Source organism: Enterobacter sp. UPMP2061 (assembly GCF_053709615.1).
Genome location: NZ_JBSKJP010000004.1, coordinates 229,885 through 287,555, shown reverse-complemented (window position 1 = coordinate 287,555; position 57,671 = coordinate 229,885). Strand labels below are relative to the sequence as shown.

The window sequence follows — 57,671 nt, the reverse complement described above, 5'->3', positions numbered from 1 at the left end:
TGCCCTGGCACGTTTTTTTCAGACTGCGGATAGCCTCCCTGACCTGCCTGTACTCAGGACAGTTATAATTCAGGGTGCCGTTTGCCAGCCCCGCTCGTTTTTCCACAGCATACTGGCTGATACGCTCCCCTGATAACATCAGTTCCCTCAGGGCCTGCTCTGCTCTTGCCTGTGTTTTTTTAACCCCCGACTGTTCGTTCGTCATGCTCTATTCATCCTTTTCAAAAAAGCGGACAGCATCTGCATAAAAATCTCTCTCAAGCATCAGAAAATCCCTGTCAGCCTGAGGAGCATTATTTCGCACGGCAATCTCCAGAAGGTTGTCATAATGAGCCATCCTGCGTTTCCACACGGGAACAGAATCAGCTCCGGCCAGCATGTTCTCACATCCCGGATTGCAGGACGCTGACTGAACAACCGCCTTAAACTCGCAGTCATGGCCATTCATGCAATAAAAACCGTTTCCAAGAGATACCAGTTTTTGCCCGCCTCGTTTAGCCATGCTCATCGCTTTTTTCAGTGTAGGAAACGTCATCTGATGTAAGTGCCCACCTCTCTGGGACATCAGTAACTTCCCGCCTTCGCCATAAAGCAGGCCTTCATGCTGATAAGAAACAGCCCTGGAAGCTGAGAGTTCGGTATCAACCCTTTCAATCTCGGCAGCGAATGCCTGAGGGATCGCCCGGCTAAAATGCGAAGCGTTGAGTGCACCGGACATATACCACTCCGTCATGCCTCTGATTAAGTGCTTAAACTGCCGGATAAGATCATTAGTAGAAATCAGATCAAGACGCCTGAGGTGTACAGCAAGTGAACGGCGAAACTGATGGGTTCGCAATGGCCAGAAAGCCCCCTCCCGAATCTCCATCGCAACGCGTTCATCATCACGTATGTTTGGATTTAAAAGCCTGAACTCATCAATATGGTCACGTCGGATGAACAGATGGTGTCTTTTCACAAATTTCTTTGCCCACTCAGTCTGGCGCTGCGTCCCCATAAAAGAGAGTTTTTGCTCCGAGAACCACGACCTGATATTTAAAGACAATGGAACATTGTCCAGCGTCTTCCCGTCCAGGCCTGTCATGATTTGATTAATTCTGCGTAAATGCTGAAAAGGCTTTTCCACATAGCGACAAACAACCCAGTCTTCGTGACTTCCACCTTCCGGGGCGAACTTATGCAACACCGAACGAAGTCCCAGGATATCACCATCATAAATCAGTGAACCGTGCATCACGCCAAGCACTTCGCTGTGTCTCATCCCCGACATGGCCTGTATCACATTCATGACTTTTAACGTCAGCTCAAAATGCCAGGTGTTCAGCTTTATGTGATCAACGCCAATAAAATCAGATCTCCAGCGCTTATTTTTATGTACCGAGAACCAGCCCTGCATCCCGGGGCCAAGTGTCGCGAAAAGCGCCCGAATTTCCCCGGCAACAATATTGTAGTAATACGCGGCCCGGTAATCCGGTATGCTTTTTGCTGTCCCTCTTTTACGGGCTTCCAGCATCGACGTATAGTAAGGCGAATCATAAAAACCGTTTATGATAGCGCACAGCCGGGAAAACCCGTCAAAATCGAAATCACTGATTTCAGCATCCAGTTCAGTAATCAGCCCTTCCCAGACAGACATCATAAGACTGAAAGGCATACAATATGTCTGGTTTGAATCATCCACACTGTTGTAACTGTCGAAGCTAATATCAGGAAAGTAACCGTATTTTCGAAGACGGGTATGACCTGTCAGCGAGATATCCGCCAGGTCCATAAAGTAATTACGTAATGTTCTTTCAGAACGCTTCCTGCCGTGCTCATCCTCCTCCTTCATCTTTACAATGAAAGCATTCCGGACAAGCGGAAAACGAAGCTGAAACAGACTGCGATACCCCATAGACTCAATAATACGGGCTCCCGCCACAATGTTTGCACATTTCCGGATCAGTGACTGCGTCTTCGCGGTCCTGCCGACAATCCAGAGCAGGCTGGCTGAGATGATTTTGGCTTCAAGACGCAGTTCAGGATCCCGTATGCCTGAAAAATTAACGGTTCTTAACGTTTCACCAATATGGGTTCTGACATAGCGATTGGTCCAGACATCATCCCTGAAATAAATATTCAGCGTCTCCTCATTGATAAAACGCATATCATGTTCATCTGAGCTGGCGATAACCAGGCAGTTATTCAGACGTTCAAAGCTTTTGTTTTCTAGTGCCTCACAGATGATATCCTCAGTCGGAAACTCATCCCCTGAACGAAGCGGCGTTCCGGCAGGAAACTCCGCCATTCGACTACGGCTTACCTCTTTTTTCTTCAAATCTGCCATACCGGAGCCACACCTTCTCGCTGAAGTTTAACGCGCGCTTTTTTCAGGGTCGCCTCATCTACCAGCCCAAGCCGTAAATCAATCTTCAGGAGTAACGTTTCATAACGCTCCACAGCATTGACCGAACCGATGTACAACGGTTTTCCATACTCGATAGCATGCCTGAATGACAGCAGGAGCCATACAGACTCCAGCGTTTCCACAACGCAACTTTTTGAACATTCGACACAATGAGAAAAATCCGCACAAGCCTTTGGTGTCCGGCCAAATCGTTTTTGCTTTTTTATAAAGCGCAATTCAATATCTGTAGGCGGCTCCTGCGATCGACATCCCAGGCCATTCAATAAAAGATCCACACCCTCATCGCTTCCACGCAGATCGATCCCCAGCTCATCAGCAACTTTTACCCGCTCGGATAACGCACGTGTCGCAATCCCCTGATTCATAAGCGTATCAAGTGCAGCACTGAAGTTTTCCTTCGCCCCCTGTGGGTTACCTGCAGCATAATTCCGCCTGTAAGTGCCCCAGTTATGCTGTGCTTTTTCCGCCGTAATCAGACCATTCTTTAATGTTCTGTCCGTATACTGCTCAGACGTTTTGCGCAAGCCAGAAACGGTAATTGATGGAAGCGAGGGATTAAGCTGCCGCATCGTGGCCCACGCCCCCTCAGAGTTAGAAAATTTAGTCAGATGACTGGGATTAAGAGAATAAAGCTTACGGAATTTCACCTGCGGCTCACTCAGAAACAGCGCCTGTACCGGAGGGAAGTTATCTGCGGAAACCAGATAGTTAACGATGTCGTCCCTGAGCCTGATAAAAGACAGAAACCAGTAATAGCCCGCACGTTTGGTCACATACTCCGATTTACCTATCGTCAGACGTATATACTTATTCGCTCTCCCCTTATAAACATAATCAGTGCTGATACCCTTTTCATCCAGATGTATATCATCCCGCGTCAGACCCAGAACCTGAGAGGTGTTTCCCCATGTGTGGTAACAGAACAGAAAAAAAGAAGTAAGAAAGTAATTTTCCAGAACGTCCCTGATGATGATCTCTGCCCTGCTGACCCCGTTCTCTCCCGGATACCGGAAATACGCTTCATAAACAGGTGCCAGCAAAGACGGTGAGAAATGCCGCACCCCTTTTTCCGATTTAGCGATATGCTCCCGGATACATCCCGCAAGGAACTCATTCATGGATGACAACTGCCTCAGGATCTCGGAAAGTTCATTCCTGGTATAGCTATCCCTTCCCTGCTGCTGATACGTTCCTTTCGGTAAGAATTCATATTCATACCGCCTCTGAATCTGCCCGCCCGTAAGCAAAAACCGGTTGACCACGGACAAGTAGTGTCTTGCCATCCTGACTGAAATTTTTCGCCGACGAATATCGTTCATGAGATGTTTAATATACATTTCAACGCCTTCAGCCGTGCCATAGTCATACTGATTGACTGACTGCCATATAAAAAACATATTGAGATAACGGAAAATGGTTAACCTTCCGGCGGGACGGTAAGACAGAAGAAATCGTTTCAGAGAGGCAATAAAATCGCGTTTTTCAGGGCGGGCAAGATGCGAATGTTCACTAAACCATCCGGGGAGCAACACATAATCTGAAAAATGAGCCTGAAGATAAACGTCAAGTAAATAATATCGGTTCAGATCCCGCTGAGTGATGTGTCCGCTGACCGTCTCCCATGACAGCACATTTTCGGCCATCCACGTTATCTGCGTTTCACTCCGGCTCATATATGGCTCCATCGCGACCTGCAGCACCGTCAATCAATGCGTCCATGACCCCGGCGACTGCATCAGAAATCTGGTTTTGCTGAAGAAAGACGATGTATTTCATCGTCGTATTTTCGCTTTTATGGCCCATCCAGTATTTTACTGTACCCAGCGCATTTGCGGCCTGATCGGGATAGCAACTCAGTGCCGAGCGTAAAAAATGGGTCGCAAACGTTGCCCGCAAATCATGGGGTTTATGTCTGAACACATTTCCCGGAGCAGACCGGGCCAGGCGATGGCGAAAACTGTACCAGCGGGAGTAAAAGGCTTTTTCAGACATCCGTTTCCCGTTTGCCATTAAAAATAAAGGCTCGTGCCGCCCTTCCCCACCCTGTCGTGCACGCCATTTTTGGATCTTCTTTTCATACTCCTCATCCGCCAGATAATCCAGAACCTGCTCGTACAATCGTCTGGTGATGAAGAGTTCTCGCGTCATCCCAAACTTCGTATGAACTCCGCATCTCGGACCAATATGAAGCCCCCTGATGGTCAACTCAGATACAGGGACACTGGCAAGGTACTCTTCAGTAAAGAGTGACGACGGCAGGGTCAGCATTTCATCCAGCCGTAGCCCACAATTTTTCATCAGCACAATCATTAAACTGAACAACCCGGACTCAGATTTCAGTGCCTCATCCAGGATATGAACCTCTGCATCATTCAGTGGGTTGATTGTCCTTTTTGTTGTGCTGGTTATCCTGATGGCAAGATCCGAACTTATCACCTTGCGTCGCCCGTCAACGACTTTTTCGACCAACGTAAAAAATGAGCTGGCAGCCAGCTCACCACACTTGCCCAGAAATACGTAAAACCGTCGGATAACGCTGATGTACACCGCCGCGGTGGATGAGGCGATGCGCCCCTGCCTTACGGCCCCCAGAAGATACTCCCTGAAGCCATATGTAGGGCTTTGGTATTTCAACGTTCCCGGGGTGAAAGGGTCAAGTCCGTTATCCTCCAGCCACCTTATCCAGCGTAAAAATGCCCGGGCTAAAGGCTTTAAATCCCTGGCCTGCAGGATAGCTTTATCCATAAGATAAAAGTGTACATATCGGCTCAGTTTTCGATTCTGGATGCCGCTAATATAAGGTATTTCAGCATACAGAAATCCGGGTTCAAATTTCAGTTTCGGCTCTGTTGCATCCAGTTTGCTGACACGCCCATAACGCGCATGAATGTTAGTGATTATCCTCACAGTCTGTCGCCCTGAAACGCCACCTCATGCCTACACTATAAATCCGGAAGAAGAAAAAACAAACAACCAGGTTGCCGGGAGTGAATATGCAAATCAGGAGGAAAGTAAAAGATGTAACGACACCATCACGATGCAATACATTGACCTCAACACGTTACCCGGACCATACGTGATAAACATCACAAATCCTTTGAGTGAAGAACTTAAGATGTGATTTTCATTTCCCGGCACAAACCGTGCCCTTAAAAAACAGGCAACGGATACATCTTAATGCCAGAAGTAAACCTTAATTGATTGAATACAGCCTGAGTCCATTGCAAAAATAACACACAGGGTAAATTCGCATATACAGAACCCAACGAAAAGCAAAAGAAACCTGTAACACATTTCGTTTACCTGTCACTTTCAATTGTAAAAGCCAGCAGAAAAAGCGCATATAACTATATTTATCCCTGCGGGGACTTTTGTTTGTGCTATATATTTTTTACAGAGAACCGCAACGCGTCCAAACACAAGAATATATTTACCTCTGGAAAATGGTCTGACTCCCTTTCACGTGGTTGTAGTGACCTGTTCTGTGATTCATGTAATGTCTTTTCTGGATGAGGAAAATATGTCATCACTGATATTTTATACAGACGAAGCACAAGCACTGATTGTAACAGATACCCTTGCCGTCACCGATAATGGGGAGCCGTTATCTTTTGTTTCCAAAGCAGGTTACATCCCCCAGCTAAGAACCATCATAGCAGGAACGGGGGCAGGTGGATTTTCTAACACCTGGTTGCTTGAAGCATCAACCAGAATGGTCGTATCAGGTATACAAAATCTCAATTATCATACATCGGCCTGTCTAAGGAGGCTGTGGAAACAATACAAGCATGACCATGCAATTCCCTCTTCTTCAACGGTGACAACCAGTGTTTATCAGTTCGCAATTTGCGAGGAAACAGGAAATATCGTTTCGTTCGCCTATCGCTCAGTCCATGATTTCGAATCAGAGCAATTACAATACGGAACAGGAGTAAAACCTGAGTGCCAAATCTTGGATGGGGATTTGTTGCAGACAATTCCTGTAATGATGAATGAACAAAGGGCTATACAGGCGACATACCCACACCCGGAACGGATCCATATTGGCGGTGAGATGATTGCGCATTATCTGACATCATCTATGTATCAATGCTTTAAGATTGGGGAATTTGAGGATTTCAGAACTCAGGGAGAGTATATATTGAGCAGGATTTAGGCAAAACGCGGTTCAGATAAAGTGCTTTTAACAGGCTTGCTGAACATTAAAAGGATATCTCTCAATTACGATGAATAGCTTGAATTCTAAAAATAGAAAAGTAGAGTTTAACTCTAAATACATAAAAACAAGAGTAAATGAGCACCCGCCGAAGCAGCCGCGCATGATGTTGATTGAGAAACGGATCATCTCGTACGCCGGAATACGGCTGTTGCCATATGACGGATGCGGCACACGCTTGTACGGCAGAGCAAAGACGCTGTCCATCTCTTCGGTAGAGAGCGGGATCGCCGGTGGGTTAACCCAGATATAGCGCTCGCCGTGCTTTTGCATCAGAGCGCGCGCGCAGCCGGGGTTGGTTTCATGGTGTAAGATGCGCGATGCGTGGGCGTAGAGTACTTTATCGCTTTTTACTTTTTCGTAAGACGGCAGCAGCACATAGGTTTTTTCCCACGGCTTCGGACGCGGCGGCTGCACCACCACGGCCTTTGCTTCCGCTTTCTTCGGCTCAACCGGTTTGTTATCCGCGCACGGCAGATCGTCACCGTACGGATGTGGGATAGGGTCGATTTTGCCCGGCATATCGATAATGCGGGAATCCACCCCGCTCCAGCCCGGCAGCGCCTCTTTCACCATGATCGCGGTGTTGCGCACGTCGCGGATCTCGCTGACCGGTTCACCCTGCGCCAGGCGATGCGCCACCTCCACCAGCGGACGCTCGCCGTTGCCGAAGATCAGCATGTCGGCTTTCGAATCCACCAGCACCGAACGGCGCACGGTATCAGACCAGTAGTCGTAGTGTGCGGTGCGGCGCAGGCTCGCCTCGATGCCGCCCAGGATCACCGGCACGTCTTTCCATGCTTCTTTGCATCGCTGGGTGTAGACGAGGGTCGCGCGATCGGGACGTTTACCCGCCACGTTGTCAGCCGTGTAAGCGTCGTCATGGCGCAGCTTACGGTCGGCGGTATAGCGGTTGATCATCGAGTCCATGTTGCCCGCGGTCACGCCGAAGAACAGGTTAGGCTTGCCCAGACGCATAAAGTCGTCTTTGCTGTTCCAGTCAGGCTGGGAGATGATCCCCACGCGGAAGCCCTGGGCTTCAAGCATACGGCCACAGATCGCCATGCCAAAGCTCGGGTGATCGACATACGCATCGCCCGTCACCAGAATGATATCGCAGCTGTCCCAGCCCAGTTGATCCATCTCTTCCCGGGACATCGGCAGGAACGGCGCCGGTCCAAAGCAGGCTGCCCAGTACTGGGGCCAGGAGAAGAGGTCGCGATCCGGCTGGATCAGGGAAATAGCGCTCATAATGCTTCCGAAGAAAAAATAGACAAAAGGAGCGGGATTATACGCTGGTTTACCGGGGGAAATGAAGGGGTATTGTGCGGGCTGTTGCCCTCACCCCAACCCTCTCCCACAGGGAGAGGGAGAAAGCTTTTTATGGTGCCGGATTCACCAGCATCTGCCCTACCGATCCCCTGTCCATCATCTCCAGCGTCTGGCTGTGGAACAGGAACGGGAAGTGCGGCCAGGAAGGCTGGCCGTAGTAGACGAGCAGTTCGACCTGGCCATCCACCCAGACGGTATCTTTCCAGCCCCTGTCTTCCGGGAACGGCATCGCCCCGTTGACGTTGCGGATCAGGAATGACACCCCTTCAATATGGAACGACTGCGGCATCTCCGAGCGGACGGTCCAGCGCTCCCATGTTCCCTGTTGGGCGGTGATATCAATGCGGTTTACGTCCCACAGCGAACCGTTGATGCCCGGATCGTCGCCAAGGCTGATATCGCGACTGCGTACTGCCGGGCCGGTCACAATCTCCTGCGGCAGCAGGCGCATCGGCAGGCTGTCGGTCACCAGCGGCAACAGGCCGGTCGGGCGCAGCGTCAGCACCAGCGTGGAGACCAGCACGCTCGACGGTTCAAAGAAGCCGCGAATACGGTCAACAATGCTTGCCGCTTCGCCGCAGGTCACGGACACTTCATCCCCGTTGGTCATATCCACGAGGATCTCACGACGTTCGCCCGGTGCGAGCGCCAGCTGTTTTACCGACACCGGCGCAGGTAATAACCCCTGATCGCCTGAAATCACGTGCAGCGCGCGGCCGTCGCTCATCTGCAACTGGTAGCGGCGCGAGTTAGAGGCATTCAGCAGACGCAGGCGCACCCAGCCACGAGACACTTCGACATACGGGCTTTGCGCGCCGTTAACCAGCAGCGTATCGCCCACAAAACCACCGCTGCCCGGCTCGCTGTACTCCGGGGTACCAAAGTTATCCAGCCGCTTGTCCTGAATAATGATCGGGAAATCATCGACGCCGTAGTGATTCGGGATCGGCAGCGTTTTGCTGACCTCATCTTCAATCAGCCACATTCCGGCCAGGCCGTTGTAGACCTGCTGGGCGGTGCGGTTCGGGGTATTGGCGTGATACCACAATGTCGCCGCGCTCTGACGAATCGGGAGGACGGGCGCCCAGTCGGCATTCGGCGACATCATGCGTGCCGCGCCGCCAATCAGCGGCCCCGGAACCTGCAAACCACTGACGGTCATCGCGACATTTTCCGTCGTACGGTTACTGTAGATGAGCTTAACGTCATCGCCATTCCACACGCGAATGGTCGGCCCGAGGTAGCGTCCGTTAATGCCCCATACCTGCGCGCGCGTTCCCTGGGTAAAGGACCAGTGGCTACGCTGAAGCGTGAGGAATAGCGGCTGCCCGCGACGGGATTCAATCAACGGCGGAATAGGCAGCGGCTGTTGCTGCCCGGCGGCGCTGGCTGTCCGCGGCATCGCACCCGCACAAAGGGCGATACCCGAAGCCTGAATAAACTGACGCCGACTGAGTGACATATAAGCTCCATCTGAAACGACTAACAACGCGGGAATTCGTTTTCCCTTACACGACACCGGGTCAAATCTTACCGGCGGCTTCTCGCTCTGCAACTTCTTTATCGAGCTGCGCAATATGCTGAGCCATCAGCTCGCGGCAGTGCGTGGCCAGCTCGCGCACCTGGTCTTTACCGTATTTTGAGGTATCTACCGGCGGCAGCATTTCGACAATGACCAGTCCGTTATTCAGACGGTTAAGATTAATCTTATTCGATGTATTGGAAACACACACGGGAATAATTGGAACGCCTGCCGCAATTGCAGCATGAAACGCGCCGGTCTTAAACGGCAGCAGGCCGCGACCACGGCTGCGCGTCCCTTCCGGGAACATCCAGATGGAAATCCGGCGCTTTTTAAACTGATCCACCACTTCCGCAATGGTGCCATGCGCTTTGGCGCGGTTGTTACGGTCAATCAGTAAGTTACCGGTGAGCCAGTACAGCTGACCGAAAAACGGGATCCACAGCAGGCTTTTTTTACCCACGGTTACGGTCGGCGGAAGAACAATATTTGAGGCCGTCACCATATCGTAGTTGTTCTGATGGTTAGCGATATAGATGGCGTTACCGAAATTCTCCGCCCCTTCAGGCAGACGCTTTTCAACCTTCAGGCCAAACAGCGGCGCAAGACGACCAAACATGTGGCCAAACGTCGCGACATGCTTTGGGTTACGCGGGCTGAACAGGCAATAAATCGATCCGAAAATACAGACCAGAATGCAATAAATAACGGTAAGAATGAGACGAACAATGTATAGCATAGCGACCTCTGAAGCCCTGACAGCTGACAATTATACTTCACCTGTGGCCAGGTAAGGACTTTATTACGAGCGCGTATTGTTAATCGCAACGCACGAATTAACAACGTTTTTACGGGAAATTTTATGGTAATTCCCCCTCCGGAAAGAGGGGGGATGAAACAGGTTACTCTTCGCTGTCGTCCGCTTTGCTGCGCGCCGGCGAGTCGATCTCCACGCGGTCGATTCGCTGGAGGCCGCGCATCAGTGAGCCGCGACGTCCACGCTCACCCACCACCTTCTGCAACTCTTCCGGACGCAGTTTGATTTTACGCTTGCCGACATGAATGGTCAGCGTGCTCTGCGGCGGCAGCAGGAAGAGATGCGCGAGGCCATCGACGCCTTTTGCCGCTTCCGCTGACGGGATACTGATGATCTTGTTGCCCTTCCCTTTCGACAGCTCCGGCAGATCGCTGACCGGGAACATCAGCATGCGTCCGGCAGCGGTGATCGCCAGCAGCATGTCGCTTTCGTTCTCGATGATCAGCGGCGGCATGACGTGTGCGTTATCCGGCAGGCTAATCAGCGCCTTACCAGCACGGTTACGCGACACCAGATCGTTGAAGGTACAGATAAAGCCGTAGCCCGCATCAGACGCCATCAGCAGTTTTTGATCGTCGGCCTCCATCAGCATATGGTCCACCGTGGCGCCCGGCGGCAGCGTCAGCTTGCCAGTTAGCGGTTCGCCCTGGCCGCGCGCAGACGGCAGCGTGATCGGGTCGATGGCGTAGCTGCGGCCCGTGGAGTCGATGAACGCCACCGGCTGGTTACTCTTGCCCTTCACCGCCGCCTTGAAGCTGTCACCGGATTTGTAGCTCAGACCCGGCGCGTCGATATCGTGGCCTTTGGCGCTACGCACCCAGCCACTCTGGGAAAGCACAATGGTCACCGGCTCGGACGGCAGCATGTCGTGCTCGTTCATCGCCTTCGCCTCTTCGCGCTCATGCAGCGGAGAACGACGGTCGTCGCCAAAGGCGTCGGCATCGGCCTGCAACTCTTTCTTCAGCAGGGTGTTCATCTTGCGCTCGGATGCCAGAATCGCCTGAAGCTGATCGCGCTCTTTTTCCAGCTCGTTCTGCTCGCCGCGGATCTTCATCTCTTCCAGTCTGGCGAGATGGCGCAATTTCAGTTCGAGGATCGCTTCGGCCTGGGTTTCGCTGATGCCAAAGCGCGACATCAGGGCAGGCTTAGGTTCGTCCTCGGTACGAATGATCTCGATCACTTCGTCAATGTTGAGGAACGCCACCAGCAAACCTTCGAGGATATGCAGGCGCTTAAGCACTTTTTCCAGACGATGGTTCAGACGACGGCGCACCGTATCGCGGCGGAAGGCCAGCCATTCGGTGAGGATCTCCAGCAGGTTTTTCACCGCCGGACGACCGTCCAGACCAATCATGTTCAGGTTGATGCGGTAGCTTTTTTCCAGATCGGTAGTGGCGAACAGGTGGTTCATCACCTGCTCCATGTCCACGCGGTTAGAGCGCGGCACGATCACCAGACGGGTCGGGTTTTCGTGGTCCGATTCGTCGCGCAGGTCGTCCACCATCGGCAGCTTTTTATTGCGCATCTGGGAGGCGATCTGCTCCAGCACCTTCGCACCGGACACCTGGTGCGGCAGCGCGGTGATCACCACAGCCCCGTCTTCTTTGGTCCACACCGCGCGCATGCGCACGGAGCCGCGACCGTTCTGGTAGATTTTGCGGATTTCCGCGCGCGAGGTGATGATCTCGGCTTCGGTCGGGTAGTCCGGCCCCTGCACAATATCCAGCAGATCGTCCAGCGAGGTTTTCGGCTGCTCAATCAGGGTGATGGCGGCTTTTGCCACTTCACGCAGGTTGTGCGGCGGAATGTCCGTCGCCATGCCCACGGCGATACCGGTCGTGCCGTTCAGCAGGATGTTCGGCAGACGCGCAGGCAGCATCTTCGGCTCCTGCATCGTACCGTCGAAGTTTGGCACCCAGTCGACCGTCCCCTGCCCCAGCTCGCCCAACAGCACTTCGGCATATTTAGACAGGCGGGATTCGGTATAACGCATTGCCGCGAAGGATTTCGGATCGTCCGGCGCCCCCCAGTTCCCCTGGCCATCCACCAGCGGATAGCGATAAGAGAACGGCTGGGCCATCAGCACCATCGCTTCATAGCAGGCGCTGTCGCCGTGCGGATGGTATTTACCCAGCACGTCGCCGACGGTACGGGCGGATTTCTTAAACTTGGCGGTAGCATTCAGTCCCAGTTCGGACATCGCATAGACGATGCGGCGCTGAACGGGCTTCAGGCCATCCCCGATAAACGGCAACGCCCTGTCCATGATGACGTACATGGAGTAGTTCAGGTAGGCGTTTTCCGTGAATTCATGTAGCGCGAGGCGCTCTGCCATATCGCTCATTACGTGTGATTCCTCAACTCAGAAACCGATGGGTTTCAGGCAATATTGCCGCAGATACTACCTCATCTGGCGAGTTGAGTCACAAAGAAAAAGGGCCGCATAAGCGGCCCTTTCCGGGTTATTTGTTCAGCTTGATAACCTGCTTCACGTCGATTTCAAACTCGTTCCAGTCTTTATCGATTTTACCCTGGAGTTCGACTTTATCCTGGGGCGTCACCGTCACGCCGTTCCAGCGCTTGTGGTCGATCTCCACCACCACCGTGCCGCTCTCATCGCGGAAGGTGTAACGGTCATCGGACAGGCGCTCGGTAATGTTCCCGCGCAGCTTCACCCAGGCATCGTCCTTCAGGTCTTTCACTTTAGCCGCGGTGGTGAGGTTGGCGTTGTTATCGACAAAGCCACCCTGCTGGGTTTGCGTCTGGTTCTGTGTCGCAGATGGGCCAGAGAAGCCACCCTGTGCAGCAAAGACAGGGGCCGTGGTCATCATCATGATGGCAGCAATTGCAGCGAATTTTTTCATCTTTATCTCTCCCTTTAATGTCGTTTCACAATCCATTAAACAGGGTAAACCTTAACAACTTCTTAAGGGGAAAATTTATTTATTTTTACTGTACAGCAGGCGCTTGCAGAAGGTTTACTGACGGCATCAAGGAGGAAATATGCGCATTTTACTGGTAGAAGACGACAGGCTCATCGGCGACGGCATCAAAGCGGGCTTAAGCAAAATGGGCTTTAACGTGGACTGGTTTACCGACGGTAAAACCGGGCAGTCGGCCCTGTACACCGCGCCGTATGATGCCGTGGTGCTGGACCTGACGCTGCCAGAAATCGACGGGCTTGAGATCCTGCGCGCCTGGCGCGAAAGCGGTAAGAGCGAACCGGTGCTGATCCTGACCGCGCGGGATGCGCTGAATCAGCGCGTCGAAGGGTTACGCCTGGGGGCGGATGATTACCTGTGTAAGCCGTTCGCGCTGATTGAAGTGGCGGCCCGCCTTGAAGCGCTGATGCGCCGCAGCCACGGTCAGGCGCGCAGCGAGCTGCGTCACGGCAAGGTCACGCTCGATCCGGCAAGCCTTGTCGCCACACTGGAGGGCGAAACGCTGGTGCTCAAACCCAAAGAGTTCGCCCTGCTGGAGCTGCTGATGCGCAACGCGGGCCGCGTGCTGCCGCGCAAGACCATCGAGGAGAAACTCTACAACTGGGATGATGACGTCTCCAGCAACGCCGTCGAAGTCCACGTTCATCATTTACGCCGCAAGCTCGGCAGCGAATTTATCCGCACCGTGCACGGCATCGGTTATACCCTGGGTGACGCATGAAACTGACCCAACGCCTGAGCCTGAAACTGCGCCTGACGCTCCTCTTTTTGCTGCTGTCCCTGGCGGCCTGGTTTGCCGCAAGCGTGGTGGCCTGGCACCAGACGACCGACAAGCTCGATAAGCTGTTCGATACCCAGCAGATGCTGTTTGCCAAACGGCTGCTGACGATGGACGTGGACGAACTCCGCGCCCCGGAACGCATGCGCGAGGTACCGAAAAAAGCCAAACACGGCCATCTGGACGACGATGCGCTGGCCTTCGCAATCTTCAACGCCGACGGTAGCATGGTGCTTAACGACGGCGAAAACGGGCGCGACATACCTTACCTCTACCGCCGGGACGGGTTTGATGACGGTCGGTTGCAGGATGACAACGACGAATGGCGTTTCCTGTGGCTGACTTCTCCGGACGGGAAATACCGCGTGGTGGTTGGCCAGGAGTGGGAGTACCGACAGGATATGGCGCTGGACGTGGTCAGCTCGCAGCTGACGCCGTGGCTGGTGGCGCTGCCCGTCATGCTTTTGTTGCTGATTGTTCTGCTGAGCCGGGAACTGAAACCGCTGAAAAATCTGGCGCGGACCCTGCGCTCGCGCTCGCCGGATGCGACCGATACGCTACCCACCCACGGCGTGCCGACGGAGGTTCGCCCGCTGCTTGATGCGCTTAACCATCTTTTCGCCCGTACGCAGGAGATGATGGCCCGCGAGCGCCGCTTCACCTCGGATGCCGCCCATGAGTTGCGCAGTCCGCTGGCCGCGCTGAAGGTGCAAACCGACGTGGCGCAGCTTTCCTTTGACGATCCCGGGGCGCAGTCTAAAGCGCTGGGGCAGCTGCATGCGGGTATCGACCGCGCCTCCCGGCTGGTGGACCAGCTTCTCACCCTGTCGCGCCTGGATTCACTGGATAATCTTGATGACGTCGAACCCGTGATGATGGCCGATTTGCTGCAATCCGCGGTGCTGGATATCTGGCATCCGGCGCAGCAGGCGGGCATTGATATTCGGCTCAACGTCAACGCGCCCGAGGTGATACGTCACGGACAGCCGCTATTGCTTAGTCTTCTGGCGCGTAACCTGCTGGACAACGCCGTTCGTTACAGCCCGCGCGGCAGCGTGGTGGACGTGACGCTGAATACCCAAAGTTTTACCGTGCGCGACAACGGCCCGGGCATTTCAACCGATGCGCTGGCGCGTCTCGGCGAGCGCTTTTATCGTCCACCGGGCCAGGACGCCACCGGCAGCGGTCTGGGGTTGTCTATCGTCAAGCGTATCGCGGCGTTACATGGGATGCGCGTCTCGCTGGGCAATGCGCCGGAAGGGGGCTTTGAGGTGACCGTCAGCTGGTAGCCATTATTGCGCTCAGCGCAAAAGACTTTGCACATTTTGCTTATTTTTCCGCTCCGTCCTCGCGCGTAGAATACCCGGCATACTCTCAGCATCGAGGACAAATAATGAGCAATATTCTGATTATCAACGGCGCGAAAGAATTTGCGCACTCTAAAGGCCAACTGAATGACACCCTGACCGAGGTCGCGGATGGTTTCCTGCGCGACGCCGGACATGATGTTAAGGTCGTGCGCGCGGACAGCGATTACGACGTGAAGGCCGAAGTGCAGAACTTCCTGTGGGCCGACGTGGTTATCTGGCAGATGCCGGGCTGGTGGATGGGCGCACCGTGGACCGTGAAAAAATACATGGACGATGTGTTTACCGAAGGTCATGGTTCGCTGTATGCCAGCGACGGCCGCACCCGCTCAGACGCGTCTAAAAAATACGGTTCCGGCGGCCTGATTCAGGGCAAGAAATACATGCTCTCCCTGACATGGAATGCCCCGCTAGAAGCGTTCACTGAGCAAGATCAGTTCTTCGAAGGCGTGGGCGTAGACGGCGCGTATCTGCCGTTCCACAAGGCGAATCAGTTCCTGGGAATGGAGCCGCTGCCGACCTTTATCGTCAACGACGTGATTAAAATGCCGGACGTCCCGCGCTATATCGCAGAATATCGCAAGCATCTCGCGGAAATTTTTGCTTAACTGGTAGCCTGGAATTAGAAGGAGTTAATTATGCTTACCGTTATTGCTGAAATCCGTACGCGTCCTGGCCAACATCACCGCCAGGCGGTACTGGATGAGTTCGCGAAGATCATCCCGACCGTACTGAAAGAAGAAGGCTGCCACGGCTACGCGCCGATGGTGGACGCCGCCACCAGCGCAAGCTTTCAGGCGACCGCACCAGACTCAATCATCATGGTTGAGCAGTGGGAAACCGTCGCGCACCTTGAAGCGCATTTGCAGACCGCGCATATGAAAGCGTGGAGCGACGCGGTGAAAGGGGACGTTCTGGAAACCCACATCCGTATTCTGGAGCAAGGGGTTTAATTTCTGTGAAATTTGCCGGGTGGCACTGCGTTTACCCGGCCTACAAAACCTGACTCGTAGGCCCGGTAAGCGCTAGCGCCACCGGGCTTTTTGTATCATCTTAATACTCAACTGCTATGCTTATTCTGACTTCATTGTTAACAGGAGGATGGAATGGGACTTTTTAACTTCGTAAAAGAAGCAGGCGAAAAGCTGTGGGATAACCTGACCGATCATAAAGGTCAGAGCGACAAAATCACCGAGCACCTCAAGAAACTCAACATTCCCGGTTCCGATAAGGTTCAGGTTAACGTCACTGACGGCAAGGCCAGCGTGACGGGCGACGGGCTGACGCAGGAGCAGAAAGAAAAAATCCAGGTCGCCGTCGGCAACATTGCGGGCGTCAGCGAAGTGGAAAACAATATCACCGCCACGGATGCCAAAGATGAAGCCACCTACTATACGGTGAAATCCGGCGATACCCTGAGCGCAATCTCTAAAACCGTGTACGGCGATGCCAACCAGTACAATAAGATTTTTGAGGCTAACCGCCCAATGCTCTCCAGCCCGGATAAGATCTATCCCGGTCAGACGCTGCGTATTCCGAAAGCGTGATCGATAAGTCGGGGGTTACCCCCCGACTGTTTTTACCAGTACAGTTTCCAGCTCTGCGTAAAACGCACCAGTGCCTCAACGTAGAAGTAATCGCCCCAGCTCGCGCACTCATCCACGCCTTTATTGCTCGCCAGGTGATACACCGAGTGCTTAAGCAGCCCGTTGCCCTTCTCTTCTTTGCCCATCAGATAGTGCTTTGTCAGCGAGGACATAATCCCTTTCGCCCATTCGAGGTAACGTTCGCGATCCGGATCTGTGACCGGCAGATGTTTCACCAGCTCCAGCAGTCCACACACCGCAATTGCCGCCGAGGAAGAATCACGCAGTGCGTCGGTGCCCACCAGCGCCAGATCCCAGTGGCAGACGTAGTCTTCCGGCAGGCGATTGAGGAAGTAGTTCGCCAGCCGTTTTGACAGGGCGATCATCGTTTCGTCGCCGGTATAGATATAGCTCAGCAGGAAACCGTAAATGCCCCAAGCCTGCCCGCGCGACCAGCAGGAGTCGTCGGCGTAGCCCTGCTGGGTGTTGCCGTAGCGCGGTGCGCCGGTTGCCACATCCATATAGTAGGTGTGGAAGGTGGAGGCATCGTCACGAATGAGGTACGTCGCGGCCTGCATGACGTGCGCTTTTGCAGCGTCGGCAAAGCGCGGATCGCCCGTCTGCTCCGTTGCCCAGTAGAGCAGCGGCAGGTTCATGTTGCAGTCGATGATCATCCGCCCGGCCTGCTCCGGATCGGAGAGATCGCCCCACGCCTGGATGATTTTCGCCTTCTCGTGGAAACGTTCCAGCAGGGCTTCCGCCGCCAGCAGCGAGAAGCCGCGCGCCTCACGATTTCCGGTCAGCCGCCACGCGGCTACGCAGGAGAGCGTGTAGAGGAAGCCTAAATCGTGGGTGTTGGTGTCGTTGCGCCCGGCGATGCGCAGGCCAAACGAGCGCACGTGTTTTTCGGCCATCGCACGGAATTTTTCCTCGCCGCTCATCTCCCACGCCAGCCACAGCTGCCCGGTCCAGAAGCTGGTGGTCCACTCCACGTTGTCAGTCAGCGGGTAAAAACCGTTCTGACAGGTTTCCGCCGGGAATTTGTCGCCGAACTCCGTTAAATGACGGCTAATCAGGTCGAGAACGTGGCTGCGCGCCGAATTCAGTTCATCGCTGAATGCGCGGGAGTCAACGGGCGCAGCGATAACAGGCAGACGTTCTTCTTTGATACGACTTAACATATTTCGGTTCCTTCTTTGACGGCGTAATTTATCGTGTTGGCGTTTCTGCTACGTTCAGCGCACGAGCCCCGCGCCATTTGCTCTGACAGGCGGATAACGTAAAAGCAGAAATAAGGGTAAAGGTCAGCGCCGTTGCGCCCATGATGATATAGGTGTGCTCAAAGCCAATACGGTCATACATATAGCCGGCAGGGGAAGAGACCACCACGTTGCCAACGTAGAGCATCGCCTGATAGCCGAGTAAATACATGGTGGCATTGACACGCTTGTCGAAATGCTCGGCGATATATTTAAATACCGACACAAGCAGGAGACAAATTTCCAGACCGTACAGCGGCTTAAGTACTGAAATTAACAGGTGTGAATCACACATGCCGGAAATAATCAGACGCGCCCCAACCACCAGCCCGACAATTAACAGCCCGCGTTTGGCGCCAATAAAGTTCACAAACAACGGGACCACCATATACATGACAAATTCCATGCCCGACTGTACGGTCCCGAGATAGCCGAATACGGCGTTGCCCTCATGAATATCATCGAAGAAGGTGACGAAATAGCGCGAGAATTGCTGTTCGGCGATAAACATCATCCACGCCACGCCCGCCACGTACAGGCAGAAGGCCCAGAATTTACGGTTACGCAGCAGGGCGTAAACGTCGGACGGGGCAATTTTCTCTTTCGTCAGCACCTCGCCTGCGTGAGCGGAGTTAGTGTTCACTTTCAGGCTCAGCAGGACAATCAGCATCACCACCGACGCCACGCTGCCGAGAATAAAGTTATACGCCGGTGAGAGGTTGAACAGCAGGCCGGAGAAAGATGACGCCACCGCCCAGCCGAGCGATCCCCACATACGGATCTGCCCGAACTCCATGCCATTCAAACGGCTAAAGCGGTCGGAATAGGATTCACACGCCGCCACGCCCGCGTACCAGGCAAAGCTTAAATAGAGCGCGCCGATAATAATCCCCAGCAGGGTATTAGACATTAACAGCGGCTGGTAAACATAAATAAAGAATGGCGCCATCAGGGCCGACATGATCACCACAAAATAGAGCAGATATTTGCTCATGCCGATCTTATCGAGAATATAGCCGTAGATCGGCTTGAGAATAACGGAGAATATCCCGTTCACCGCAAAGACGGTTCCAATCACCGATCCGCTCAGGTTGGCTTTCTGACCGAGCCAGATTGCCAGCAGACCAATACTGGCAGACCAGGTAAAGAAATAGAGAAAGATAAAGCTGCTGATTTTGTAATATTCAGTTCTGTTGGTTGTCGATGTGCTTTTCATATCATCCTCGCCGGGGTGTAGGGCCAGATTTTTATAATGTGAACGACAGCTTACGTTCGCTTCCGGGTTCGCTAATCACGACCTGGTTATGGGTTATATTCAGCTGCGGCGTCGCCGCAGCGGGCTGTTTTCCGCCAGCCAGAACGGCGCAACAGAGCCAGCTTTCCCCTTGCGGGAGGTCAGCTTTTAACAGCGGAATGGAGGCACACTCCGCAAACATAATGCTGCTGTTCGGCGGCGTGACGATGCTGTCTGGCTGGCGATGAATGATCGGCGAAAGATCGACAATGACGCTGCTGCCGTTTTCAGCCAACAGATAACAACCGCGTTCGCGCACCTGGTGGGCGGTTTTCATCACCGCAAAGCCGCCCTCGACGGTTTGCAGAGTGCGCGCGCTGTTGATACGGTGCAGGCGCAGGTGCCACTCCCCGAACGGGATCTGCCAGGTCGCAATCTGCACGTCGCGCCACGGCGACCAGCGCGAGAAAATGTAATTTTCATCCACCCGAACCTCTTCGCACTCGCGACGACCGCGGAAATAGTCATCTCCGTCCGCCAGCAGCAGCATGGAATCGCAGGCGGCATGCTTCAGGCCAAAACGCCCGCGCTCAAGGGTGAATCCGAAGCGGCTGGAGTAGGCAAATTTGGTGTATTTCGCTTCGGTGTTGACGTAGTTGTTCAGCTCCAGCTGACCGGCGGTGAGCATGACGACGTGCTGCGAATCTTTCGAATGCATCAGGATCTGCTGCGCATGCGGAATCACATGTTTTCCAGCAAGCGCGGGCAGCGGTTGTTCTTCCGCCTGCCAGAACGGGTGTGCTTCCGGCAGCGCCAGGATCAGATAGGTTTTCAGCGCCCAGTACGGTGAACCGGGGGAGTTGTAATCCTCGCACATCGCCAGGTTCGGATACGCAAAGCCGAGGGTGAGAATACCGTCGCGATCGACAATCGACTGCTGCTGCCACCAGCGCAGATGCCGCAGCACAATGCCCTTCACGATGCCCGGGGTGAAGACGTCCAGTTGAGAAAAGGCCACCGCGCTCCAGAAGGCAACCATGGCAAAGCGGTAGGTCAGGCTGCGGCCAAACGGCACCGAGGCGCCATCGGCGGCGGACCAGTAGATAAAGTCTTCCGCGAACAGACGCGAGCGCTCGCGCAGCACCTTCGCCCTCGCCTCGTCGTCACTCAGCGTGGCGTAAATCAGGCCGTAGAAATGGAAAGCCATGGAGATGTAGTAATCTTTCGGGCGGCCGGGACCGTCGGAATACCAGCCGTCGCCGAGGTAGTAGGCGTCCATCAGCGCAAAGCGGTGGTCAATGGCGGCCCGATCGTACGGCAGGCCGGCGCGCTTAAAGCCGAGCTGGACCATAATGGCAAAATAGTTCCAGTTGCTGTCCGGCATCTGCGCGTCGGTGATTTGGTTGAGCCACGCGTGCAGGTTCATCACCTCGCGCCCGGTAAAGTGCGCGGTGAGTTTATCCCCCAGCAGAGCGAGCCCCAGACCGTAGGCCGCCATCTCCACCAGACGCTGATCGTACGGGCCGGTTTCACCCCAGTAGCCGCTGCTTTGCGGGTCGGTACCAAGCTTAATGGCAGTAAGGTACTTCTCGCTGAACGGCGTGCTTTCGCCGGACGCCATCAGCGGAAACAGACCCCAGAGCGCGCGAGAAAGTCCCTCCATCTGCGCAATATCCGCTGTGTAATGGGCGCAGGTGTCGCCCAGCGGGAATCGTGAAAGGTTCGCCGGAAATTGCGTGTCCAGCGCCTGTAAAAGTGCATACAACGACGCCACTACCTCCTGGCGTGAAGACAACGGATTTGATTTTTCTTTGTTTGCCGCCCACATCGGTTCGCCCTCGTAATCAACTGCGGCAAAGCATAGTGAATCCGCAAGGGGCAGAAATGTTAGCCATGTCACAGGCATGAACGATGAATAAACCTCCAGTTGAGAAAATTTAAAAAGGTGGTTTATAAAGACGATCAGACGGGAAAAAGTTGAGTTTTATTGCACTATGCGCGACACGCCGACATCCGACCTTCTGGAACTGATCGCCCTGAACGATACCGTGGCCTCGTTCAGCCGCCTGTTTGCCAATACGGTGCGCTACCATCACTGGCATCAGTGTCTGGAGATCCTCTATGTGGAAGAGGGCTTTGGCGTGGCGATTGTCGATAATCGTCACTACACCATGCGCCCCGGACGACTGTTTTTCTTCCCGCCTTTTACGCTGCATAAGGTCATGGTGGACGAACAGGCGGAGGCAATTTACCGCCGCACCATTATTCATCTCGACCAGCACGCGGTGCTGAAGATCCTGCGGGATTTTCCCCAGACCCGGCAGCGCCTGGAGCGGCTGTCACGCCGTGGCGGCGAAGCGTGGGTCGCCGATTTAGCCCACTGTCACCACCATATCGACCATCTCTTTAGCTGCTATAAACCGCCGATGAACGGCGAGAGCATCGCCAGCCTGCTGATCGGCCTGTTCGCGATGCTGCCCGACGATCGCGACGGCGAACCGGGCAACAGCCAGGGGATCGCCAGCCAGGTCATGTTCTGGCTCGACGAGCATTATCAGGAGAAATTTCGTCTGGATGCGCTGGCCGCAGAGCTGGGTAAATCGCGCAGTTACGTATCGCGAAAATTCCATGCGGAAACGGGCGAAAAAATTCACGACTACCTGAACACGCTAAGGTTGCGTAAGGCGTGCGAGTGTTTACTCCACACGGATTCGAGCGTGCGAGACATTGCCGCACAGGCGGGATTTTCCGACGTGACGTGGTTTATCAGCGCGTTTAAAAAGGGGATTGGCGAGACGCCGTTGCAGTACAGGAAGAACCATCGTGCGGTTTGACGCCCTCACCCCAGCCCTCTCCCACGGGGAGAGGGGGAAGATCAACCGCTCTTTTTCCCCGGCTTTAATCCGCGATGTAACTCGTTGATGCGCTTCATCGACTTGATGGTGCGCTGCGGCTCGGTGGAGGCGACGGACAGAATAATCATCTCCAGGCACAGCAGCACCGTGCCGTGCAGCGGGATTTTGCCCTTCTCGCCGCCGCGCGGGACGTGGATCACTACGCTTGCCTCTTTGCTAAAGCGCGAGTCCGTGGCGTTGGTCAGCAAAATGGTGGGAATACCCAGGCGCTTCGCTTCGCGCAGCGTGGTCTGCCCCTCCCGGTGCGCGGATTTTTGCGCCATCATTACCAGCACGTCACCGCGCTGTAGGGCAATCAGCTGTTCGGCGAGGCCAATACCGGTGCGGTTGAGCGGGATCGCAGGCAGGCCTATACGGCTAAACAGTCGCGAGGTGTACTCGGCCAGAATGCCGGATGCGCCAATGCCAAAAATAGCGACCTGTCTCGCCTGCGCCAGCAGCGACACGGCCTGCGCCATCGCGTAGCGGTTGCCCGGTTCGGACAACACCGCGCAGGTGTGCTGATGGCCTTCCAGCACAAAATCGATGCTCGCGTCGACGTCGCTGGTAAGCGTGTTTACCGTGGTGGACATCTTCTCGCTGGAGGTGACCACCGGGCCAAACCACTGCTCCAGGGTCTGCTTGAGATCCCGCAGCCCGCCAAACCCAAGCGCCTGAATGGCACGCACCACGGTGGCGTCCGAGGTGTGTAGCACAGCGGCAATCTCCATTGCCGTCTGCTCCATAACCGCTTCACGATTTTCATTGATATAGCTCGCCACCTGCAGCAGACGCGGCGTCAGCTGGTGCGCCCGCGAGCGGAGGCGGTCGCCGTAGACATCAATTTTTCGGATCATCGTGCGGCCTCCGGCAGCGGACGGCCCGCTATCTGCGACTGCACCTGCGCGGCCATCAGCCCCAGCGAGGCAAATGAATTTGAGATCGCTTCCTCGCGGGAGATGAGCACGTAATGCCCGGTTCGGCAGGCGTTGAGAAACTGACACCAGCCCGGCATCACCGCATCCATCGCCGCCAGCTCGTCCTGCGGTTTTCCGCCAGTGTCCCCGCGCCAGGTGGCAAAGACAAAATCAGCATCCAGCTCCGGCAGGCGCTCGGCGCTGACGTCGATGCGCCCGCCCTCCGGGATGCTCTCAATCAGCGGCGGGAACCTGAACCCTGCGTCGCGCAGCACGCGCCCAAGCGAGTGGTAGCTGTGCATGGCGTTGATTTTGCCCTGATTGGCCTGAATCACCGAGACGGTCAGTTTGCTCGTATCGATGGTCGCCTTTAGCGCCTCGATCTGCTCCTGATAGCGACGCTCCAGAATCTTCAGCCGCGCCTCTGTCCCGGTAAGCTGCGCCAGCTTGCGGTAGATCTCCGGCGCACCGCCGTCGAGGTGATCGATACTCACCGTCGGGGCAATTTTTTCCAGCTGTTCGACCGGCGTGTTGCGGGTCGGCTCGGTGATGATAAGATCCGGCTTCGCCGCGGCGATGGCTTCAATATCGATATCCGCGGTGCCGATGAATGTGATGTCGGAATTATCAAAATCGATGCCCGTCAGCATACCGCTGGAACGCAGAAAATGGCTGCCGTCCGGTCGGGTGCGGCCATGGCTGGCAACCGGCGGTACGCCAAGCTCGATCAGCGGAATGGTGATATCCAGGTCGTGCAGGGACACAATCCGCTTCGGGTTAACCGGCACCACCACGTTGCGGTTCAGGTCGTCAGTAAACGTCTGCGTTGGCTCTGCGGCTCCTACAGCAAAACCCACCAGCACCAGCATTGCAAAAAATACGCGCATTTTTATCCCCTAAAATCGATCCCGACGCTGCCAGAGCAGCAGCAGGAAAAACGGTCCGCCAATCAGTGAAATGACAATTCCCGCCGGCAGCTGCAACGGGAGAAATGCCAGCCGCCCGACGTTATCCGCCAGCAGCACCAGCAGCGCGCCCAGTACGGCACTTCCCGTCAGCAGTGCCGTTTGCCCTCCGCGCAGCAGCAGGCGCGCCATGTGCGGGGCAATCAGCCCGACAAAGCCGATACTCCCCACGCAGGAGACGCAGGCCGCGGTGAGCACCACGGGGGCAAACACGCGCAGCAGAGCGAGGCGTGAAGTCCGCACGCCCAGCCCCGTCGCAGTGTGGTTGCCGAGCAAGGCTACGTCTGCGGCGCGTGCGGTAAAGAGCAGCAGCGCAAACGCCGGCACTGTCCAGGCAGCAGCGATGCTGACCAGCGTCCAGCTTGCCGTATGCAGGCTCCCCGCCAGCCACAGCATCGCCGTCTGGACGTCGCGCACGTCGGCGGTCGTCATAAAGACCCCCATCGCGGCGGCAAACGCCCATGACACGCCGATGCCGATCAGGATGAATCGCGGGCGCGAGATATCACGCGCCAGCGCCACTACCAGCAGCGCGGTCAGCAGCCCACCGGCCATGCCGATAAGTGGACGCCAGTACGGCCCCAATCCCGGAAACTGAAAAATCAGCAGCAGCACCGCCGCGCTACAGCCCTCTTTCACGCCGATAAGACCGGGGTCAGCAAGGCCGTTGCGGGTAATGGACTGCATGGCCGCCCCCGCCATGCCGAGCATCGCGCCGCACAGCACGGCCATCAGCAGGCGCGGCAGGCGGATATCCATCACAATGTAATGCGCATCCGCCGTCAGACGTTCAGGATAAAACAGCGCACGTCCGATGGCGGAAGCAGGAATGGGCAGCGAACCGTGCGTCAGGCCAAAACTTAGCAGCAGGAGAGCGGCAAGTGATAATACGGCCAGATACAGCAGCGCCCTCGGGCGAACCAGCGCCGAGAAGGAGAAAAATCGTACTGCCCTCAATCCAGCCCGGTTCATTTGAACATCCTTGACGCCATAAGGATAAAGACCGGCGCGCCGACCAGCGCAGTCATCACGCCGGTTGCCAGCTCATACGGCGTAAACAGCGTACGGGCGGCGATATCCGCCATCAGCAGAACCAGCGCCCCGCAGAGGGCTGAAAGCGGCACCATCACGCGCAGGTCCACCGATACCAGACGGCGAATCAGCTGCGGCACCACGAGTCCGATAAACCCGATCGGTCCGGCAACTGAAACCGCCGCGCCGCACAGCAGGGCGATGGCCAGCAGCGCGAGCAGGCGCGTTTTCAGCAGCGACACGCCAAGCCCCTGCGCCATTCTCTCGCCCAGCGCCAGCATGTTCAGCGACGGCGACAGCCAGAGCGCCAGCGCAAAACCCACGGCAGCGGCCCCCGCGGCGCTAGCGATCGTCTCGCCGATGACTCCCGCCACATCCCCCGCAAGCCAGGTCCGCATGGCCAGCAGCGTCTGTTCATCCAGAATCAACACCGTGGCGGTTATCGATGAGGCAAATGCCGACATTGCCACGCCGCACAGCGTGACCTTCATCGGCGTGAGACCGGTACGCCCGGATGAGGAGAACGTTAGCACCAGCAAAAAGAGCGCGGCGGCGCCAGCTGCGGCTATCAGAGGGCGGCCAAACGGCAGCGACAGCCCGAGGGCACTCGTCAGCACCACCGCCAGCGCCGCCCCTGCATTCAGCCCCAGGATATGCGGCTCGCCGAGCGGATTGCGGATCACTGATTGCAGCAGCACGCCCGCGACGCCGAGCGCCGCGCCCGCCACCAGGGCGGCGCATAGCCGCATCAAGCGCAGCCTGACGATCACGCTATGCTCAAAATTGCGCGGGTCGAAGTGGAAAAATGCGTCTACTACCGTCCGGGGGGCGATAACGCGCGCCCCGATGCTCAGGTGCGCAATCGCGCCTGCCAGAAGCAGCAGCGTAAAGAGAATAAAGGCCACAGATGTGCGCATCATGGTTTGTCGTCAGCCTGACGGAACGGCATAAAGAACGGCTTGCCGGTCAGCGGGTTAACCGACATATGCACGTCGACGTCAAACACCGCTTTGATTAGCTCCGGCGTGCAGGCGTCGCCCTCATGCAGTACCCCCTCGACCTTTCCCTGACGTAAAAAGACCAGCGAATCACCGTAATTCACGGCGAAGTTGAGATCGTGCAGAACCACCACCACGGTGCGCCCGTGCCGGCGCGTCAGCGTGTGCAGTAGTTCGAGGATCTCCACCTGGTAGCGAAGATCGAGGTACGTCGTGGGTTCATCCAGCAGGATATAGGGCGTTTGCTGCGCCAGCACCATAGCGATCCAGCAGCGCTGGCGCTGGCCGCCGGACAGGCTTTCAACCAGATGATGGGCAAACTCTGCCGTTCCGGTCAGGCGTAACGCCTCTTCCACGGCCCGCTCGTCTTCCTCGCTCCACTGGCGCATCACGTTCTGCCAGGGGAAACGTCCGCGCGAGACCAGCTCAAATACGGTTAACCCTTCTGGAAGCAGCGGAGACTGCGGCAGGATCCCGAGCTGGCGGGCGACCGCTTTGGTTGGCTGCGAGTGGATGGCTTTGCCGTCCAGCACCGCGCTGCCGCCGAGCGGCTGAAGCAGCCGTGCGAGGGTACTTAACAGCGTCGATTTTCCGCAGCCGTTTGCGCCCACCAGAACAGTCATTTTCTGCTGGGGGATCGCAAGGGAGATATCATCAACGATGATTTTTTTCTGGTAACCCGCGGAGAGGTTCTCAAGAACCAGTCCCGGCTTTTTGATGTAGTGAGCCACGTGAACGCCAACGTAAGAAAAAAAACCAACAAATAAAAATAAAACTCATTCTCTTTTGTGAGTTTGCCGCCGCTCCATGTAGTAGTCAAGCGAAGATATACCCTGTAAATCCCAGGGATAATTGAGCGTCACCGCACAAATTAAAATTCATTTTTATTAATTATTTTCAATAGCTTAAGGAAGAAAGCGAAGCGTGTTAGCCAGAGAGAAACCTCTGTAGCGAAATTTTTATTTATTCCATTTACTACTACATGCCCTCATGCTTGAATGATTCTCAATTACAAGTCCGATGCCGTAGAGGCTAACGGACAGAGCGTAAGGGCAATGACTCACACATTCTTCCGCGAGCATTTCATCGCAGGATATTTTGGGAAAACAGATGTAATGGCTAAGTTCACACCTTCATTCGCCGGGGTAAAAGGGCGCGCGCTCTTTTCACTCCTGTTCATGGCGCCTCTGGTGCACGCAGCAGCAAAAGACGGTGAGACGCTTACCGTCACTGCCGATCCTTACGCTTCCACCGACGCCACCAGCGGCTATCAGCCCCTGAACACCTCCACCGCCACGCTGACCAACATGCCGATGCTGGACATCCCGCAGGTGGTCAATACCGTCAGCGATAAAGTGCTGGAAGACCAAAACGCGACCACGCTAGACGAGGCGCTGTATAACGTCAGCAACGTGGTGCAGACCAACACCCTGGGCGGCACGCAGGATGCCTTCGTGCGCCGTGGCTTCGGCGCAAACCGCGATGGCTCGATCATGACCAACGGCCTGCGCACCGTGCTGCCGCGCAGCTTCAATGCCGCAACCGAGCGCGTGGAGGTGCTAAAAGGCCCGGCCTCGACCCTTTACGGTATTCTCGACCCCGGCGGCCTGATTAACGTGGTGACCAAACGCCCGGAGAAAACCTTCGGCGGCTCGATTTCTGCCACATCAACCAGCTTTGGCGGCGGTAGCGGACAGTTTGACGTCACCGGTCCAATTGAAGGTACGCGTCTGGCCTATCGCCTGACGGGGGAGTATCAGGACGAGGATTACTGGCGTAATTTCGGCACCGAACGCAGCACCTTTATCGCCCCGTCTTTGACCTGGTTCGGCGATGATGCCACCGTGACCGTGCTCTATTCGCATCGCGACTATAAAACGCCGTTCGATCGCGGAACGATCTTCGATCTCAACACCAAAAAGGCCGTCGACGTCGATCGCAAAACCCGCTTTGATGAGCCATTTAACGTGACCGACGGTCAGTCCGACCTCGCTCAGCTTAACGCGGAGTATCGGCTCAACAGCCAGTGGACCGCGAAGTTCGACTACAGCTACAGCCAGGATAAGTACAGCGATAACCAGGCTCGCGTGATGGCCTACGATTCAAAAACCGGCAACCTGACCCGCCGCGTGGATGCGACCCAGGGTTCGACCCAGCGTATGCACACAACGCGGGCAGATTTGCAGGGGAACGTGGACATCGCGGGCTTTTACAATGAGATCCTGACCGGCGTGTCGTATGAGAATTACGATCTGCTGCGCACGGACATGATCCGTTGTAAGAACGTTAAGGATTTCAATATTTACAACCCGAGCTACGGCAGCCTCGGCAAGTGCACCACCGTCTCGGCAGCCGACAGCGATCAAACCATCAAGCAGGAGAGCTACTCCGCCTACGCGCAGGACGCGCTGTACCTGGCCGATAAATGGATCGCCGTTGCCGGACTGCGCTACCAGTATTACACCCAGTACGCGGGCAAAGGCCGTCCGTTTAACGTCAACACCGACAGCCGCGACGACCAGTGGACGCCGAAGCTGGGCCTGGTATACAAGCTCACGCCGGCAGTCTCCCTGTTTGCCAACTATTCCCAGACGTTTATGCCGCAGTCGTCCATTGCGAGCTACATCGGCGACCTGCCGCCGGAAACGTCGAACGCGTATGAAATAGGCGCTAAGTTCGACCTGTTCGACGGCATTACCGCCAACATCGCGCTGTTTGATATCCACAAGCGCAACGTGCTGTACACCGAGAACGTCGGTGATGAAACCGTCGCCAAAACCGCGGGCCGCGTGCGCTCGCAGGGTGTCGAAGTGGATCTCGCCGGATCGCTGACCGAGAACACCAACATTATCGCCAGCTACGGCTATACCGATGCGAAGGTGCTGGAAGACCCGGACTACGCGGGCAAACCGCTGCCGAACGTACCGCGCCATACCGGCTCCCTGTTCCTGACGTACGATATTCACAATGCGTTTGCCGGGAATACGCTGACAATTGGCGGCGGCGGGCACGGCGTAAGCCGTCGTTCAGCGACTAACGGTGCGGATTATTATCTGCCGGGCTATTTCGTGGCGGATGCATTTGCGGCGTACAAAATGAAGCTGCAATATCCGGTGACGCTACAGGTGAACGTGAAGAATCTGTTCGATAAGACCTACTACACGTCGTCGATTGCGACCAACAACCTGGGCAACCAGATTGGCGACCCGCGTGAAGTGCAGTTTACGGTGAAGATGGAGTTTTGACGTAAAAAAGCCCGGTGGCGCTAACGCTTACCGGGCCTACGATCCTAACCCCCACCCTGTGGGAGAGGGTTAGGGTGAGGGGACATCAGGCCTCAATATCCGCCATATCGCCTTTCTCCTGGAGCCAGTTACGTCGGTCTTCAGAACGTTTCTTGGCCAGCAGCATATCCATCACGGCGTTGGTTTGTTGTTCGTCTTCATCGCTGATGGTCAGCTGCACCAGACGGCGGGTGTTCGGATCCAGCGTGGTTTCACGCAGCTGCATCGGGTTCATCTCGCCCAGCCCTTTAAAGCGCTGAACGTTCGGTTTGCCCTTCTTGCGTTTGAGCTGCTCCAGCACGCCCGCTTTCTCTTCTTCCGTCAGCGCATAGTAGACTTCTTTGCCAAGGTCGATACGGTACAGCGGCGGCAGCGCCACGTGGACGTGACCGTTTTTCACCAGCGTGCGGAAGTGCTTCACGAACAGCGCACAGAGCAGCGTGGCGATGTGCAGACCATCGGAGTCCGCATCCGCGAGGATACAGATCTTGCCGTAGCGCAGCTGGCTCAGATCGTCGCTGTCCGGATCGATGCCGATCGCCACGGAGATGTCGTGTACTTCCTGCGAGGCCAGCACTTCATCAGACGAGACCTCCCAGGTGTTGAGGATCTTACCCTTGAGCGGCATGATCGCCTGATATTCACGATCGCGCGCCTGCTTGGCCGATCCGCCTGCCGAGTCCCCTTCCACCAGGAACAGCTCGGTGCGGTTGAGATCCTGGGCGGTACAGTCCGCCAGCTTGCCCGGCAGCGCGGGGCCACTGGTCAGCTTTTTACGCACCACTTTCTTCGCCGCGCGCAGGCGACGCTGGGCGCTGGAGATGGCCATTTCAGCCAGCATTTCTGCGGCCTGAACGTTCTGGTTCAGCCACAGGGTAAACGCATCTTTCACCACGCCGGAGACGAACGCCGCACACTGGCGTGACGACAGGCGCTCTTTAGTCTGACCGGCAAACTGCGGATCCTGCATCTTCACGGAGAGCACGTAGGCGCAGCGGTCCCAGATATCTTCTGCGGAAAGCTTCACGCCGCGCGGCAGAATGTTGCGGTATTCGCAGAACTCGCGCATCGCATCCAGCAGCCCCTGACGCAGGCCGTTGACGTGCGTCCCGCCGAGCAGCGTTGGGATCAGGTTGACGTAGCTTTCCGTCAGCAGCTCACCGCCTTCCGGCAGCCACAGCAGCGCCCAGTCCACCGCTTCGGTGTCACCTTCGAAATTCCCGACGAACGGTTTTTCCGGCAGGGTCGGCAGGCCGTTAACCGCTTCGCACAGGTAGTCGTTCAGACCCTTTTCGTAGCGCCAGCTCTGTTCGGTGTTGTTTACGTGATCTTTAAAGGTGATTTCCACGCCCGGGCACAGCACCGCTTTGGCTTTCAGCAGGTGCGTCAGGCGAGAAACGGAAAAGCGTGGGCTGTCGAAGAAGCTTTCGTCAGGCCAGAAATGGACGCTGGTGCCGGTGTTGCGTTTACCGCACGTCCCGACGACCTGCAAATCCTGCACTTTTTCGCCGTTTTCAAACGCGATGTTATACACCTGGCCATCGCGACGAACGTTCACTTCCACGCGCTTTGACAGGGCGTTAACCACGGAGATCCCCACGCCGTGCAAGCCGCCTGAGAACTGGTAATTTTTGTTGGAGAACTTACCGCCCGCGTGCAGACGACAGAGGATCAGCTCAACGGCGGGAACACCCTCTTCCGGGTGGATATCTACCGGCATGCCGCGGCCGTCGTCGATAACTTCCAGCGACTGATCGGCGTGCAGGATAACGTCCACGCGTCTGGCATGGCCTGCCAGCGCTTCGTCCACACTGTTATCAATTACTTCCTGGCCCAGGTGGTTTGGGCGCGTCGTATCGGTGTACATCCCCGGGCGGCGGCGAACCGGCTCAAGCCCGGTGAGTACCTCAATGGCATCAGCGTTATAGGTTTGCGTCATGATTTAAGCTAGCAATTCGCATTGATTGTCAGTGGCTGTGCAGTCCAAGAAAATCGACAATCTGGGTGAAATGATCTTCAAAGCCCGTGAAAGCATGGTTACCGCCCTCTTCTACAGTCTGGCGGCAGGATGCGTAATACGCCACTGCCTGGCGGTAATCCAGCACTTCATCTCCCGTCTGTTGCAGCAGCCAGATAAGATCGGGCGCTTCAAGCGGGTCGACCTGCATAACTTTGAGATCGTAAATATGGCGTGACTCTAGCACATATTGTTGGCCGGTGTAGGGGTTCTCGTTTTCGCCAAGAAAGTCCCTTAACAGCTCAAATGGCCGGACCGCCGGGTTGACGACGACAGCGGGTAACATAAAGCACTGCGACAGCCAGGTGGCGTAGTAGCCGCCGAGCGACGACCCGACAACGCCAAACGATTCGCCGCCGTGTTCAAGCACGATCGATTCCAGCATCTCTGCCGCATCCGCCGGATAAGGGGGCAACTGCGGAATAATCATCTCCACGTGGGGATGATTCGCGCTCAGCCACTGGCGAAGCTGCGTCGCTTTCGCCGATCGTGGTGAGCTGTTAAACCCATGCAGATAGAGAAGCGTCGACATCAATAGCCTTCCGAAGCGGTATCCGGGCGGAATTGAGCCCCGGTCAGACGGCAAACTTCGGTGGTCAGCGAGCCATCGGCATGCAGCTCCAGCCAGCGCCAGCCCGGTGCGATGGTATCCAGCGTAAAGTTGGCGCAGTGCGGCTTAAACTGCACGCAGGTAGAGGGCGTCGCGAGCAGGCGGCGACCATTCCAGTCGAGATCCTGTTCCTGGTGAATGTGCCCGCACAGCAAATTTTTCACGCGCGGAAATTTCGCCAGTACGCCGTCCAGCGCCGCAGAGTTGCGTAAGCTGTGCTGATCGAGCCAGCTACAGCCCGCCGGCAGCGGGTGATGATGCAGCAACAGCAGCGTATTGCGATTCGGTTCGGCGGCCAGTTTTGTCTCCAGCCAGTCAAGCTGATAGTCGCTCAACTCACCGTGGGGAACGCCAAACACCTGACTGTCGAGGAGCAGAATTTGCCACTGGTCCCCCGCAAAGACACATTTTGCCGGTGAAATCCCCGCATCCTGAAGCGAACTGTACATAGCGGGTTGAAAATCGTGATTGCCCGGTAGCCAGACGCAAGGCACGCTAAAGCTCGCAATCCCTTCAGCAAAATGCTGATAGGCTGCGGAGGATTGATCCTGCGCCAGATCGCCCGTCGCGACGATCAGATCGCATGGCCGCTTTTCAGCATGGATCGCGTCAAGAACCGCCTGATAACTCTCCCAGGTGTTCACGCCCAGAAGCGTCTCATGCTTTTCGGCAAAAAGGTGGGTGTCGGTGATTTGTAATATCCTGACTGGCGCCCCACCAGCAACAGTCAGGTTCAACAGGCTTTCCAAATGGTGTCCTTAGGTAGGTTTATGACGCTAACAAACCGGAATCGCCATTGCTCCATGTGCTAAACAATATCTTAGCCAGTCGGCTAAAAACTGGTTAATTTGATGCTTTTCGTCGCGTTGATGCAACTTTTTATTCGGGTAATCATACCGCGCTTTAAAGCGAAAGATCTGCTGGCTTGAACACACTTCAGCGACCATCGCGTCATGATAAAGACGTACCGTCATCGACGGCAGGCTCCAGTAGCTGATGCTCGGCGCCGTTTGCTCAATCTCCACCAGCGTAGTGTAGCGCGTTGATTCTGTTATCGTTAACCGATACTGCGCGTTGCTCACCTGATAGCTCACCGTTTCGCCGGGCGCGTCGTTTCGCGGCAGCAGGCGGCGCAGCTGGGCGAAATTGGTTTCGCACAGGCGCATCATTTCTGGGAAGTCAGGTGTATAACGCTTCATTTTTTCCACTCGTATCGTAATGTCTGATAATGCAGCTGTAGCCATTGCAGGGCGATGACAGACGCTGCGTTGTCGATTTTCCCCTCTTCTACCCACTGGTAAGCCTGCTCCCGACTCACCACATGAACCCGAATATCTTCGTTTTCATCTGCCAGACCGTGGATCCCTTCCGCTGTCTTGGCGTCCACTTCGCCCACCATAATAGATGAACGTTCCGTTGTCCCACCCGGGCTTGCCAGGTAGCTCAACACCGGTTTCGTCCGGCCGATCGCCAGGCCCGCCTCTTCCAGCGCCTCACGGCGAGCGACGTCTTCGACCGACTCACCTTCTTCGATCATCCCGGCCACCATCTCCAGCAACCACGGCGTATCGCTGGTATCATAAGCCGCAATACGCACCTGTTCGACCAGCACCACTTCATCACGCACTGGGTCATAGGGTAGCAACACAGCCGCATGCCCGCGCTCAAAAATTTCGCGTTTGATTTCACCGCTCATCTCACCGTTAAACAGACGATGCCTGAAACGGTAAAGTTCCATTGAAAAAAAACCGCTATAAAGCGTTTCTCGTGCAATAATTTCTACATCGTTTTTGGCGAAGGTGACAGGCACGTTTTCTGGTTTTTGCATCGGTCGAGTCCTGGTAGCAATGGTGATGAAATTGTGAATTTCAAGGCTGTTTGGCTGCCGTTTGTATGGCTATATGGTAGATTGGAGCAAATTACCGCCAGATGGCACGTTACGCCAACCTTTTGGTGTGGATGATTCTGTTAGAATCGGCAATTATTTTTAATTAGATCAGCGCTAATACTGCTTCACAACAAGGAATGCAAATGAAGAAATTGCTCCCCATCCTTATCGGCCTGAGCCTGACGGGCTTCAGTGCAATGAGCCAGGCAGAAAACCTGTTACAGGTCTACCAGCAGGCACGTCTGGGCAACCCTGATTTACGTAAATCAGCGGCCGATCGTGATGCTGCGTTTGAAAAGATTAACGAAGCACGTAGTCCACTGCTGCCGCAGTTAGGCTTAGGTGCAGATTATACCTACACTAACGGTTTTCGCGATAACAATGGCATCGATTCGAATGCCACCAGCGCCTCTTTACAGCTTACACAAACCCTGTTCGACATGTCCAAATGGCGTGAACTGAGCTTGCAGGAAAAGAGCGCCGGCATTCAGGATGTCACCTATCAAACCGATCAGCAGACGCTGATCCTGAATACCGCGACCGCCTATTTCCAGGTTCTGAGCGCGATTGACGCCCTCTCCTACACCGAAGCGCAGAAACAGGCGGTTTACCGTCAGTTAGATCAAACCACCCAGCGTTTTAACGTGGGCCTGGTCGCCATTACTGACGTGCAGAACGCCCGTTCACAGTACGATACCGTACTGGCTAACGAAGTGACCGCACGTAACAACCTCGACAACGCCCTGGAAGCACTGCGTCAGGTCACCGGTAACTACTATCCTGAGCTGGCCTCTCTGAACGTGGACAGTTTCAAAACGGACAAACCGCAGGCGGTTAACGCCCTGCTGAAAGAAGCGGAAAACCGCAACCTGACCTTGTTGCAGGCACGCCTGAGCCAGGATCTGGCGCGCGAACAGATCCGTCTTGCACAGGATGGTCACCTGCCAACTCTGAGCCTGAGCGCCTCTACCGGCGTATCGGACACCAGCTACAGCGGGTCTAAAACGACCTCTCAGGCCTATGACGACAGCAACGTTGGCCAGAACAAAGTGGGTCTCAGCTTCTCTCTGCCGCTGTACCAGGGCGGGATGGTTAACTCTCAGGTGAAACAGGCGCAGTACAACTTTGTGGGCGCCAGCGAGCAGCTGGAAAGCGCACACCGCAACGTGGTGCAGACCGTGCGTTCTTCCTACAACAACGTAAATGCCTCTATCAGCAGCATCAACGCCTATAAACAGGCCGTCGTCTCTGCCCAGAGCTCACTGGATGCGAACGAAGCGGGTTACTCCGTAGGTACGCGTACCATCGTGGACGTGTTAGACGCAACGACCACGCTGTATAACGCGAAACAGCAGCTCTCCAGCGCACGTTATCAGTATCTGATTAACCAGCTGAACATCAAGCAGGCGCTGGGTACGCTGAACGAGCAGGATCTGCAAATGCTGAACAGCACGCTAGGCAAACCGGTCCCTACGTCGCCTGACAGCGTCGCGCCGGAAAATCCACAGCAGGATGCCGCCGTTGATAATTTCACCCCTAACAGCAGCGCCCCGCTTGCGCAGCCAGCGGCAGCGCGTAGCACCGCACCTGCCAGCAGCGGTACGAATCCGTTCCGTCATTAAGCCTTGCCCGATGGCGCTGAGCTTATCGGGCCTACTTAACCGTAGGCCGGGTAAGCACAGCGCCACCCGGCGCAAAATCACACCTGAACGTAAGCCAACGTAAAGATCCCCCGCATTTCGCCCCTCTTCGCTTCATTTTCAACCACTCATCCTCTATCCTGAGCGTTATTACCACTGGGTCCTGGAAGACAAATATGAAACGGACAAAAACGATGAATCACGCGTCGTTCCGCAAAAGCTGGAACGCACGCCACCTGACACCTGTCGCGCTGGCGGTCACCGCCGTCTTTATGCTGGCAGGCTGTGAGCAAAACGACGAAACGGTTTCGCTGTATCAAAACGCCGACGACTGCGCGAGCGCAACCGGTAAAGCCGCTGAGTGTACGACGGCCTATAACAACGCCCTCAAAGAAGCGGAACGTACCGCGCCGAAATATGCCTCTCGCGAAGACTGTGTAGCCGAATTCGGTGAAGGCCAGTGCCAGCAGGCACCTGCTCAGGCGGGTATGGCACCGGAAAACCAGGCGCAGGCACAGTCCAGCGGCAGCTTCTGGATGCCGCTGATGGCGGGTTATATGATGGGCCGTTTGATGAGCGGCGGTGCGGGCTACCAGCAGCAGCCGCTGTTTAGCTCCAAAAACCCGAACAGCCCGGCCTACGGTAAATACACCGATGCCACCGGCAAGGGTTACGGTGCTGCAACGCCAGGCCGTACGATGACCGTACCGAAAACCGCAATGGCGCCGAAACCAGCCACCACCAGCACCATTACCCGTGGCGGCTTTGGTGAGTCTGTTGCCAAACAAACCACCATGCAGCGTAGTGCGAACGGCTCCTCAACCCGCTCAATGGGCGGCTGATCATGGAACGAGTCAGTATTGTTGAGCGCCCGGACTGGCGCGAAAAAGCCACCGAATACGGTTTCAACTTTCACACCATGTACGGCGAGCCGTACTGGTGTGAAGATGCTTACTATAAGCTCACGCTCGCTCAGGTCGAAAAGCTTGAAGAGGTAACCGCAGAGCTGCACCAGATGTGCCTGAAGGTAGTAGAAAAAGTCATCGACAGCGATGAGCTGATGACCAAATTCCGCATTCCGAAGCACACCTGGAGTTTTGTTCGTCAGTCCTGGAAAACGAACCAGCCTTCGCTCTACTCTCGCCTCGATCTGGCATGGGATGGCGTGGGTGAACCGAAGCTTTTAGAAAACAACGCGGATACACCAACCTCTCTGTACGAAGCCGCGTTCTTCCAGTGGATCTGGCTGGAAGATCAGGCAAATGCCGGAAACTTGCCCGAAGGCAGCGACCAGTTCAACAGCCTTCAGGAAAAGTTGATTGAGCGTTTCGTCGAACTGCGTGAACAGCACGGTTTCAACCTGTTGCACCTCGCCTGCTGCCGCGATACCGAAGAAGATCGCGGTACGGTTCAGTATTTGCAGGACTGCGCAGCCGAAGCGGAAGTGGCGACGGAATTCCTCTATATCGAAGATATCGGTTTAGGTGAAAAAGGTCAGTTTACGGACATGCAGGATCAGGTCATCAGCAACCTGTTCAAGCTCTATCCGTGGGAATACATGCTGCGGGAAATGTTCTCTACCAAACTGGAAGACGCCGGCGTGCGCTGGCTGGAACCGGCCTGGAAGAGCATTATCTCCAATAAAGCCCTGCTGCCGATGCTGTGGGAGATGTTCCCGAATCATCCGAACCTGCTGCCTGCTTACTTTGCTGAAGATGATTTCCCACCGATGGAGAAATACGTCGTTAAGCCAATCTTCTCCCGAGAAGGGGCAAACGTCTCGATTATCGAAAACGGTAAAACGCTGGAAGCGGTTGAAGGGCCGTACGGTGAAGAAGGGATGATCGTCCAGGCGTTTTATCAACTGCCGAAGTTTGGCGACAGCTATACGTTGATCGGCAGCTGGCTTATTAACGATCAGCCTGCTGGGATTGGCATTCGCGAAGATCGCGCGCTGATTACGCAGGATCTGTCGCGTTTCTATCCGCATATTTTCGTCGAGTAAGACTTGCCCGGTGGCGCTACGCTTACCGGGCCTACGCTCAATATGTAGGTCGGGTAAGGCGAAGCCGCCACCCGACATGTTTTTACCCCACCTGCACCGACAGCATACTCAAGCTCCCCATCTCAATACCGTCGACCGGGATTGTAATAACCTCCTGACCATCCCACGCGCCTAGTACATACAGCAATGGCAAGAAGTGTTCCGGCGTCGGGTTAGAGAGCGAACCGCCGTCGTGATCCAGATAGTTCACCAAAGGGTGTCGTTCGGCCGGCCCTTGCCAGGTCAGGTTGTCTTTTACATAGTCATTAAAGGCTGTTGCCCAGGGGTACGGCGTATTTTCACCGTGCCAGCGTACCGTACGCAGATTGTGTACCACGTTGCCACTGGCAATCAGCATGATGCCCTCATCACGAAGCGAAGCCAGCTTACGCCCCATCTCCATGTGCCAGGCAGCCGGTTTGGTGCTGTCGATACTCAGTTGCACCATCGGGATATCGGCATCCGGATACATTTTGATCAACACCCCCCATGAGCCGTGGTCAAAGCCCCAGGCTTCTTTGTCCAGCGCAACCGGAACAGGGGCGAGCAGATCAACGAGCCGCTGCGCCAGCTCGGGGGAGCCCGGAGCAGGATAATGCGTGTCATACAGCGCCTGCGGAAAGCCGCCAAAATCATGAATCGTTTTTGGCGCTTCCATGGCCGTCACACCGGTACCCCGGGTAAACCAGTGCGCAGAGACCACCACAATTGCCTTCGGACGCGGTAACGTCTCACCCAGTTGACGCCAGGCGCGGGTATAGACGTTATCTTCCAGGACGTTCATTGGGCTGCCATGGCCTAAAAACAGTGCTGGCATACGAGAAGAAGACATGGTGATATCCTTAGAGGAGGTGGCAATGTGATGGGCCTACATTACGCGCATTCAGGTGAAGATGAACGCAGATAACCGTGAAGATCATCATCAGGAAATTTGAATGTCAGATATCGCTTAAGGAGAATGCATGTCAGTACCGTTGATTTTGACCTTACTCGCGGGCGCCGCAACCTTTATCGGTGCGTTCCTCGGGGTACTCGGGCAAAAACCCTCTAATCGCCTTCTGGCCTTCTCGCTGGGTTTCGCCGCCGGGATCATGCTGCTTATCTCGCTGATGGAGATGCTGCCCGCCGCGCTTCACACCGAAGGTATGTCGCCTGTTCTGGGCTATGGCATGTTTATCATTGGACTGCTGGGTTATTTTGCGCTTGACCGTATTCTTCCTCACGCGCACCCGCAGGATTTAATGCAAAAAAGCGTTACCCCCATCCCGGGCAATATCAAACGCACGGCCATTCTGCTGACGCTGGGTATCAGCCTGCATAACTTTCCGGAAGGTATCGCCACCTATGTCACGGCCAGCAGCAACCTGGAAATGGGTTTTGGTGTGGCGCTGGCCGTGGCTTTGCACAATATTCCTGAAGGACTTGCCGTTGCCGGGCCCGTTTATGCCGCCACGGGTTCAAAACGTACGGCTGTCTTTTGGGCGGGTATCTCCGGGATGGCTGAAATTCTCGGCGGCGTGCTGGCGTGGCTGATCCTCGGTAGCCTCGTCTCCCCGATTGTGATGGCTGCGATTATGGCTGCCGTGGCCGGGATTATGGTCGCGCTCTCTGTCGATGAGCTGATGCCGCTGGCGAAAGAGATCGATCCCAACAATAACCCCAGCTACGGCGTACTGTGTGGAATGTCAGTGATGGGGATGAGTCTGGTACTGCTGCAAACGGCCGGTATTGGCTAAGAATTTATGCCTCCGTTTTATACGGAGGCTATATATTATTCAAAAAAACAATCCTATATATTTCACCTATAATAACCTGAAAAATATAGTCCTGTTAAAATCCCGAAAAACCACGCCTCTTAAGATAGCCTGCAAATATTAATTAAAACCATCTAAAAATATATTTAAGTCATGTTAATCGCGTCTCCCCACCCCAATTCGTATACTTCGCGAGTATTCTGAAATTAATATTCACATTATGAATCACTCTGAAAAAGGATATTTTCATGTATATGGGTAAAAAACTACTGTTAGCGACGGCTATGGCAGTCATTGTATCGGGTGCTGCTTTTGCAGATGATCAAGGCTCAGGAAAAATCACATTCAAAGGTATTGTTATTGACGCACCGTGCAGTATCGCACCAGACAGCGTTGATAAAGAAGTCGATCTGGGTGAAGTGACCACGGCTGTTATCAACGCCAACAAAAAATCTACCCCGGTACCGGTCGATATCAATCTGGAAAACTGCCAGCTTGACGATCCGGCAGACGAGACCGACACGCCAATTACCAAAGTGGATGTGACCTTTACCAGCGCAGCGACAGACGCGGCGGATACCAGCCTGATGAGCAACACCTATGCAAGCGGTGCGCAGAACGTGGGGGTGCGTCTGCTGGATAACGCGGAGTCTGCTATCACGCTGGGAGAGGCCAACGAGGTTGAGTTGCTGGCGGGTTCAACCACCCAGACGCTGCATTTCAAAGCGGTTATGGAAGTCCCTACAGGTAAAACTGCGACGGCAGGCCAGGTTGAAGCCACGGCTAACTACGTCCTGATGTACAAATAATTCTGTTACGTCACGGCACCAGCCGACTGGTAATTCATACCGGTCGGCACTCTCTATTTACTCGAGTAACAGGATGATGACATACAAATTACAATGGATAATCATCATTGCGTCCCTGTTAATGACGAAAGTTGCCTCTGCCACCGAGTTTAATATAAACGCCATCGATAAAGATCAGCGCGGCAGCGTCGATTTATCACTGTTTAAAGATCAAATATCGGTTACGCCGGGAAGCTATTTCGTTACGGTTGCCGTCAATGATATTCCGCTGGCAAATGGCTGGCAGCTTCGCTGGCGAGAAATAAATAACGCCGTTCAGGTCTGTATTCCCCCCGAGCTGGTCGATACCTTTGCGTTGCAGGATGACGTTCGCCACGCTTTGCCTGAGAAAGAGGGATGCGTTGATTTCTCCGCCAGACCCGACATCCGATTTACTTTTGAGCAAGGCAGCCAGACCCTGAAAGTGACCATCCCCCAGGCGTGGCTGCAATACCGTGCGGTTGACTGGATGCCGCCATCCACCTGGGACATCGGCGTGCCGGGCGTACTGCTGGATTACAATCTTTTTGCCAGCCATTATCAGCCCAATAGCGGCAGCAACAATGACAACGCCAATACCTATGGCACCGCCGGCGCGAACATGGGCGCGTGGCGGCTACGCAGCGATTACCAGTACACGCAAAGCCATACTGACGCAGGCTCGGAGCATAATGGACGTTTTTCACGCGTGTATATGTTCCGCCCTCTGCCCTCGATCGGTGCGAAACTGACGTTGGGTGAAACGGATTTCCAGTCCGCAATTTTTGACGCCTTTACCTACACCGGCGCATCGCTAATCAGCGATGAACGTATGCTGCCATGGTCGCTGCGCGGCTATGCCCCGCAGATTACCGGGATAGCGCAAACCAACGCCACGGTAACCGTAAGCCTTGCCAATCGCGTGATTTACCAGAGTAAAGTGCCGCCAGGTCCTTTTGTTATTCAGGATCTTAACCAGTCGGTTCAGGGCACGCTGGACGTCAAAGTCACGGAAGAGGATGGACGCGTCAGCACCTTCCAGGTCTCGGCCGAATCCGTACCATTTTTAACGCGCAAGGGTCAGGTGCGCTACAAGCTCGCGGCGGGTAAAGCGCGCCAGGGCGCCTCCCATGACGTTGAAGATAACGCCTTCATGAGCGGCGAATTTTCCTGGGGCATGCTGTCGCACACCTCCCTGTATGGCGGTACGCTGGCCGATGGCGACCGCTATCGTTCCGTCGCTGCCGGAATCGGCCAGAATATGGCCTGGCTGGGGGCGCTCTCTTTTGACGTCACGCAGGCCACCAGCCAGCTGCCACACCAGCGCAGCCAGACGGGTTACAGCTATCGCATTAACTACAGCAAGCGTTTCGATACCACCGGCAGTCAGCTTACGCTCGCCAGCTACCGCTACTCAGATCCACAGTTTTTGAGCTACGCCCGCTACCTTGATTATGACGACGGTGACCGCCAGTCGGAAAAACAAACCCTGAGCGTGACGGCAAGCCAGTACATTTCGGCGTTATCCCTGAACCTGTACGTCAATATGCTGCGTCAGACATGGTGGAATGATTCACCCTCCACGACCGGCAGTATCACGGCGGGCTACAACTTTGATATGGGCCGCTGGAAGAACCTTGGCGTAACCCTGTCCTGGAGTAAAACGCATTACGATGAGAAAGACGAAAGTGACGATACTCAGTTCTATCTCTCGCTCAGCGTACCGCTCGATCCCGATCATCGACTTAACTATGACCTGCGTAACCGCGACACGCTGAGCCATAACGTGTCGTGGTACGACACGTCGGATCGCAATAACACCTGGGGCGTTTCCGCGGGCGCGGAGAGCGGGAAGCCAGACTCCGGGGCGCAGTTCAGCGGGAATTATCAGCATTATTCTGCGTACGGCGATCTTAATCTCTCCGGCAGCTATAAAGCTGACGAATATAACTCCCTCAGCGCAAGCTGGAGCGGTTCCTTCACCTCAACGGTGAAAGGCGCCGCGCTGCACCGGCGCAGCTACGGTAATGAACCCCGCGTAATGGTCAGCACCGACGGGGTAGGCAATATCCCGCTGAACATGTCGCGAGATGAGACCAACCGTTTTGGCATCGGCGTTTTACCGTCATTCTCCAGCTATTCCCCCTCCAGCGTGCAGATCAATATGAACAACCTTCCGGATGGCGTGGACGTGGACAACCGCGTCGTGACCTCAACCTGGACTGAGGGGGCCATTGGTTTTCGTCAGATTGCCACGCGTGCAGGTCGGGACGTGGCAGGTGTTCTGCGGATGTCATCAGGAACGCCACCGCTCGGGGCGATTGTTCGCCTGGAAGCAAACGATTTGCAGGTTGGGATGGTGGCCGATGAAGGCCACGTCTGGCTCGGCGCCGTTGAGCCAGAACAGCAGTTTCGCGTGACATGGGGCGACAACCAACAGTGTCGCTTCTCGTTACCTTCTCACTTAGAAAACAGTATGCAGTTGATACTGCCGTGTCAGTAAGAAATCATCATGAAATTAACGCCGATTAAAAGCCTGTGCCTGATGCTAATCAGCACAGCATTTACCACCCATGCGGCCATTAATCTGGACCGCACGCGCATTGTTTTTCCAGAAAGCGACAAGGCCAGCAGCCTGAAAGTGGACAACCAGAGCAAGGCGCTGCCTTATCTGGCGCTCTCCTGGATTGAAGATGAAAAGGGGCATAAAGAAGATGCGCACTTTATGGCGCTTCCCCCCATTCAACGTATCGAAGCGGGCGCCTCGTCGCAGGTAAGAATTGTTAAACAAGCCGCCACCCGCCAGTTGCCAAAAGACAGGGAATCGCTGTTTTATTTCAACCTGCGTGAAGTACCGCCAAAAAGCATCAGCGCCAGCGAGGAGCGCAGCGTGATGCAGGTTGCCATGCAGAGCCGAATCAAGCTGTTCTGGCGTCCGGAAGCGATTAGCAAAAAATCCGGCGAACTGGCTGAAATGCGCATGGAAATTACCGCCAGCGCGAAAGAACTCACGGTCCACAACCCTACGCCGTACTACATCACGCTGGCGTGGCTGAGCAAAAATGCCAAAACCATGCTGCCGGGTTTTGACAGTCTGATGATTGCGCCTTTCGCCACGGCAACCGCCTCTACCGGTGATTACCACGGTAGTTATTACAGCATCGGCTATATCGACGATTACGGCGCCCTAAAAAAAGTCGACGTGCAGTGCACCGGAACGGCGCTATGTAAACTTACCGAACGGAAAATCGATAAAGATGCAAAAGCTCGCTAGTTTCCTGTTTACACTGCTGCTTTCAGCGCTGCCTTTGAAAGATGCGCTGGCGCTTAACTGCTATCTGGGTGGATCTGGCGGCCCCGTCGAGGAGACAAAAACGATCACCCCTTTTGCGATACCCAGCAACGCTCAGGTTGGTCAAAAAATATGGGAGTCTGATGACATTAAAATTCCGGTGACGTGTGATAACAACGTCACGAGCAATTTTGAGCCGGAAGATGTCTTTGCATGGGTGAACCCTTATCCTGCCGCAACCGATCCCTATTATGAACTGGGCGTCACCTATGAAGGCATAGATTACGATGCCACGGGCCAGCCCAACGGCGTGGATACCCGCCAGTGCCTGGACAACGATAACATCACCATTTACACCGCGGATCAAATCCGCCAGATGGGTTGGGAGAATCGCATCTGCTCCGGCAATCCGGATGATATCCATATTTCACGCACGTTCGTCGCCCGATTACGACTTTTCGTGCGAATTAAGGCTATGCCGCCACATGGTTATATCAGTTCGCTCAGCGATTACATCGTTGTGCAGTTTGACGGTAAGGGTGGCGTTAATCAGATGGCCGACGCGAAGAACCTCAAGTATCACATCAACGGACTGCAAAACATTACGGTGCTTGATTGTGGAGCGACGTTTAGCATTTTCCCTGAAAATCAGGAGATCGACTTCGGCGCCTTCAGCGCGCGCGACATTGTGAATCAGCAGACGCGTATGCGCACGTTTTCAATACGAACCACCAAAGTGCAGGATGCCCAGTGCTCGGACGGATTTAAGATGGACTCGTCGTTTTACACAACCGAAACGCTTAGCGCAGACGACACCGCAGTACTGATAGGGAATGGGTTAAAGCTGCGTATTCTTAACGGAACGGAGCCTTACACCTTTAACCAGTACAAGGAGTACGCCGATTTTACGGGCGATAAGATGAATGTTGAGCAAAACTACACGGCTGAACTTTCACGGGAGGAAGGGAAAGCGATTCAGTCCGGGCCGTTTGAAACCGTGGTACTGTTCAAAATTAACTACCACTAGAAACAACAAAGCCGGGTTTCCCCGGCTTTTTCACATCAGCATGTTCAGCTGGCTTTGCGCTCGTGCGCGCGGCGGTACTCAACCAGATCTTCAATCGTCACCACTGGCATATTGTGCAGACGCGCAAAGGTGATGCACTCCGGCGCGCGCGCCATGGTGCCATCATCGTTGGTCAGTTCGCACAGCACGCCTGCGGGTTTGAAGCCAGCCAGCGTCACCAGATCGATGGTCGCTTCGGTATGACCACCACGGGTCAGCACGCCGCCCGGCTGCGCGCGCAGCGGGAAGACGTGACCAGGGCGGTGCAGATCGGATGGTTTCGCACCATCAGCAATCGCTGCACGCACGGTAGTCAGGCGGTCAGCCGCCGACACACCGGTGGTTACGCCATGCGCTGCTTCAATGGTCACGGTGAAGCCGGTACCAAAGGCGCTGGTGTTGTTTTCAACCATCATCGGCAGATCAAGCTGCTTGCGACGGTCTTCGGTGATGCACAGGCATACGATGCCGCTACCGTGACGGATGGTCAGCGCCATCTGCTCAACGGTCATGTTCTCGGCGGCAAAAATCATGTCGCCTTCGTTTTCACGGTTTTCATCATCAAGCACCATCACACCGCGGCCTTCGCGCAGTGCATCCAGTGCATGTTCAACACGTTGAGTTGAAGTGCCAAAAGAGGAAAGTAGCGTCTGATTCATGGTAAAAAAACCTCATTAACTTTATGGTTACCAGAATCAGGGCAGTCTTAGGAGCGCCGTACTAGCGGCAAAAAAATAACGTGAGCGGGCCATGCCCGACTGGATCGTTACTCTCTCCCATCCGGACTCTAACCGTCGGCCCCGGAATTACACCGGATCTGCTGACCTTTGAGAATTCACCCAAAGCGCTCGCGGGCTTTCAGCGTTAAGCTGATTTACCGCCGGTGGGGAATTTCGCCCCGCCCTGAGAATAAGCGAGATAACTATAACGCTATTGATTACCCTGGGCAATGCATAAGCTTCAAACAATTTTGTTTAACCCACGGCATGACGCGCTACAATAGGCACTAACACCTTTTCATCAAGGGAAACGACAATGATTGACCCAAAGAAAATTGAGCAGATCGCGCGTCAGGTTCATGAGTCCATGCCGAAAGGTATTCGTGAGTTTGGTGATGACGTTGAGAAGAAAATCCGCCAGACGTTGCAGGCACAGTTGGTTCGCCTTGATTTAGTCAGCCGCGAAGAGTTTGATGTGCAGACTCAGGTGCTGCTGCGCACCCGCGAGAAACTGGCGCTGCTGGAACAGCGTCTGAGCGAGCTGGAGAGCCGCAATGCGCCGGAAGAAGTGAAGCCAGCGCCAGCTATTCCACCGGTGGATGACCAGGCATAAGTGCGGCCTGCTGTGCCCGGTGGCGGCTACATGAACGCGTAGGTCGGGTAAGGCGCAGCCGCCACCCGACATAAAAAAACGGGCCTGTTGGCCCGTTTTTTACTGACTGTCTTTCTGGATCTTCTTAATGATGTTGGTGGTTGAACACCCGTCCTCAAAGTTGAGCACCATCACTTCACCACCATTTGCCCAGACCTCTTCGCTACCTGCGATTTGCTCTGGTTTGTAATCACCGCCCTTCACCAGCAGGTCAGGCAGAATTCCGGCAATCAGGCGCTGCGGGGTGTCTTCTTCAAATGAGACCACCCAGTCCACCGCTTCCAGCGCGCCGAGCACGATCATACGCTGCTCCAGCGGGTTCACCGGACGCGTTTCACCCTTCAGACGTTTGGTTGAGGCATCGCTGTTGACCGCCACAATCAGACGATCGCCCAGCTTGCGCGCATTCGCCAGATACGAGACATGACCCGCATGCAGGATGTCGAACACACCGTTAGTCATCACTACTTTTTCACCGCGTTTGCGCGCGGCAGCAACGGCCACTTTCAGCTCGTCTTCGGTCATGACGCCAAAGCCGGTATCCGCACGCCCACGCACCGCGTTTTCCAGCTCGATTGGCGAAACGGTGGAGGTCCCGAGTTTACCAACGACCACGCCCGCCGCGGCGTTCGCGAAGTAGCATGCTTCTTCCAGGGAGTTACCCGCCGCCAGCGTCGCCGCCAGCACGCCAATCACCGTATCACCGGCACCGGTCACGTCGTACACTTCCTGCGCCTGGGTTGGCATATGCAGCGGCGCCTTGCCCGGTTGCAGCAGCGTCATGCCCTGCTCGGAACGGGTCACCAGCAGCGCAGACAGCTCGAAATCAGCGATGATTTTCATGCCGCGCTCAACCAGCTCTTCTTCAGTTTTGCACTTGCCCGCCACCGCTTCGAATTCAGAGAGGTTTGGCGTCAGCAGGGTTGCGCCGCGATAGCGCTCAAAATCGGTGCCTTTCGGATCGATCAGCACCGGTACGCTGGCTTTACGCGCCAGCTGGATCATGGTCTGCACGCTCGCCAGCGCGCCTTTGGCATAATCAGACAGCACCAGCGCGCCGATATTGCCCAGCGCCTGGCTAATACGCTCGTGCAGCGGCTCAGGATCAACGCCTTCGAATCCTTCTTCGAAATCGAGGCGGATCAGCTGCTGGTTACGCGACAGGACGCGCAGCTTGGTGATGGTTGGGTGGGTCGGAACAGAAACGAAGTCGCACTTCACGTTCACGTCCGCCAGCGACTGACTCAGGGCGCGCGCCGCATCGTCAATGCCGGTCAGGCCCACCAGACGCGAATGCGCGCCCAGCGAGGCTATGTTCATCGCCACGTTTGCCGCGCCGCCTGGACGCTCTTCAATGGTGTCGACCTTAACTACCGGCACCGGCGCTTCCGGAGAGATACGGCTGGTCGGCCCATACCAGTAGCGATCCAGCATCACATCACCGACAACCATAACTCCAGCACGTTCAAACTCTGGCAGTGTTACTTTCATTCCTGACTCCAGAAAGATTCACAATTTGCGCGCGATAATATCACACTTGTTTTGTTACGCACGGTTCCACCAGCCACTTCTGCCAGCTTGTGGTCACCTGCGCGCGTTCATCGGCGAAACAGTCCAGCGCCACATGGCCCGGCTGTTCCTGTAAGGCCAGATGGTGCAACTCATCACGCAGCGTGGTGTAGGCGCGGGTTAATGCCTGCGCCTCCTGCTCATCCATAATGTCGTTCTGCGCCAGCAGTTCCAGTATGCGCACGTTATCCGACCAGCGGGTCAGCTTCGGCTTATCGTGCGCGTGCAGCAGCACCAGGTACTGAGTGATAAACTCGATATCGGTAATGCCGCCTTCATCGGCTTTAATATCAAAGCGATCGCGATGTTTGTTGCCAAGGTGCGCGCGCATCTTCTCCCGCATTTCCCGCACTTCGGTTTGCAGCGTACTGCCCTCGCGCGGGGTCGTCATGACCGCCTTGCGGATCGCATCGAACTGCGTTTTGAGCTGCGGATCGCCGTATACCACGCGGGCGCGCACCAGCGCCTGATGCTCCCACGTCCAGGCTTCGTTCTTCTGATAGTCGGCGAAAGCCTCCGTCGAGGTGACCAGCATGCCTGCCGCGCCGGACGGGCGCAGACGCGCATCCACTTCATACAGAATGCCGGATGAGGTGCGGGTGCTGAACAGGTGCATAATGCGCTGGGCCAGACGCAGGTAGAACTGCCGCCCGTCAATCTCACGTTCGCCGTCGGTCATGACGTCTGCCGGACAGTCGTGGAGGAAAATCAGATCCAGATCGGAGCTGTAGCCCAGCTCCCAGCCGCCCAGCTTGCCGTAACCCACCACCGCAAAACCGCGGCCTTCGCGCTCTGCAAGGTGTTTCGGCTGCCCGTAGCGGGCCACCATCTGCACCCACGCCTGATGGACAACCGCGTCGATGATCGCTTCCGCCAGCCAGGTTAAGTGATCGCTCACTTTCATTACCGGCAGGGTACCGGCGATATCTGCCGCCGCCACGCGCAGCATCTGCGCCTGCTTAAACTGACGCAGCGCCTCAAGCTGTTGCTCTTCGTCCTCTTCCGGTACGCGCAGCAGATACTGACGCAGCTCGTCGCGGTAGGCATCCGTCGCCGTAGGCTGATACAGCGTATTCGGGTCGAGCAGTTCGTCCAGCAGCAGCGGATAACGCGCCAGCTTGTTCGCCACCATCGGCGAGGCGGCGCAGAGGGAAATCAGGTGCTTCAGCGCGCCGGGAAACTCGCTTAACAGCTCAAGGTAAGTGGTACGCGTGACGATCCCGCTCAGCAGCGGCATCATGCGCGACAGCGGCACCGGCGCATCCTCGCGGGAGCAGACATCGCTCAGCAGATGCGGCATCAGATGATCCAGCACCTGACGACCGCGCGGGCCAATGGCGCGTTTGTTCAGTTCGAAGCGGAAATCGGCAATCAGCGCCACCACGCGATGGCGGGCATCGTCGCTTAAGTGCGCCAGCACCGGCGTGGTGTCATCTTCCTGGAGCGCGTCCTGCCACAGCTCGCGCCAGTGCTCGGAGAGCGCATCGTCCTGCGATTCACTTTCGTCGTCGCCGATCAGATCGTTAAAGATGCGGCGCACGCCCGCCATATGCGCTTCCAGCCGTTCCGTCAGCGCCGCCCAGTCATCCACCCGCATCCCCCAGGCCAGACGCGCCCGGTTCAGCTCGTCGCCCGGTAACGTCTGGGTCTGTTCGTCGTTGATACTTTGCAGCAAATTTTCCAGACGACGCAGGAAGAGATAAGAGTCACGCAGCGTTTGCGCATCGCCTTCCGGCAGCAGATGCAGCTGTTCGATAGCGCTCAGGGTCGGCAGCAGCGAGCGGGATTGCAGAGAAGGTTCACGCCCGCCGCGTATTAGCTGGAAGACCTGGACGATAAATTCGATCTCACGAATACCGCCCGCGCCGAGCTTGATGTTGTCTTTCAGGCCACGGCGACGCACCTCGCGGGCAATCATCCCTTTCATATTTCGCAGGGACTGGATCACGCTGAAGTCGATGTAGCGGCGGAACACAAACGGGCGCAGCATGGCGCGCAGCTCGTTGGCCCAGGCATCGTCGCTGTCACCCATGATCCGCGCTTTGACCATCGCGTAACGCTCCCAGTCGCGACCCTGCTCCTGGTAATAATCTTCCAGCGCGGCAAAGCTCAGCACCAGCGGACCGCTGTCGCCAAACGGACGCAAACGCATATCCACGCGGTAGACAAAACCATCCTGGGTGGGCTGATCCAGTGCCTTAATCAGCCGCTGCCCCAGGCGAGTAAAGAACTGGGCGTTGTCCAGCTCGCGACGACCGCCGCGCGTGGAGCCGTTCTCCGGCCAGGCAAAAATCAGATCGATGTCTGAGGAGAAATTGAGCTCGCAGCCGCCCAGCTTGCCCATCCCCAGAATCAACAGCGGTTGCGGAACCCCGTCTTCGCTGCACGGCGTGCCCCACTCTTTACAGCAGGCGGCGTAGAGCCAGTCCCGCGCGGCGACAATCAACGTCTGCGCCAGCTCGCTCAACTGCTGCAAGGTACTCTCTTCGCTCACCAGCTCCAGCGCCTGCGCCCAGGCAATGCGTACCATCACCCGGCGGCGGAACTGACGCAGTACGCGCATCAGCGTGGCTTCGTCTGCCACCTCTGCCAGCGCGGTTTGCAGCCAGCCAGCATAATGCCGCCACTCGTCAGCCTGCGGCGGCGCGCTTTCCAGCTCTGCCAGCCAGTCCGGGTTGGCGCTGACGCTCTCCTGCACAAAATCACTGAACGTGAGCACGCTTTTCGCCTGCTCGCTTAACGATGACGCGGGTAACGACTCAGGCAGGCGTTCGCAAACGGTCTGCCAGTGCTGCTGTAACTGCGAAGAAAGCGGCATATCAGGGGTTCCTTGCCAGAATTAACGTTTTCCGCTGTGCAGCCAGTACGGATCCTGCGAAATGGCCTCGTTGCGGAAATGCTCGATTTCGATCTGCTGACGGGTCTCTATGGCATGCTTCAGCCCCTGCCAGTTCTCCAGCCAGGCCTGCGCCTTCACGCCCTCATACGCACCTGACAGCAGCAACATGCTGTCGATGTTACGCGCCAGGCGGGGAAGCTGATCGCCATACTGGTCGCCCAGCGGATGCGCAAAGGTGGTTCTCAGCTCGGCCGCGTGACGGGAGAGGTGGATATCCGCAAAACGTTTGAAGTTTTCCGCGATTTTGGTCTGCCCTTTCGCATCGAGGAACGTGCGCCAGCCGCGCGTCACCAGAAACTCGGTCAGCGCCAGTTTCGCGCCGGCGTTTTGCGGGCTGTAGATCGCCGTTTGTGCCGACACGTCGGAAAGCATCAGCGTTTCGGTTTGAGTGAGCAAATCACGTAAGTGAGTGCTGGCTTTACGCGGTACAATGCCGCCAAAGAGCGTCAGGGTATGACGCACCAGCCCCATAGCGGCCAGCACCTGTTTTTTGGCATTTTTCACGTTACGCGCCCACAGCTCCTCGTGGTACTGCCACTGAGAGAGCGCCAGCTCCAGCGCCGCTTCCATGCCCTGCTCAACGGAGGCTTTCGGCACAACGCGCAGAATCGGGGTTTCTCGCAGCACGCGCGGCGCATTCCCGGCGGCCAGGTGATAGCCGCGTGCCGCTTTACTCAGGCTGCCCTGACGCAGGCCAGGCTGGTTCACCAGCTTGTGCGCCAGCTTCAGCACGTCGCTCGCCTCGCCTTCCAGCAGTTCGAGTTCCAATTCGCAGATCGGCTCCTGCTCTTCACCCGCCTTAATTTCACCCCGATCAAACGCGATCTCAATGCGGCTCTTGCCTTCCGTCACCAGCCATTTTTCGCGCCAGAAATCGGTGCTGAACAGCGGTTGCGCCTCTGCCGACAGCGTTGCGGGCAGCGTTCCTTCCGGCCACACTTCCGCCGGAAAACGATCCAGCTCAAGTTCTGGCTTACTGATGTCGATATTGTATTCCGGACGCTGGTGCAAACCGCCCACCACGCGACCGGCGATTTTCATCGTCATCTCGTAGCGCCCGTTCGCACCCCGGATGCGCAGGCCCATATCGTGGTTGCGCAGCCAGTTGTCCGGCGTTTCGTAATAGATGTTGAGCAGCTGTACGGGTTCATGGTGCTCGCCGGACAGCGTATTCAGATGCTGGCGGAGCGCGTCAGCGCTGTCTTTTTCGACGATAAACTTTAATTCGATCTCTTGTGCCATAGCCTTGTACTTTTGCGTGCGTCACAGACGCGTCGATGAAGGCGAACTTCCTCGCCATTTGTTTGTCAGTACATAGTATTTTGCGCCAAATTGCCACGCAATGAGCAATTTGACGGGCGTAAAAGTTTAAAGCGGTGGAAATCATGACACAGATGATTCCGATTGATGATGAATCCTTTGCGTAGCGACACTGATACCACTACTATCGTTCCACTTTTTATGAAAATAACGACTGATATGCTTAAATTACGCCTGATTGGACTTACTTTACTCGCTTTTAGCGCCGCAACCGCGGTCCACGCTGAAGAGAAACGTTACGTTTCTGATGAACTGAATACCTGGGTACGCAGCGGCCCTGGAGACAATTATCGCCTCGTGGGTACGGTAAATGCCGGCGAGGAAGTGACTCTGCTGCAAACCAATGCAGACACCAATTACGGTCAGGTTCGTGACAGCTCTGGCCGCACCTCATGGATCCCGCTGAAAGAGCTGAGCACGGTGCCAAGCCTGCGCACCCGCGTGCCGGACCTGGAAAATCAGGTGAAAACCCTGACCGATAAGCTGAACAACATTGACGGCACCTGGAACCAGCGCACCGCAGAGATGCAGCAGAAAGTGGCGCAAAGCGACAGCGTGATCGCCGGTCTGAAAGATGAAAATCAGAAGCTGAAAAATGAGCTCATCGTCGCGCAGAAGAAAGTGAACGCCGCGAATCTACAGCTGGATGACAAACAACGCACCATCATCATGCAGTGGTTTATGTATGGCGGCGGGGTGCTTGGCGTCGGTCTGGTGCTGGGTCTGGTGCTTCCTCACCTTATCCCGAGCCGTAAACGTAAAGACCGCTGGATGAACTAACTCGTCTTCTCTGCCACACTTACGTATCATCTTGCGAAAAGAGAAAACGGGAGTGTTGGCGTGAAGAGTTATCTGGTCGGTGGTGCGGTACGTGATGCGTTATTAGGTCTGCCGGTCAAAGATAAAGACTGGGTCGTGGTCGGTGCCACGCCCGAAGCGATGATTGACGCGGGCTACCAGCAGGTAGGCCGCGATTTTCCTGTGTTCCTCCATCCGAAAAGCCGGGAAGAGTACGCCCTGGCGCGTACCGAACGGAAATCCGGTTCCGGTTATACCGGCTTCACCTGCTATGCCGCGCCGGATGTGACGCTGGAGCAGGACTTACTGCGCCGCGATCTCACCATTAATGCCCTGGCGCAGGACGAAAAAGGCCATATTATCGACGTCTACGGCGGCCAGAACGATCTGCGCGACCGTCTTTTACGCCATATTTCCCCCGCCTTTTCTGAAGATCCGTTACGCGTACTGCGCGTGGCGCGTTTTGCCGCCCGTTATGCCCATCTCAGCTTCCGCATCGCCGACGAGACGATGGCGCTGATGACGGCCATGACCGACGCGGGCGAGCTGGAACACCTGACGCCAGAACGCGTCTGGAAAGAGACCGAAAACGCCCTGACTACCCGTAATCCGCAGGTCTTTTTCCAGGTTCTGCGCGACTGCGGGGCGCTGAAAGTGCTGTTCCCGGAAATAGATGCGCTGTTTGGCGTGCCCGCCCCGGCGAAATGGCACCCGGAAATTGATACCGGCATTCACACCCTGATGACGCTGAGCATGGCCGCCATGCTCAGCCCGGAGGTGGACGTGCGCTTTTCTACCCTCTGCCATGACCTCGGCAAAGGGTTAACGCCAAAGGAGTTGTGGCCACGCCACCACGGGCACGGTCCGGCTGGCGTGAAGCTGGTTGAAGGGCTTTGCCAGCGCCTGCGCGTGCCGAATGACATTCGCGATCTGGCAAAACTGGTCGCCGAGTTTCACGACCTGATCCACACCTTCCCGATCCTGAAACCCGCCACCATCGTCAGGCTGTTTGATAACATCGACGCCTGGCGCAAACCGCAGCGCGTGGAGCAAATTGCGCTGACCAGCGAAGCCGACGTGCGCGGCCGCACCGGGTTTGAAGCGTCCGATTATCCGCAGGGACGTTTGCTGCGTGAGGCGTGGGACGTGGCGAAAGCGGTGCCAACGAAAGAGGTGGTGGAGGCAGGATTTAAAGGCCCGGCGATCCGCGAAGAGCTGACGAAGCGGCGGATTGATGCGGTTGCAGCGTGGAAGGAAAAACGTTGCCCTCAGCCGAAAGACTGAGGGCGGTCGGTCATCAGAAGAAGACCACGTACACGGCAGCCGCGACGATAAAGCGGTAGATCGCGAACGGAATAAACGAAATACGCTTAATCAGTTGCAGGAAGGTTTTGATGGCGATCAACGCCACAATAAAGGCGGTGATAAAGCCCACGGCGAACATCGGAATGTCGCCCACGGTCAGGAAGCCGATGCTTTTGTAGAGATCCAGCGCGGTGGCGCCCATCATCATCGGCACCGCCAGCAGGAACGAGAACTCAGACGCCGCGTAACGGCTCACGCCCATCAGCATCCCGCCGGAAATGGTTGCCCCTGAACGGGAGAAGCCCGGCCACAGCGCCAGACACTGGAAGCAGCCAATCATAAACGCCTGGCGATACGTCATATCGTCCAGACCTTCCGCACGCGGGGTTTTTGGCTTCAGCACTTCGGCGGCAATCAGCAGGAAGCCGCCGACAACCAGCGCGTACATCACGTTAATCGGGTTGAAGAGCGATTTAATGGTGTCGTGGAACACCAGCCCCAGCACCACCGCCGGGATCATCCCGAGCAGAATATGAATCAGCGTCAGGCGCCCTTTGCCCTCTCCTTCACGCTGCGGCAAACGCCCGAAGTGGATACCGATCAGACCAAACAGACGACGCCAGAACATCACGACCACCGCCAGGATAGAGCCCAGCTGGATCACCACCTCAAACGTCTTTGCGGTATCGCCTTCAAAGCCCAGGAGATGGCCAACGATAATCATATGGCCCGTACTGGACACCGGCAAAAACTCCGTCAATCCTTCGACCACACCCAGTATTGCCGCCACCAGCAGCGAGTGCATATCGCTCATCTATAAACCCCTAAAAAGATATAAAAAAACGGTGTCCCACGCGGACAACCGTGAAAGATACAGCTTTAAGACCGATATAACCTAAAATGGTTTAGCTATTATGACGTTAAATCTTTCCTTTCAGATTTGTGCCACGCTCGATAATCACGCCCACATTGGCGGCGCGCGCCACCGCTCCCGGCTTGCTTAGCTTAATGCGCACCCATGGGGAGTTAAATTTGCTCAGCAGCAGGTCTGCTACCTCTTCCGCCACGCGTTCTACCAGCGCAAAACGTTGCCCTTCAACATGGGCGATGACCGTTTCACTGATGTCGGCGTAGCTCAGACAGTCATTCACATCATCGCTTTTTGCTGACTTGCGGTTGTCCCAGCCCATTTCGATATCGAACACCAGTTTCTGCTCGATGGTCTGTTCCCAGTCGTAAACACCAATTGTGGTGATTACCGAAAGTTGCTCTATAAATACAATATCCATCACGACCTGCCTGCTTTTTGGCTAAACCGGATACCACTTCCGGCGAATTATGCGTATTATCCACAGATGCTGAGAATACAGATACATTTTCAAAACGGAACAGCGTTATGAGTGCAATCGCGCCTGGAATCATTATCCTCGCCTACCTTTGCGGCTCAATCTCCAGCGCCATTCTGGTCTGCCGCATCGCCGGGTTGCCTGACCCGCGTGAAAGTGGTTCCGGGAATCCGGGGGCGACCAATGTACTACGAATTGGCGGCAAGGGAGCAGCCGTAGCGGTTTTGATTTTTGATGTTCTGAAAGGAATGCTTCCCGTCTGGGGCGCGTATGCGCTCGGCGTCACACCCTTCTGGCTGGGGCTGATTGCCATCGCCGCCTGCGTCGGCCACATCTGGCCCGTTTTCTTTGGTTTTAAAGGCGGTAAAGGCGTTGCCACCGCGTTTGGCGCGATTGCGCCGATCGGCTGGGATCTCACCGGCGTGATGGCGGGCACCTGGCTGCTGACCATCCTGCTGAGCGGTTATTCGTCGCTGGGCGCCATCGTCAGCGCACTGATCGCCCCGTTTTATGTCTGGTGGTTTAAACCGCAGTTTACCTTCCCGGTGTCGATGCTCTCGTGTCTGATCCTGTTGCGCCACCACGACAACATTCAGCGCCTGTGGCGGCGTAAGGAAACGAAGATCTGGACGAAGCTCAGGCGTAAAAAGAAAGACGCTCAGTAAACCGTTCGTTATGCCTTATAACCAAATGTGATTTTTGTCACCTTCTGCCTGTGGTAACTGTTAGAGACACAACACAACCACACAAAAAGAAAATGGCAGAAATCACAGATTCAACTCCCCTTCCAACGGCAGGAAATACCCCGGATGGCGACATCAAGTGGGTGCGTAGCGCATCGGACGTTTCACGTCTCGTTAATGACGGCTCTCAGGGCCGGGCCAATGCCCGCATCGTGATCGGTATCGCACTCGGGGGAATTTTCCTCGATGCCTACGATCTCGGCGCGCTGGCATTCGGCATCAAAGACATCACCCGCGAATTTAACCTGACGCCCGCCGGTACCGGCATGGTGGCCTCGGCGATTACCTTTGGCGCGATTGTCGGGGCGCTGCTCGGCGGCTATCTTACGGATAAAATCGGGCGCTACCGCGTCTTTATGGCCGACATGGTGTTCTTTGTCGTTGCCGCTATCGCCTGTGCGCTGGCCCCTAACGAATATGTGCTGGCGGGCGCGCGCTTTGTGATGGGTCTTGGCGTTGGGATCGACCTTCCCGTCGCGATGGCGTTTCTCAGCGAGTTCGCCAGGCTGAAAGGCCCGGGGAATAAAGCCTCCAGCGTCGCAATGTGGTGCCCCACCTGGTACGCGGCCATCAGCATCTCTTATCTTCTGGTGCTCTTCTTTTACGCCGTGCTGCCGGAAAGCCACAGCGACTGGCTCTGGCGTCTGATCCTTGGCTTTGGCGCGGTGCCCGCGCTGGTGATTATCGCCATCCGCAGCCGCTATATGAGCGAATCCCCGGTCTGGGCGGCGAATCAGGGCAATCTGAAGGAGGCGGCGTCCATCCTGCGGCAGTCTTACAATATTAATGCCCACGTACCGCAGGATGCGCTCGACCAGCCCGCGCCTGTCGTGAACAAGGCAAAATGGTCGAACTACCTGAACCTGTTCCGCGGTATCTATCTGCGGCGTACCACGCTCGCCACGCTGCTGTCAGTGGTCTCCTCGTTCGCCTATAACGCCGTAGCCTTTGGCCTGCCGGTGATCATCTCCAGCTTCTTTGTGCAGTCGATGCTGACCACCATTCTGATCTCGCTGGCGCTTAACCTGCTGTTCGCATTTGTCGGCGGGCTGCTGGCGGTGCGCTATGTTCCGCGCTTCGGCGCATGGCGGATGTCTCTGGCGGGTTATGCGTGCCAGCTTGCGGCACTGCTCGGCCTGGCGTTGATTGGCCGGCCTGACGGGGCCACGGAAGGCGTGTTCGCCGTCGCGATGCTGGCGCTGTTCCTGTTTGGTCAGGGTTTTGGTCCAGGTGCGCATACCATGACGTTTGCCTCCCTGAGCTACCCGACCTCGCTGCGCGGCGTGGGCGTGGGGCTTAACCAGACGCTGATGCGCAGCAGTTCAACGCTGTCACTGTTTCTGTTCCCGCTGCTGGTCGCCTCGCTGGATACCGCCGTGTTCTGGGTGATTGCGCTGGCGCCGTTTATCGGTCTGGCGTCGCTGCTGGCGATCCGCTGGGAGCCGTCGGGGTATGATGTGGATGCAGAGGATTATCGGTAGCCTTTCTTGCCGGGTGGCGCTGCGCTTACCCGGCCTACATTACTGAAACCGGCTCACATGAGCCGTTTTTTTATCCATAAGCGACTCATATGACAGCCTTCATTTCCGCCAGGGCATACTGAAACGTACCCCGATAGTGTGGAAATGGAAG

49 protein-coding genes, 1 pseudogene and 1 riboswitch (1 of these 51 running past the window's edge) are annotated in these 57,671 nt (G+C 55.8%); of the genes and pseudogenes, 21 read left to right on the top strand and 29 right to left on the bottom strand.

All coding sequences use genetic code 11. The features are described from left to right. The 4 genes in view from ACWKXX_RS11965 to ACWKXX_RS11950 are tightly spaced (at most 3 nt apart) and all read right to left on the bottom strand, a layout consistent with a single transcriptional unit that may run on beyond the window. Positions 1–205 carry the 5' portion of a hypothetical protein gene (locus tag ACWKXX_RS11965; RefSeq protein ID WP_017384060.1) on the bottom strand. It extends 224 nt beyond the left edge of the window, so the window shows 205 of its 429 coding nt (coding positions 1–205); its start codon is at positions 203–205; its stop codon lies beyond the left edge, outside the window. 3 nt (positions 206–208) lie between these two features. After that, the gene (locus tag ACWKXX_RS11960) at positions 209–2,326 is read right to left on the bottom strand and encodes a hypothetical protein (RefSeq protein ID WP_017384059.1); all 2,118 of its coding nucleotides are present in this window, start codon (positions 2,324–2,326) and stop codon (positions 209–211) included. Further along, a complete protein-coding gene (locus tag ACWKXX_RS11955; protein WP_007897920.1) occupies positions 2,314–4,080 on the bottom strand; it encodes a hypothetical protein in 1,767 nt (588 codons plus the stop codon). The genes ACWKXX_RS11960 and ACWKXX_RS11955 overlap by 13 nt, the downstream gene beginning before the upstream one ends. Then, on the bottom strand, positions 4,067–5,314 hold the full coding sequence (locus ACWKXX_RS11950) for a tyrosine-type recombinase/integrase (RefSeq protein WP_007897923.1): 1,248 nt from the start codon (positions 5,312–5,314) through the stop codon (positions 4,067–4,069). Before ACWKXX_RS11950 ends, ACWKXX_RS11955 begins: the two co-directional genes overlap by 14 nt. A 613-nt stretch (positions 5,315–5,927) precedes the next feature. Between ACWKXX_RS11950 and ACWKXX_RS11945 the strand changes: the two genes are divergently transcribed. Next, positions 5,928–6,563 (top strand): hypothetical protein, encoded by a 636-nt coding sequence (locus ACWKXX_RS11945; protein WP_012477419.1) that lies wholly within the window; start codon positions 5,928–5,930, stop codon positions 6,561–6,563. Positions 6,564–6,698: 135 nt separating this feature from the next. Here the strand turns inward: ACWKXX_RS11945 and ACWKXX_RS11940 are convergent. From ACWKXX_RS11940 to ACWKXX_RS11920, 5 genes and pseudogenes are all read right to left on the bottom strand, one after another. Continuing rightward, a pseudogene (locus tag ACWKXX_RS11940) lies at positions 6,699–7,874 on the bottom strand (YgiQ family radical SAM protein); the annotation flags it as partial. A gap of 130 nt (positions 7,875–8,004) precedes the next feature. Continuing rightward, positions 8,005–9,417 (bottom strand): cell division protein FtsP, encoded by a 1,413-nt coding sequence (gene ftsP / locus ACWKXX_RS11935; RefSeq protein WP_017692665.1) that lies wholly within the window; start codon positions 9,415–9,417, stop codon positions 8,005–8,007. 61 nt (positions 9,418–9,478) lie between these two features. After that, complete coding sequence (plsC, locus tag ACWKXX_RS11930) at positions 9,479–10,216, bottom strand: 1-acylglycerol-3-phosphate O-acyltransferase (RefSeq protein WP_003862497.1); 738 nt, start codon at positions 10,214–10,216, stop codon at positions 9,479–9,481. 163 nt (positions 10,217–10,379) lie between these two features. Next, positions 10,380–12,638 (bottom strand): DNA topoisomerase IV subunit A, encoded by a 2,259-nt coding sequence (gene parC / locus ACWKXX_RS11925; protein WP_015571873.1) that lies wholly within the window; start codon positions 12,636–12,638, stop codon positions 10,380–10,382. A 118-nt stretch (positions 12,639–12,756) separates the two neighbouring features. Further along, positions 12,757–13,158, bottom strand: coding sequence for a YgiW/YdeI family stress tolerance OB fold protein (locus ACWKXX_RS11920; protein ID WP_003862501.1), 402 nt, complete (start codon positions 13,156–13,158; stop codon positions 12,757–12,759). 139 nt (positions 13,159–13,297) lie between these two features. On the opposite strand from ACWKXX_RS11920, the gene qseB reads away from it, so the two are divergent. From qseB to lysM, 5 genes are all read left to right on the top strand, one after another. After that, positions 13,298–13,957, top strand: a complete 660-nt coding sequence (gene qseB / locus ACWKXX_RS11915) for a quorum sensing response regulator transcription factor QseB (RefSeq protein WP_045911487.1) — start codon at positions 13,298–13,300, stop codon at positions 13,955–13,957. Further along, entirely contained in the window at positions 13,954–15,303 is a 1,350-nt protein-coding gene (gene qseC / locus ACWKXX_RS11910) for a quorum sensing histidine kinase QseC (protein WP_261665990.1), read from the top strand. The genes qseB and qseC overlap by 4 nt, the downstream gene beginning before the upstream one ends. A gap of 104 nt (positions 15,304–15,407) precedes the next feature. Beyond that, positions 15,408–15,989, top strand: a complete 582-nt coding sequence (locus ACWKXX_RS11905; protein ID WP_015571876.1) for an NAD(P)H-dependent oxidoreductase — start codon at positions 15,408–15,410, stop codon at positions 15,987–15,989. A 30-nt stretch (positions 15,990–16,019) separates the two neighbouring features. After that, complete coding sequence (locus tag ACWKXX_RS11900; protein WP_003862506.1) at positions 16,020–16,334, top strand: putative quinol monooxygenase; 315 nt, start codon at positions 16,020–16,022, stop codon at positions 16,332–16,334. A 153-nt stretch (positions 16,335–16,487) separates the two neighbouring features. Further along, positions 16,488–16,928: a peptidoglycan-binding protein LysM gene (lysM, locus tag ACWKXX_RS11895; protein ID WP_003862507.1), complete on the top strand. Its 441-nt coding sequence runs from the start codon at positions 16,488–16,490 to the stop codon at positions 16,926–16,928. 32 nt (positions 16,929–16,960) lie between these two features. Here the strand turns inward: lysM and ACWKXX_RS11890 are convergent, their stop codons facing one another. The 3 genes from ACWKXX_RS11890 to ACWKXX_RS11880 are packed head-to-tail and all read right to left on the bottom strand — an operon-like array spanning position 16,961 to position 21,288. Further along, positions 16,961–18,148, bottom strand: a complete 1,188-nt coding sequence (locus ACWKXX_RS11890) for a glycoside hydrolase family 88 protein (RefSeq protein WP_032103344.1) — start codon at positions 18,146–18,148, stop codon at positions 16,961–16,963. Between the two features lie 28 nt (positions 18,149–18,176). Beyond that, positions 18,177–19,442, bottom strand: a complete 1,266-nt coding sequence (locus ACWKXX_RS11885; RefSeq protein WP_261665989.1) for an oligosaccharide MFS transporter — start codon at positions 19,440–19,442, stop codon at positions 18,177–18,179. A gap of 31 nt (positions 19,443–19,473) precedes the next feature. Further along, positions 19,474–21,288, bottom strand: coding sequence for a DUF2264 domain-containing protein (locus ACWKXX_RS11880; RefSeq protein WP_196063896.1), 1,815 nt, complete (start codon positions 21,286–21,288; stop codon positions 19,474–19,476). A gap of 166 nt (positions 21,289–21,454) precedes the next feature. Between ACWKXX_RS11880 and ACWKXX_RS11875 the strand changes: the two genes are divergently transcribed. After that, positions 21,455–22,294: an AraC family transcriptional regulator gene (locus tag ACWKXX_RS11875; protein ID WP_196063897.1), complete on the top strand. Its 840-nt coding sequence runs from the start codon at positions 21,455–21,457 to the stop codon at positions 22,292–22,294. A gap of 41 nt (positions 22,295–22,335) precedes the next feature. On the opposite strand, the gene ACWKXX_RS11870 is transcribed toward ACWKXX_RS11875, so the two are convergent. The 5 genes from ACWKXX_RS11870 to ACWKXX_RS11850 are packed head-to-tail and all read right to left on the bottom strand — an operon-like array spanning position 22,336 to position 26,997. Further along, positions 22,336–23,211 (bottom strand): MurR/RpiR family transcriptional regulator, encoded by an 876-nt coding sequence (locus ACWKXX_RS11870; RefSeq protein WP_015571883.1) that lies wholly within the window; start codon positions 23,209–23,211, stop codon positions 22,336–22,338. Next, on the bottom strand, positions 23,208–24,158 hold the full coding sequence (locus tag ACWKXX_RS11865; protein ID WP_015571884.1) for an iron-siderophore ABC transporter substrate-binding protein: 951 nt from the start codon (positions 24,156–24,158) through the stop codon (positions 23,208–23,210). Before ACWKXX_RS11865 ends, ACWKXX_RS11870 begins: the two co-directional genes overlap by 4 nt. Before the next feature lie 9 nt (positions 24,159–24,167). Beyond that, positions 24,168–25,208 carry a FecCD family ABC transporter permease gene (locus ACWKXX_RS11860; protein ID WP_017384048.1) on the bottom strand — a complete coding sequence of 347 codons (1,041 nt, stop codon included), beginning with the start codon at positions 25,206–25,208 and terminating at the stop codon, positions 24,168–24,170. Beyond that, positions 25,205–26,188, bottom strand: a complete 984-nt coding sequence (locus ACWKXX_RS11855; RefSeq protein WP_023295453.1) for a FecCD family ABC transporter permease — start codon at positions 26,186–26,188, stop codon at positions 25,205–25,207. The genes ACWKXX_RS11860 and ACWKXX_RS11855 overlap by 4 nt, the downstream gene beginning before the upstream one ends. Continuing rightward, positions 26,185–26,997 (bottom strand): ABC transporter ATP-binding protein, encoded by an 813-nt coding sequence (locus ACWKXX_RS11850; protein ID WP_017384046.1) that lies wholly within the window; start codon positions 26,995–26,997, stop codon positions 26,185–26,187. The genes ACWKXX_RS11855 and ACWKXX_RS11850 overlap by 4 nt, the downstream gene beginning before the upstream one ends. Before the next feature lie 384 nt (positions 26,998–27,381). Between ACWKXX_RS11850 and ACWKXX_RS11845 the strand changes: the two genes are divergently transcribed. Next, complete coding sequence (locus ACWKXX_RS11845; protein WP_064489687.1) at positions 27,382–29,511, top strand: TonB-dependent siderophore receptor; 2,130 nt, start codon at positions 27,382–27,384, stop codon at positions 29,509–29,511. An 85-nt stretch (positions 29,512–29,596) separates the two neighbouring features. Here ACWKXX_RS11845 and parE read toward each other — a convergent pair whose 3' ends face one another. The 5 genes from parE to nudF are packed head-to-tail and all read right to left on the bottom strand — an operon-like array spanning position 29,597 to position 34,005. Further along, complete coding sequence (gene parE / locus ACWKXX_RS11840; protein WP_017384044.1) at positions 29,597–31,489, bottom strand: DNA topoisomerase IV subunit B; 1,893 nt, start codon at positions 31,487–31,489, stop codon at positions 29,597–29,599. Positions 31,490–31,517: 28 nt separating this feature from the next. After that, positions 31,518–32,099 carry an esterase YqiA gene (gene yqiA, locus ACWKXX_RS11835; RefSeq protein WP_015571888.1) on the bottom strand — a complete coding sequence of 194 codons (582 nt, stop codon included), beginning with the start codon at positions 32,097–32,099 and terminating at the stop codon, positions 31,518–31,520. Continuing rightward, the gene (gene cpdA, locus ACWKXX_RS11830; RefSeq protein ID WP_017384043.1) at positions 32,099–32,926 is read right to left on the bottom strand and encodes a 3',5'-cyclic-AMP phosphodiesterase; all 828 of its coding nucleotides are present in this window, start codon (positions 32,924–32,926) and stop codon (positions 32,099–32,101) included. The genes yqiA and cpdA overlap by 1 nt, the downstream gene beginning before the upstream one ends. Before the next feature lie 27 nt (positions 32,927–32,953). Then, a complete protein-coding gene (locus ACWKXX_RS11825) occupies positions 32,954–33,376 on the bottom strand; it encodes a DUF1249 family protein (protein WP_003862516.1) in 423 nt (140 codons plus the stop codon). Beyond that, the gene (gene nudF, locus ACWKXX_RS11820) at positions 33,373–34,005 is read right to left on the bottom strand and encodes an ADP-ribose diphosphatase (protein ID WP_196063898.1); all 633 of its coding nucleotides are present in this window, start codon (positions 34,003–34,005) and stop codon (positions 33,373–33,375) included. Before nudF ends, ACWKXX_RS11825 begins: the two co-directional genes overlap by 4 nt. Positions 34,006–34,208: 203 nt before the next feature. On the opposite strand from nudF, the gene tolC reads away from it, so the two are divergent. The 3 genes from tolC (at position 34,209) to ACWKXX_RS11805 (ending at position 37,710) form a co-directional block, all read left to right on the top strand. Next, positions 34,209–35,687: an outer membrane channel protein TolC gene (gene tolC / locus ACWKXX_RS11815; RefSeq protein WP_017384041.1), complete on the top strand. Its 1,479-nt coding sequence runs from the start codon at positions 34,209–34,211 to the stop codon at positions 35,685–35,687. A 194-nt stretch (positions 35,688–35,881) separates the two neighbouring features. Then, positions 35,882–36,547 carry a DUF1190 family protein gene (locus ACWKXX_RS11810; RefSeq protein WP_032649565.1) on the top strand — a complete coding sequence of 222 codons (666 nt, stop codon included), beginning with the start codon at positions 35,882–35,884 and terminating at the stop codon, positions 36,545–36,547. A gap of 2 nt (positions 36,548–36,549) precedes the next feature. After that, the gene (locus ACWKXX_RS11805; protein WP_017384039.1) at positions 36,550–37,710 is read left to right on the top strand and encodes a glutathionylspermidine synthase family protein; all 1,161 of its coding nucleotides are present in this window, start codon (positions 36,550–36,552) and stop codon (positions 37,708–37,710) included. 82 nt (positions 37,711–37,792) lie between these two features. Here the strand turns inward: ACWKXX_RS11805 and ygiD are convergent, their stop codons facing one another. Further along, on the bottom strand, positions 37,793–38,581 hold the full coding sequence (ygiD, locus tag ACWKXX_RS11800; RefSeq protein WP_017692656.1) for a 4,5-DOPA-extradiol-dioxygenase: 789 nt from the start codon (positions 38,579–38,581) through the stop codon (positions 37,793–37,795). A gap of 130 nt (positions 38,582–38,711) precedes the next feature. Here ygiD and zupT point away from each other — a divergent pair, with 130 nt between their 5' ends. From zupT to ACWKXX_RS11775, 5 genes are all read left to right on the top strand, one after another. After that, the gene (gene zupT, locus ACWKXX_RS11795) at positions 38,712–39,485 is read left to right on the top strand and encodes a zinc transporter ZupT (RefSeq protein WP_015571892.1); all 774 of its coding nucleotides are present in this window, start codon (positions 38,712–38,714) and stop codon (positions 39,483–39,485) included. A 266-nt stretch (positions 39,486–39,751) separates the two neighbouring features. After that, positions 39,752–40,312, top strand: coding sequence for a fimbrial protein (locus ACWKXX_RS11790; protein ID WP_015571893.1), 561 nt, complete (start codon positions 39,752–39,754; stop codon positions 40,310–40,312). A gap of 76 nt (positions 40,313–40,388) precedes the next feature. Continuing rightward, a complete protein-coding gene (locus ACWKXX_RS11785; protein ID WP_032103349.1) occupies positions 40,389–42,833 on the top strand; it encodes a fimbria/pilus outer membrane usher protein in 2,445 nt (814 codons plus the stop codon). Between the two features lie 9 nt (positions 42,834–42,842). Next, a complete protein-coding gene (locus ACWKXX_RS11780; RefSeq protein WP_045341634.1) occupies positions 42,843–43,604 on the top strand; it encodes a fimbrial biogenesis chaperone in 762 nt (253 codons plus the stop codon). Next, a complete protein-coding gene (locus ACWKXX_RS11775; protein WP_017384036.1) occupies positions 43,588–44,649 on the top strand; it encodes a fimbrial protein in 1,062 nt (353 codons plus the stop codon). The genes ACWKXX_RS11780 and ACWKXX_RS11775 overlap by 17 nt, the downstream gene beginning before the upstream one ends. Before the next feature lie 44 nt (positions 44,650–44,693). Here the strand turns inward: ACWKXX_RS11775 and ribB are convergent, their stop codons facing one another. Continuing rightward, entirely contained in the window at positions 44,694–45,347 is a 654-nt protein-coding gene (gene ribB, locus ACWKXX_RS11770; protein ID WP_015571897.1) for a 3,4-dihydroxy-2-butanone-4-phosphate synthase, read from the bottom strand. 105 nt (positions 45,348–45,452) lie between these two features. Then, positions 45,453–45,603: riboswitch (FMN riboswitch) on the bottom strand. A gap of 120 nt (positions 45,604–45,723) precedes the next feature. Here ribB and ubiK point away from each other — a divergent pair. Beyond that, positions 45,724–46,020, top strand: coding sequence for a ubiquinone biosynthesis accessory factor UbiK (ubiK, locus tag ACWKXX_RS11765; protein WP_000566823.1), 297 nt, complete (start codon positions 45,724–45,726; stop codon positions 46,018–46,020). Between the two features lie 99 nt (positions 46,021–46,119). Here ubiK and hldE read toward each other — a convergent pair whose 3' ends face one another. The 3 genes from hldE to ACWKXX_RS11750 are packed head-to-tail and all read right to left on the bottom strand — an operon-like array spanning position 46,120 to position 51,769. Further along, positions 46,120–47,550 (bottom strand): bifunctional D-glycero-beta-D-manno-heptose-7-phosphate kinase/D-glycero-beta-D-manno-heptose 1-phosphate adenylyltransferase HldE, encoded by a 1,431-nt coding sequence (hldE, locus tag ACWKXX_RS11760; RefSeq protein ID WP_015571898.1) that lies wholly within the window; start codon positions 47,548–47,550, stop codon positions 46,120–46,122. A 40-nt stretch (positions 47,551–47,590) separates the two neighbouring features. Then, positions 47,591–50,446 (bottom strand): bifunctional [glutamate--ammonia ligase]-adenylyl-L-tyrosine phosphorylase/[glutamate--ammonia-ligase] adenylyltransferase, encoded by a 2,856-nt coding sequence (glnE, locus tag ACWKXX_RS11755; RefSeq protein ID WP_023304442.1) that lies wholly within the window; start codon positions 50,444–50,446, stop codon positions 47,591–47,593. 21 nt (positions 50,447–50,467) lie between these two features. Further along, positions 50,468–51,769, bottom strand: a complete 1,302-nt coding sequence (locus tag ACWKXX_RS11750) for a CYTH domain-containing protein (protein ID WP_017384034.1) — start codon at positions 51,767–51,769, stop codon at positions 50,468–50,470. A gap of 237 nt (positions 51,770–52,006) precedes the next feature. On the opposite strand from ACWKXX_RS11750, the gene ACWKXX_RS11745 reads away from it, so the two are divergent. Both ACWKXX_RS11745 and ACWKXX_RS11740 read left to right on the top strand, forming a co-directional pair. Continuing rightward, positions 52,007–52,627: a TIGR04211 family SH3 domain-containing protein gene (locus ACWKXX_RS11745; protein ID WP_001303390.1), complete on the top strand. Its 621-nt coding sequence runs from the start codon at positions 52,007–52,009 to the stop codon at positions 52,625–52,627. A gap of 60 nt (positions 52,628–52,687) precedes the next feature. Continuing rightward, on the top strand, positions 52,688–53,929 hold the full coding sequence (locus ACWKXX_RS11740) for a multifunctional CCA addition/repair protein (protein WP_017384033.1): 1,242 nt from the start codon (positions 52,688–52,690) through the stop codon (positions 53,927–53,929). 13 nt (positions 53,930–53,942) lie between these two features. On the opposite strand, the gene bacA is transcribed toward ACWKXX_RS11740, so the two are convergent. Both bacA and folB read right to left on the bottom strand, forming a co-directional pair. After that, on the bottom strand, positions 53,943–54,764 hold the full coding sequence (gene bacA, locus ACWKXX_RS11735; protein WP_003862545.1) for an undecaprenyl-diphosphate phosphatase: 822 nt from the start codon (positions 54,762–54,764) through the stop codon (positions 53,943–53,945). A 106-nt stretch (positions 54,765–54,870) separates the two neighbouring features. Further along, the gene (gene folB / locus ACWKXX_RS11730) at positions 54,871–55,239 is read right to left on the bottom strand and encodes a bifunctional dihydroneopterin aldolase/7,8-dihydroneopterin epimerase (RefSeq protein WP_015571902.1); all 369 of its coding nucleotides are present in this window, start codon (positions 55,237–55,239) and stop codon (positions 54,871–54,873) included. A gap of 107 nt (positions 55,240–55,346) precedes the next feature. Between folB and plsY the strand changes: the two genes are divergently transcribed. After that, entirely contained in the window at positions 55,347–55,961 is a 615-nt protein-coding gene (gene plsY, locus ACWKXX_RS11725; protein WP_261665985.1) for a glycerol-3-phosphate 1-O-acyltransferase PlsY, read from the top strand. 92 nt (positions 55,962–56,053) lie between these two features. Further along, positions 56,054–57,520, top strand: coding sequence for an MFS transporter (locus ACWKXX_RS11720; RefSeq protein ID WP_063136560.1), 1,467 nt, complete (start codon positions 56,054–56,056; stop codon positions 57,518–57,520). Positions 57,521–57,671: the final 151 nt, after the last annotated feature.

Bases quoted from the DNA above. Each gene is read 5' to 3' on its own strand.
- parC (WP_015571873.1), bottom strand. From the start codon at position 12,638: ATGAGCGATATGGCAGAGCGCCTCGCGCTACATGAATTCACGGAAAAC.
- ACWKXX_RS11825 (WP_003862516.1), bottom strand. From the start codon at position 33,376: ATGAAGCGTTATACACCTGACTTCCCAGAAATGATGCGCCTGTGCGAA.
- ACWKXX_RS11870 (WP_015571883.1), bottom strand. From the start codon at position 23,211: ATGATCCGAAAAATTGATGTCTACGGCGACCGCCTCCGCTCGCGGGCG.
- ftsP (WP_017692665.1), bottom strand. From the start codon at position 9,417: ATGTCACTCAGTCGGCGTCAGTTTATTCAGGCTTCGGGTATCGCCCTT.
- ubiK (WP_000566823.1), top strand. From the start codon at position 45,724: ATGATTGACCCAAAGAAAATTGAGCAGATCGCGCGTCAGGTTCATGAG.
- ACWKXX_RS11955 (WP_007897920.1), bottom strand. From the start codon at position 4,080: ATGAGCCGGAGTGAAACGCAGATAACGTGGATGGCCGAAAATGTGCTG.
- tolC (WP_017384041.1), top strand. From the start codon at position 34,209: ATGAAGAAATTGCTCCCCATCCTTATCGGCCTGAGCCTGACGGGCTTC.
- ACWKXX_RS11720 (WP_063136560.1), top strand. From the start codon at position 56,054: ATGGCAGAAATCACAGATTCAACTCCCCTTCCAACGGCAGGAAATACC.
- ACWKXX_RS11855 (WP_023295453.1), bottom strand. From the start codon at position 26,188: ATGATGCGCACATCTGTGGCCTTTATTCTCTTTACGCTGCTGCTTCTG.
- folB (WP_015571902.1), bottom strand. From the start codon at position 55,239: ATGGATATTGTATTTATAGAGCAACTTTCGGTAATCACCACAATTGGT.
- ACWKXX_RS11905 (WP_015571876.1), top strand. From the start codon at position 15,408: ATGAGCAATATTCTGATTATCAACGGCGCGAAAGAATTTGCGCACTCT.
- ACWKXX_RS11750 (WP_017384034.1), bottom strand. From the start codon at position 51,769: ATGGCACAAGAGATCGAATTAAAGTTTATCGTCGAAAAAGACAGCGCT.
- ACWKXX_RS11845 (WP_064489687.1), top strand. From the start codon at position 27,382: ATGGCTAAGTTCACACCTTCATTCGCCGGGGTAAAAGGGCGCGCGCTC.
- plsY (WP_261665985.1), top strand. From the start codon at position 55,347: ATGAGTGCAATCGCGCCTGGAATCATTATCCTCGCCTACCTTTGCGGC.
- ACWKXX_RS11960 (WP_017384059.1), bottom strand. From the start codon at position 2,326: ATGGCAGATTTGAAGAAAAAAGAGGTAAGCCGTAGTCGAATGGCGGAG.
- ACWKXX_RS11805 (WP_017384039.1), top strand. From the start codon at position 36,550: ATGGAACGAGTCAGTATTGTTGAGCGCCCGGACTGGCGCGAAAAAGCC.
- plsC (WP_003862497.1), bottom strand. From the start codon at position 10,216: ATGCTATACATTGTTCGTCTCATTCTTACCGTTATTTATTGCATTCTG.
- ACWKXX_RS11945 (WP_012477419.1), top strand. From the start codon at position 5,928: ATGTCATCACTGATATTTTATACAGACGAAGCACAAGCACTGATTGTA.
- ACWKXX_RS11775 (WP_017384036.1), top strand. From the start codon at position 43,588: ATGCAAAAGCTCGCTAGTTTCCTGTTTACACTGCTGCTTTCAGCGCTG.
- bacA (WP_003862545.1), bottom strand. From the start codon at position 54,764: ATGAGCGATATGCACTCGCTGCTGGTGGCGGCAATACTGGGTGTGGTC.
- ACWKXX_RS11790 (WP_015571893.1), top strand. From the start codon at position 39,752: ATGTATATGGGTAAAAAACTACTGTTAGCGACGGCTATGGCAGTCATT.
- glnE (WP_023304442.1), bottom strand. From the start codon at position 50,446: ATGCCGCTTTCTTCGCAGTTACAGCAGCACTGGCAGACCGTTTGCGAA.
- ACWKXX_RS11900 (WP_003862506.1), top strand. From the start codon at position 16,020: ATGCTTACCGTTATTGCTGAAATCCGTACGCGTCCTGGCCAACATCAC.
- yqiA (WP_015571888.1), bottom strand. From the start codon at position 32,099: ATGTCGACGCTTCTCTATCTGCATGGGTTTAACAGCTCACCACGATCG.
- ygiD (WP_017692656.1), bottom strand. From the start codon at position 38,581: ATGTCTTCTTCTCGTATGCCAGCACTGTTTTTAGGCCATGGCAGCCCA.
- ACWKXX_RS11920 (WP_003862501.1), bottom strand. From the start codon at position 13,158: ATGAAAAAATTCGCTGCAATTGCTGCCATCATGATGATGACCACGGCC.
- qseC (WP_261665990.1), top strand. From the start codon at position 13,954: ATGAAACTGACCCAACGCCTGAGCCTGAAACTGCGCCTGACGCTCCTC.
- ACWKXX_RS11875 (WP_196063897.1), top strand. From the start codon at position 21,455: ATGCGCGACACGCCGACATCCGACCTTCTGGAACTGATCGCCCTGAAC.
- ACWKXX_RS11865 (WP_015571884.1), bottom strand. From the start codon at position 24,158: ATGCGCGTATTTTTTGCAATGCTGGTGCTGGTGGGTTTTGCTGTAGGA.
- ACWKXX_RS11890 (WP_032103344.1), bottom strand. From the start codon at position 18,148: ATGTTAAGTCGTATCAAAGAAGAACGTCTGCCTGTTATCGCTGCGCCC.
- nudF (WP_196063898.1), bottom strand. From the start codon at position 34,005: ATGCAAAAACCAGAAAACGTGCCTGTCACCTTCGCCAAAAACGATGTA.
- zupT (WP_015571892.1), top strand. From the start codon at position 38,712: ATGTCAGTACCGTTGATTTTGACCTTACTCGCGGGCGCCGCAACCTTT.
- ACWKXX_RS11780 (WP_045341634.1), top strand. From the start codon at position 42,843: ATGAAATTAACGCCGATTAAAAGCCTGTGCCTGATGCTAATCAGCACA.
- hldE (WP_015571898.1), bottom strand. From the start codon at position 47,550: ATGAAAGTAACACTGCCAGAGTTTGAACGTGCTGGAGTTATGGTTGTC.
- ACWKXX_RS11885 (WP_261665989.1), bottom strand. From the start codon at position 19,442: ATGAAAAGCACATCGACAACCAACAGAACTGAATATTACAAAATCAGC.
- ACWKXX_RS11810 (WP_032649565.1), top strand. From the start codon at position 35,882: ATGAAACGGACAAAAACGATGAATCACGCGTCGTTCCGCAAAAGCTGG.
- ACWKXX_RS11785 (WP_032103349.1), top strand. From the start codon at position 40,389: ATGACATACAAATTACAATGGATAATCATCATTGCGTCCCTGTTAATG.
- ACWKXX_RS11745 (WP_001303390.1), top strand. From the start codon at position 52,007: ATGCTTAAATTACGCCTGATTGGACTTACTTTACTCGCTTTTAGCGCC.
- ACWKXX_RS11860 (WP_017384048.1), bottom strand. From the start codon at position 25,208: ATGAACCGGGCTGGATTGAGGGCAGTACGATTTTTCTCCTTCTCGGCG.
- ACWKXX_RS11880 (WP_196063896.1), bottom strand. From the start codon at position 21,288: ATGTGGGCGGCAAACAAAGAAAAATCAAATCCGTTGTCTTCACGCCAG.
- qseB (WP_045911487.1), top strand. From the start codon at position 13,298: ATGCGCATTTTACTGGTAGAAGACGACAGGCTCATCGGCGACGGCATC.
- parE (WP_017384044.1), bottom strand. From the start codon at position 31,489: ATGACGCAAACCTATAACGCTGATGCCATTGAGGTACTCACCGGGCTT.
- lysM (WP_003862507.1), top strand. From the start codon at position 16,488: ATGGGACTTTTTAACTTCGTAAAAGAAGCAGGCGAAAAGCTGTGGGAT.
- ribB (WP_015571897.1), bottom strand. From the start codon at position 45,347: ATGAATCAGACGCTACTTTCCTCTTTTGGCACTTCAACTCAACGTGTT.